General features: G+C 52.3%; 53 protein-coding genes (1 of these 53 running past the window's edge). 36 read left to right on the top strand and 17 right to left on the bottom strand.

The features are described from left to right. From mrcB to fhuB, 5 genes are all read left to right on the top strand, one after another. Positions 1-2,155: the 3' portion of a bifunctional glycosyl transferase/transpeptidase gene (gene mrcB, locus FTE26_RS03675; protein ID WP_000918155.1), read on the top strand. Its footprint begins 380 nt before the window's first position; the window shows 2,155 of its 2,535 coding nt (coding positions 381-2,535); its start codon lies beyond the left edge, outside the window; its stop codon occupies positions 2,153-2,155. A 219-nt stretch (positions 2,156-2,374) separates the two neighbouring features. Further along, positions 2,375-4,618: a ferrichrome porin FhuA gene (fhuA, locus tag FTE26_RS03670; RefSeq protein WP_000124438.1), complete on the top strand. Its 2,244-nt coding sequence runs from the start codon at positions 2,375-2,377 to the stop codon at positions 4,616-4,618. Between the two features lie 50 nt (positions 4,619-4,668). Continuing rightward, positions 4,669-5,466: a Fe3+-hydroxamate ABC transporter ATP-binding protein FhuC gene (gene fhuC, locus FTE26_RS03665; protein WP_001158929.1), complete on the top strand. Its 798-nt coding sequence runs from the start codon at positions 4,669-4,671 to the stop codon at positions 5,464-5,466. Beyond that, a complete protein-coding gene (gene fhuD / locus FTE26_RS03660; RefSeq protein ID WP_000015995.1) occupies positions 5,466-6,356 on the top strand; it encodes a Fe(3+)-hydroxamate ABC transporter substrate-binding protein FhuD in 891 nt (296 codons plus the stop codon). The genes fhuC and fhuD overlap by 1 nt, the downstream gene beginning before the upstream one ends. Further along, a complete protein-coding gene (gene fhuB / locus FTE26_RS03655; protein ID WP_000044066.1) occupies positions 6,353-8,335 on the top strand; it encodes a Fe(3+)-hydroxamate ABC transporter permease FhuB in 1,983 nt (660 codons plus the stop codon). Before fhuD ends, fhuB begins: the two co-directional genes overlap by 4 nt. Before the next feature lie 34 nt (positions 8,336-8,369). Here the strand turns inward: fhuB and hemL are convergent, their stop codons facing one another. Continuing rightward, a complete protein-coding gene (gene hemL / locus FTE26_RS03650; protein ID WP_000045291.1) occupies positions 8,370-9,650 on the bottom strand; it encodes a glutamate-1-semialdehyde 2,1-aminomutase in 1,281 nt (426 codons plus the stop codon). Between the two features lie 165 nt (positions 9,651-9,815). Between hemL and yadX the strand changes: the two genes are divergently transcribed. From yadX to erpA, 4 genes are read left to right on the top strand one after another with little or no spacing between them, the layout of a single operon-like run. Further along, a complete protein-coding gene (yadX, locus tag FTE26_RS03645) occupies positions 9,816-9,863 on the top strand; it encodes a protein YadX (RefSeq protein ID WP_211180485.1) in 48 nt (15 codons plus the stop codon). Positions 9,864-9,874: 11 nt separating this feature from the next. Next, positions 9,875-11,296: a H(+)/Cl(-) exchange transporter ClcA gene (gene clcA / locus FTE26_RS03640; protein ID WP_000845394.1), complete on the top strand. Its 1,422-nt coding sequence runs from the start codon at positions 9,875-9,877 to the stop codon at positions 11,294-11,296. 23 nt (positions 11,297-11,319) lie between these two features. Then, positions 11,320-11,385: a small protein YadW gene (gene yadW, locus FTE26_RS03635; RefSeq protein WP_120795373.1), complete on the top strand. Its 66-nt coding sequence runs from the start codon at positions 11,320-11,322 to the stop codon at positions 11,383-11,385. After that, positions 11,378-11,722: an iron-sulfur cluster insertion protein ErpA gene (gene erpA / locus FTE26_RS03630; protein ID WP_001295564.1), complete on the top strand. Its 345-nt coding sequence runs from the start codon at positions 11,378-11,380 to the stop codon at positions 11,720-11,722. Before yadW ends, erpA begins: the two co-directional genes overlap by 8 nt. A 46-nt stretch (positions 11,723-11,768) precedes the next feature. Here the strand turns inward: erpA and FTE26_RS03625 are convergent, their stop codons facing one another. The 3 genes from FTE26_RS03625 to mtnN are packed head-to-tail and all read right to left on the bottom strand — an operon-like array spanning position 11,769 to position 13,921. Next, positions 11,769-12,392, bottom strand: a complete 624-nt coding sequence (locus tag FTE26_RS03625; protein WP_000964221.1) for a TRIC cation channel family protein — start codon at positions 12,390-12,392, stop codon at positions 11,769-11,771. A gap of 37 nt (positions 12,393-12,429) precedes the next feature. Further along, positions 12,430-13,230, bottom strand: a complete 801-nt coding sequence (gene btuF, locus FTE26_RS03620; protein ID WP_001348517.1) for a vitamin B12 ABC transporter substrate-binding protein BtuF — start codon at positions 13,228-13,230, stop codon at positions 12,430-12,432. After that, entirely contained in the window at positions 13,223-13,921 is a 699-nt protein-coding gene (mtnN, locus tag FTE26_RS03615) for a 5'-methylthioadenosine/S-adenosylhomocysteine nucleosidase (protein WP_000689844.1), read from the bottom strand. The genes btuF and mtnN overlap by 8 nt, the downstream gene beginning before the upstream one ends. Before the next feature lie 83 nt (positions 13,922-14,004). Here mtnN and dgt point away from each other — a divergent pair, with 83 nt between their 5' ends. The 3 genes from dgt (at position 14,005) to cdaR (ending at position 18,388) form a co-directional block, all read left to right on the top strand. After that, the gene (dgt, locus tag FTE26_RS03610; RefSeq protein ID WP_000057067.1) at positions 14,005-15,522 is read left to right on the top strand and encodes a dGTPase; all 1,518 of its coding nucleotides are present in this window, start codon (positions 14,005-14,007) and stop codon (positions 15,520-15,522) included. A 129-nt stretch (positions 15,523-15,651) separates the two neighbouring features. After that, positions 15,652-17,076 (top strand): serine endoprotease DegP, encoded by a 1,425-nt coding sequence (degP, locus tag FTE26_RS03605; RefSeq protein WP_000753946.1) that lies wholly within the window; start codon positions 15,652-15,654, stop codon positions 17,074-17,076. Between the two features lie 154 nt (positions 17,077-17,230). Continuing rightward, a complete protein-coding gene (gene cdaR / locus FTE26_RS03600; protein ID WP_000929439.1) occupies positions 17,231-18,388 on the top strand; it encodes a DNA-binding transcriptional regulator CdaR in 1,158 nt (385 codons plus the stop codon). Positions 18,389-18,476: 88 nt separating this feature from the next. Here cdaR and FTE26_RS03595 read toward each other — a convergent pair whose 3' ends face one another. From FTE26_RS03595 to map, 4 genes are all read right to left on the bottom strand, one after another. Next, positions 18,477-18,863 (bottom strand): DUF3461 family protein, encoded by a 387-nt coding sequence (locus tag FTE26_RS03595; protein WP_000272188.1) that lies wholly within the window; start codon positions 18,861-18,863, stop codon positions 18,477-18,479. A 314-nt stretch (positions 18,864-19,177) separates the two neighbouring features. Further along, positions 19,178-20,002, bottom strand: a complete 825-nt coding sequence (dapD, locus tag FTE26_RS03590; RefSeq protein ID WP_001186650.1) for a 2,3,4,5-tetrahydropyridine-2,6-dicarboxylate N-succinyltransferase — start codon at positions 20,000-20,002, stop codon at positions 19,178-19,180. 30 nt (positions 20,003-20,032) lie between these two features. Further along, complete coding sequence (glnD, locus tag FTE26_RS03585; RefSeq protein WP_001094571.1) at positions 20,033-22,705, bottom strand: bifunctional uridylyltransferase/uridylyl-removing protein GlnD; 2,673 nt, start codon at positions 22,703-22,705, stop codon at positions 20,033-20,035. Positions 22,706-22,766: 61 nt separating this feature from the next. Further along, positions 22,767-23,561 carry a type I methionyl aminopeptidase gene (gene map / locus FTE26_RS03580; RefSeq protein WP_001018194.1) on the bottom strand — a complete coding sequence of 265 codons (795 nt, stop codon included), beginning with the start codon at positions 23,559-23,561 and terminating at the stop codon, positions 22,767-22,769. Between the two features lie 367 nt (positions 23,562-23,928). Here map and rpsB point away from each other — a divergent pair, with 367 nt between their 5' ends. From rpsB to tilS, 20 genes are all read left to right on the top strand, one after another. Further along, positions 23,929-24,654, top strand: coding sequence for a 30S ribosomal protein S2 (gene rpsB, locus FTE26_RS03575; RefSeq protein ID WP_000246884.1), 726 nt, complete (start codon positions 23,929-23,931; stop codon positions 24,652-24,654). Positions 24,655-24,911: 257 nt separating this feature from the next. Then, the gene (gene tsf, locus FTE26_RS03570) at positions 24,912-25,763 is read left to right on the top strand and encodes a translation elongation factor Ts (RefSeq protein WP_000818114.1); all 852 of its coding nucleotides are present in this window, start codon (positions 24,912-24,914) and stop codon (positions 25,761-25,763) included. Positions 25,764-25,909: 146 nt separating this feature from the next. Continuing rightward, the gene (gene pyrH / locus FTE26_RS03565; RefSeq protein WP_000224573.1) at positions 25,910-26,635 is read left to right on the top strand and encodes a UMP kinase; all 726 of its coding nucleotides are present in this window, start codon (positions 25,910-25,912) and stop codon (positions 26,633-26,635) included. A 291-nt stretch (positions 26,636-26,926) separates the two neighbouring features. Next, positions 26,927-27,484: a ribosome recycling factor gene (gene frr, locus FTE26_RS03560; protein WP_000622418.1), complete on the top strand. Its 558-nt coding sequence runs from the start codon at positions 26,927-26,929 to the stop codon at positions 27,482-27,484. Positions 27,485-27,575: 91 nt separating this feature from the next. After that, positions 27,576-28,772 (top strand): 1-deoxy-D-xylulose-5-phosphate reductoisomerase, encoded by a 1,197-nt coding sequence (gene ispC / locus FTE26_RS03555; protein WP_000811923.1) that lies wholly within the window; start codon positions 27,576-27,578, stop codon positions 28,770-28,772. 188 nt (positions 28,773-28,960) lie between these two features. Further along, a complete protein-coding gene (ispU, locus tag FTE26_RS03550; RefSeq protein ID WP_001295562.1) occupies positions 28,961-29,719 on the top strand; it encodes a (2E,6E)-farnesyl-diphosphate-specific ditrans,polycis-undecaprenyl-diphosphate synthase in 759 nt (252 codons plus the stop codon). A gap of 12 nt (positions 29,720-29,731) precedes the next feature. Further along, on the top strand, positions 29,732-30,589 hold the full coding sequence (cdsA, locus tag FTE26_RS03545) for a phosphatidate cytidylyltransferase (protein WP_000922446.1): 858 nt from the start codon (positions 29,732-29,734) through the stop codon (positions 30,587-30,589). 11 nt (positions 30,590-30,600) lie between these two features. Next, complete coding sequence (gene rseP, locus FTE26_RS03540; RefSeq protein ID WP_001325807.1) at positions 30,601-31,953, top strand: sigma E protease regulator RseP; 1,353 nt, start codon at positions 30,601-30,603, stop codon at positions 31,951-31,953. Between the two features lie 29 nt (positions 31,954-31,982). After that, the gene (gene bamA / locus FTE26_RS03535; protein WP_001240896.1) at positions 31,983-34,415 is read left to right on the top strand and encodes an outer membrane protein assembly factor BamA; all 2,433 of its coding nucleotides are present in this window, start codon (positions 31,983-31,985) and stop codon (positions 34,413-34,415) included. Between the two features lie 121 nt (positions 34,416-34,536). After that, positions 34,537-35,022 (top strand): molecular chaperone Skp, encoded by a 486-nt coding sequence (gene skp / locus FTE26_RS03530; protein ID WP_000758956.1) that lies wholly within the window; start codon positions 34,537-34,539, stop codon positions 35,020-35,022. A 3-nt stretch (positions 35,023-35,025) separates the two neighbouring features. After that, positions 35,026-36,051, top strand: a complete 1,026-nt coding sequence (lpxD, locus tag FTE26_RS03525; RefSeq protein ID WP_001139279.1) for a UDP-3-O-(3-hydroxymyristoyl)glucosamine N-acyltransferase — start codon at positions 35,026-35,028, stop codon at positions 36,049-36,051. 104 nt (positions 36,052-36,155) lie between these two features. Further along, a complete protein-coding gene (fabZ, locus tag FTE26_RS03520) occupies positions 36,156-36,611 on the top strand; it encodes a 3-hydroxyacyl-ACP dehydratase FabZ (RefSeq protein ID WP_000210739.1) in 456 nt (151 codons plus the stop codon). Between the two features lie 3 nt (positions 36,612-36,614). Then, complete coding sequence (gene lpxA, locus FTE26_RS03515) at positions 36,615-37,403, top strand: acyl-ACP--UDP-N-acetylglucosamine O-acyltransferase (protein WP_000565966.1); 789 nt, start codon at positions 36,615-36,617, stop codon at positions 37,401-37,403. After that, positions 37,403-38,551 (top strand): lipid-A-disaccharide synthase, encoded by a 1,149-nt coding sequence (gene lpxB / locus FTE26_RS03510; RefSeq protein WP_000139659.1) that lies wholly within the window; start codon positions 37,403-37,405, stop codon positions 38,549-38,551. The genes lpxA and lpxB overlap by 1 nt, the downstream gene beginning before the upstream one ends. Next, entirely contained in the window at positions 38,548-39,144 is a 597-nt protein-coding gene (gene rnhB / locus FTE26_RS03505; RefSeq protein ID WP_000569429.1) for a ribonuclease HII, read from the top strand. The genes lpxB and rnhB overlap by 4 nt, the downstream gene beginning before the upstream one ends. Positions 39,145-39,180: 36 nt before the next feature. Then, entirely contained in the window at positions 39,181-42,663 is a 3,483-nt protein-coding gene (dnaE, locus tag FTE26_RS03500) for a DNA polymerase III subunit alpha (RefSeq protein ID WP_001294774.1), read from the top strand. Positions 42,664-42,675: 12 nt separating this feature from the next. Then, on the top strand, positions 42,676-43,635 hold the full coding sequence (gene accA / locus FTE26_RS03495; RefSeq protein WP_000055741.1) for an acetyl-CoA carboxylase carboxyl transferase subunit alpha: 960 nt from the start codon (positions 42,676-42,678) through the stop codon (positions 43,633-43,635). 98 nt (positions 43,636-43,733) lie between these two features. Next, the gene (gene ldcC, locus FTE26_RS03490) at positions 43,734-45,875 is read left to right on the top strand and encodes a lysine decarboxylase LdcC (RefSeq protein WP_001020973.1); all 2,142 of its coding nucleotides are present in this window, start codon (positions 43,734-43,736) and stop codon (positions 45,873-45,875) included. Between the two features lie 56 nt (positions 45,876-45,931). Next, the gene (locus FTE26_RS03485) at positions 45,932-46,321 is read left to right on the top strand and encodes a VOC family protein (protein ID WP_000901098.1); all 390 of its coding nucleotides are present in this window, start codon (positions 45,932-45,934) and stop codon (positions 46,319-46,321) included. 64 nt (positions 46,322-46,385) lie between these two features. Next, entirely contained in the window at positions 46,386-47,684 is a 1,299-nt protein-coding gene (gene tilS / locus FTE26_RS03480) for a tRNA lysidine(34) synthetase TilS (protein ID WP_000176577.1), read from the top strand. Between the two features lie 48 nt (positions 47,685-47,732). Here tilS and rof read toward each other — a convergent pair whose 3' ends face one another. After that, positions 47,733-47,993 (bottom strand): Rho-binding antiterminator, encoded by a 261-nt coding sequence (gene rof / locus FTE26_RS03475; protein WP_000062312.1) that lies wholly within the window; start codon positions 47,991-47,993, stop codon positions 47,733-47,735. Continuing rightward, positions 47,980-48,180, bottom strand: coding sequence for a YaeP family protein (locus FTE26_RS03470; protein ID WP_000417058.1), 201 nt, complete (start codon positions 48,178-48,180; stop codon positions 47,980-47,982). The genes rof and FTE26_RS03470 overlap by 14 nt, the downstream gene beginning before the upstream one ends. Before the next feature lie 165 nt (positions 48,181-48,345). Here FTE26_RS03470 and FTE26_RS03465 point away from each other — a divergent pair, with 165 nt between their 5' ends. From FTE26_RS03465 to nlpE, 3 genes are read left to right on the top strand one after another with little or no spacing between them, the layout of a single operon-like run. Beyond that, positions 48,346-48,891: a YaeQ family protein gene (locus FTE26_RS03465; protein WP_001185293.1), complete on the top strand. Its 546-nt coding sequence runs from the start codon at positions 48,346-48,348 to the stop codon at positions 48,889-48,891. Further along, positions 48,888-49,310 (top strand): alternative ribosome rescue aminoacyl-tRNA hydrolase ArfB, encoded by a 423-nt coding sequence (gene arfB / locus FTE26_RS03460; protein ID WP_000635545.1) that lies wholly within the window; start codon positions 48,888-48,890, stop codon positions 49,308-49,310. Before FTE26_RS03465 ends, arfB begins: the two co-directional genes overlap by 4 nt. Positions 49,311-49,323: 13 nt before the next feature. Beyond that, complete coding sequence (gene nlpE / locus FTE26_RS03455; RefSeq protein WP_000239152.1) at positions 49,324-50,034, top strand: envelope stress response activation lipoprotein NlpE; 711 nt, start codon at positions 49,324-49,326, stop codon at positions 50,032-50,034. A 154-nt stretch (positions 50,035-50,188) separates the two neighbouring features. Here nlpE and FTE26_RS03450 read toward each other — a convergent pair whose 3' ends face one another. The 7 genes from FTE26_RS03450 to metN form a co-directional block, all read right to left on the bottom strand. Continuing rightward, complete coding sequence (locus FTE26_RS03450) at positions 50,189-51,013, bottom strand: YaeF family permuted papain-like enzyme (RefSeq protein ID WP_001297208.1); 825 nt, start codon at positions 51,011-51,013, stop codon at positions 50,189-50,191. A gap of 53 nt (positions 51,014-51,066) precedes the next feature. Beyond that, positions 51,067-52,785 carry a proline--tRNA ligase gene (gene proS, locus FTE26_RS03445; protein ID WP_001260702.1) on the bottom strand — a complete coding sequence of 573 codons (1,719 nt, stop codon included), beginning with the start codon at positions 52,783-52,785 and terminating at the stop codon, positions 51,067-51,069. Between the two features lie 110 nt (positions 52,786-52,895). Beyond that, a complete protein-coding gene (tsaA, locus tag FTE26_RS03440) occupies positions 52,896-53,603 on the bottom strand; it encodes a tRNA (N6-threonylcarbamoyladenosine(37)-N6)-methyltransferase TrmO (RefSeq protein WP_000094011.1) in 708 nt (235 codons plus the stop codon). Beyond that, on the bottom strand, positions 53,600-54,004 hold the full coding sequence (gene rcsF, locus FTE26_RS03435; protein WP_001202329.1) for an Rcs stress response system protein RcsF: 405 nt from the start codon (positions 54,002-54,004) through the stop codon (positions 53,600-53,602). Before rcsF ends, tsaA begins: the two co-directional genes overlap by 4 nt. Positions 54,005-54,121: 117 nt before the next feature. Further along, positions 54,122-54,937: a methionine ABC transporter substrate-binding lipoprotein MetQ gene (gene metQ / locus FTE26_RS03430; RefSeq protein WP_000874224.1), complete on the bottom strand. Its 816-nt coding sequence runs from the start codon at positions 54,935-54,937 to the stop codon at positions 54,122-54,124. 39 nt (positions 54,938-54,976) lie between these two features. Beyond that, positions 54,977-55,630 carry a methionine ABC transporter permease MetI gene (locus tag FTE26_RS03425; RefSeq protein ID WP_001294600.1) on the bottom strand — a complete coding sequence of 218 codons (654 nt, stop codon included), beginning with the start codon at positions 55,628-55,630 and terminating at the stop codon, positions 54,977-54,979. Further along, a complete protein-coding gene (gene metN, locus FTE26_RS03420) occupies positions 55,623-56,654 on the bottom strand; it encodes a methionine ABC transporter ATP-binding protein MetN (RefSeq protein ID WP_000593994.1) in 1,032 nt (343 codons plus the stop codon). Before metN ends, FTE26_RS03425 begins: the two co-directional genes overlap by 8 nt. 187 nt (positions 56,655-56,841) lie before the next feature. Between metN and gmhB the strand changes: the two genes are divergently transcribed. Next, positions 56,842-57,417 (top strand): D-glycero-beta-D-manno-heptose 1,7-bisphosphate 7-phosphatase, encoded by a 576-nt coding sequence (gene gmhB / locus FTE26_RS03415; RefSeq protein WP_001140187.1) that lies wholly within the window; start codon positions 56,842-56,844, stop codon positions 57,415-57,417. Positions 57,418-57,671: the final 254 nt, after the last annotated feature.

Genomic DNA, 57,671 nt, shown 5'->3' with positions numbered 1-57,671 from the left:
GCTGGAGGCGACCCAGTATCGTCAGGTGTCGAAAATGACCCGTCCTGGCGAATTTACCGTGCAGGCCAACAGCATTGAGATGATTCGCCGTCCGTTTGATTTCCCGGACAGTAAAGAAGGACAGGTGCGCGCGCGTCTGACCTTTGATGGCGATCATCTGGCGACGATCGTCAATATGGAGAACAACCGTCAGTTCGGTTTCTTCCGTCTTGATCCGCGTCTGATCACCATGATCTCTTCGCCAAACGGTGAGCAGCGTCTGTTTGTGCCGCGCAGTGGTTTCCCTGATTTGCTGGTGGATACTTTGCTGGCGACAGAAGACCGTCATTTTTACGAGCATGACGGCATCAGCCTCTACTCCATCGGACGTGCGGTGCTGGCAAACCTGACCGCAGGTCGCACGGTGCAGGGTGCGAGTACGCTGACGCAACAGCTGGTGAAAAACCTGTTCCTCTCCAGCGAGCGCTCTTACTGGCGTAAAGCGAACGAAGCCTACATGGCGCTGATCATGGACGCGCGTTACAGCAAAGACCGTATTCTTGAGCTGTATATGAACGAGGTGTATCTCGGTCAGAGCGGCGACAACGAAATCCGCGGCTTCCCGCTGGCAAGCTTGTATTACTTTGGTCGCCCGGTAGAAGAGCTAAGCCTCGACCAGCAGGCGCTGTTAGTCGGTATGGTGAAAGGGGCGTCCATCTACAACCCGTGGCGTAACCCGAAACTGGCGCTGGAGCGACGTAATCTGGTGCTGCGTCTGCTGCAACAGCAACAGATTATTGATCAAGAACTCTATGACATGTTGAGTGCCCGTCCGCTGGGGGTTCAGCCGCGCGGTGGGGTGATCTCTCCTCAGCCAGCCTTTATGCAACTGGTGCGTCAGGAGCTGCAGGCAAAACTGGGCGATAAGGTAAAAGATCTCTCCGGCGTGAAGATCTTCACTACCTTTGACTCGGTGGCCCAGGACGCGGCAGAAAAAGCCGCCGTGGAAGGCATTCCGGCACTGAAGAAACAGCGTAAGTTGAGCGATCTTGAAACTGCGATTGTGGTCGTCGACCGCTTTAGTGGTGAAGTTCGTGCGATGGTCGGAGGTTCTGAGCCGCAGTTTGCGGGCTACAACCGTGCGATGCAGGCGCGTCGTTCGATTGGTTCCCTTGCAAAACCAGCGACTTATCTGACGGCTTTAAGCCAGCCGAAAATCTATCGCCTGAACACGTGGATTGCCGATGCGCCAATCGCGCTGCGTCAGCCGAATGGCCAGGTCTGGTCACCGCAGAACGATGACCGTCGTTATAGCGAAAGCGGCAGAGTGATGCTGGTGGATGCGTTGACCCGTTCGATGAACGTGCCGACGGTAAATCTGGGGATGGCGCTGGGGCTGCCTGCAGTTACGGATACCTGGATCAAACTGGGCGTACCGAAAGATCAGCTGCATCCGGTTCCGGCGATGCTGCTGGGGGCGTTGAACTTAACGCCAATCGAAGTGGCGCAGGCGTTCCAGACCATCGCCAGCGGTGGTAACCGTGCACCGCTTTCTGCACTGCGTTCGGTAATCGCGGAAGATGGCAAGGTGCTGTATCAGAGCTTCCCGCAGGCAGAACGCGCTGTTCCGGCGCAGGCGGCGTATCTGACACTATGGACCATGCAGCAGGTGGTACAACGTGGTACGGGTCGTCAGCTTGGGGCGAAATACCCGAACCTGCATCTGGCAGGGAAAACAGGGACTACCAACAATAACGTAGATACCTGGTTTGCAGGCATTGACGGCAGCACGGTGACCATCACCTGGGTAGGCCGTGATAACAACCAGCCGACCAAACTGTATGGAGCCAGCGGGGCAATGTCGATTTATCAGCGTTATCTGGCTAACCAGACGCCAACGCCGCTGAATCTTGTTCCGCCAGAAGATATTGCAGATATGGGCGTGGACTACGACGGCAACTTTGTTTGCAGCGGTGGCATGCGTGTCTTGCCGGTCTGGACCAGCGATCCGCAATCGCTGTGCCAGCAGAGCGAGATGCAGCAGCAGCCGTCAGGCAATCCGTTTGATCAGTCTTCTCAGCCGCAGCAACAGCCGCAACAGCAACCTGCTCAGCAAGAGCAGAAAGACAGCGACGGTGTAGCCGGTTGGATCAAGGATATGTTTGGTAGTAATTAACATCTAAGCGTGAAATACCGGATGGCGAGTTGCCATCCGGTAAAATAACATCCCATCTAAGATATTAACCCTTTCTTTTCATCTGGTTGTTTATTAACCCTTCAGGAACGCTCAGATTGCGTACCGCTTGCGAACCCGCCAGCGTTTCGAATATTATCTTATCTTTATAATAATCATTCTCGTTTACGTTATCATTCACTTTACATCAGAGATATACCAATGGCGCGTTCCAAAACTGCTCAGCCAAAACACTCACTGCGTAAAATCGCAGTTGTAGTAGCCACAGCGGTTAGCGGCATGTCTGTTTATGCACAGGCAGCGGTTGAACCGAAAGAAGACACTATCACCGTTACCGCTGCACCTGCGCCGCAAGAAAGCGCATGGGGGCCTGCTGCAACTATTGCGGCGCGACAGTCTGCTACCGGCACTAAAACCGATACGCCGATTCAAAAAGTGCCACAGTCTATTTCTGTTGTGACCGCCGAAGAGATGGCGCTGCATCAGCCGAAGTCGGTAAAAGAAGCGCTTAGCTACACGCCGGGTGTCTCTGTTGGTACGCGTGGCGCATCCAACACCTATGACCACCTGATCATTCGCGGCTTTGCGGCAGAAGGCCAAAGCCAGAATAACTATCTGAATGGCCTGAAGTTGCAGGGCAACTTCTATAACGATGCGGTCATTGACCCGTATATGCTGGAACGCGCTGAAATTATGCGTGGCCCGGTTTCCGTGCTTTACGGTAAAAGCAGTCCTGGCGGCCTGTTGAATATGGTCAGCAAGCGTCCGACCACCGAACCGCTGAAAGAAGTTCAGTTTAAAGCCGGTACTGACAGCCTGTTCCAGACTGGTTTTGACTTTAGCGATTCGTTGGATGATGACGGTGTTTACTCTTATCGCCTGACCGGTCTTGCGCGTTCTGCCAATGCCCAGCAGAAAGGGTCAGAAGAGCAGCGTTATGCTATTGCACCGGCGTTCACCTGGCGTCCGGATGATAAAACCAATTTTACCTTCCTTTCTTACTTCCAGAACGAGCCGGAAACCGGTTATTACGGCTGGTTGCCGAAAGAGGGAACCGTTGAGCCGCTGCCGAACGGTAAGCGTCTGCCGACAGACTTTAATGAAGGGGCGAAGAACAACACCTATTCTCGTAATGAGAAGATGGTCGGCTACAGCTTCGATCACGAATTTAACGACACCTTTACTGTGCGTCAGAACCTGCGCTTTGCTGAAAACAAAACCTCGCAAAACAGCGTTTATGGTTACGGCGTCTGCTCCGATCCGGCGAATGCTTACAGCAAACAGTGTGCGGCATTAGCGCCAGCGGATAAAGGCCATTATCTGGCACGTAAATACGTCGTTGATGATGAGAAGCTGCAAAACTTCTCCGTTGATACCCAGTTGCAGAGCAAGTTTGCCACTGGCGATATCGACCACACCCTGCTGACCGGTGTCGACTTTATGCGTATGCGTAATGACATCAACGCCTGGTTTGGTTACGACGACTCTGTGCCACTGCTCAATCTGTACAATCCGGTGAATACCGATTTCGACTTCAATGCCAAAGATCCGGCAAACTCCGGCCCTTACCGCATTCTGAATAAACAGAAACAAACGGGCGTTTATGTTCAGGATCAGGCGCAGTGGGATAAAGTGCTGGTCACCCTAGGCGGTCGTTATGACTGGGCAGATCAAGAATCTCTTAACCGCGTTGCTGGGACGACCGATAAACGTGATGACAAACAGTTTACCTGGCGTGGTGGTGTTAACTACCTGTTTGATAATGGTGTAACACCTTACTTCAGCTATAGCGAATCGTTTGAACCTTCTTCGCAAGTTGGGAAGGATGGTAATATTTTCGCACCGTCTAAAGGTAAGCAGTATGAAGTCGGCGTGAAATATGTACCGGAAGATCGTCCGATTGTAGTTACTGGTGCCGTGTATAATCTCACTAAAACCAACAACCTGATGGCGGACCCTGAGGGTTCCTTCTTCTCGGTTGAAGGTGGCGAGATCCGCGCACGTGGCGTAGAAATCGAAGCGAAAGCGGCGCTGTCGGCGAGTGTTAACGTAGTCGGTTCTTATACTTACACCGATGCGGAATACACCACCGATACTACCTATAAAGGCAATACGCCTGCACAGGTGCCAAAACACATGGCTTCGCTGTGGGCTGACTATACCTTCTTTGACGGTCCGCTTTCAGGTCTGACGCTGGGCACCGGTGGTCGTTATACTGGCTCCAGCTATGGTGATCCGGCTAACTCCTTTAAAGTGGGAAGTTATACGGTCGTGGATGCGTTAGTGCGTTATGATCTGGCGCGAGTCGGCATGGCGGGCTCCAACGTGGCGCTGCATGTTAACAACCTGTTCGATCGTGAATACGTCGCCAGCTGCTTTAACACTTATGGCTGCTTCTGGGGCGCAGAACGTCAGGTCGTTGCAACCGCAACCTTCCGTTTCTAATTTCTCTTTTGGGGCACGGATTTCCGTGCCCATTTCACAAGTTGGCTGTTATGCAGGAATACACGAATCATTCCGATACCACTTTTGCACTGCGTAATATCTCCTTTCGTGTGCCCGGGCGCACGCTTTTGCATCCGCTGTCGTTAACCTTTCCTGCCGGGAAAGTGACCGGTCTGATTGGTCACAACGGTTCTGGTAAATCCACTCTGCTCAAAATGCTTGGCCGTCATCAGCCTCCGTCAGAAGGGGAGATTCTTCTTGATGCCCAGCCGCTGGAAAGCTGGAGCAGCAAAGCGTTTGCCCGCAAAGTGGCTTATTTGCCGCAGCAGCTTCCTCCGGCAGAAGGGATGACCGTGCGTGAACTGGTGGCGATTGGTCGTTACCCGTGGCATGGCGCGCTGGGGCGCTTTGGTGCGGCAGATCGCGAAAAGGTCGAGGAAGCTATCTCGCTGGTTGGCTTAAAACCGCTGGCGCATCGGCTGGTCGATAGTCTCTCTGGCGGCGAACGTCAGCGGGCGTGGATCGCCATGCTGGTGGCGCAGGATAGCCGTTGTCTGTTGCTCGACGAACCGACTTCGGCGCTGGATATCGCCCACCAGGTTGATGTGCTGGCGCTGGTGCACCGTTTAAGTCAGGAACGTGGCCTGACGGTCATTGCCGTGCTGCACGATATCAATATGGCGGCACGCTACTGTGATTATCTGGTCGCCCTGCGCGGTGGTGAAATGATTGCTCAGGGAACGCCTGCGGAAATTATGCGCGGCGAAACCCTCGAAATGATTTATGGCATCCCGATGGGTATTTTGCCGCATCCGGCGGGTGCTGCACCTGTGAGTTTTGTTTATTGATGAGCGGCTTACCTCTTATTTCGCGCCGTCGACTGTTAACGGCGATGGCGCTTTCTCCGTTGTTATGGCAGATGAATACCGCCCACGCGGCGGCTATTGACCCCAATCGTATTGTGGCGCTGGAGTGGTTGCCGGTGGAATTACTGCTGGCGCTCGGCATCGTGCCTTACGGCGTGGCGGATACCATCAACTATCGCCTGTGGGTCAGCGAACCACCATTGCCGGACTCAGTGATTGACGTCGGTTTGCGTACAGAACCTAACCTTGAACTGCTGACCGAAATGAAACCGTCGTTTATGGTCTGGTCGGCAGGATATGGCCCTTCATCAGAAATGCTGGCACGTATTGCGCCGGGTCGCGGATTTAACTTCAGTGACGGCAAACAGCCGTTGGCGATGGCGCGTAAATCGCTGACGGAAATGGCAGATTTACTTAACCTGCAAAGCGCAGCGGAAACGCATTTAGCGCAATACGAAGACTTTATCCTCAGCATGAAACCCCGCTTTGTGAAGCGTGGTGCACGCCCGTTACTGCTGACGACGCTTATCGATCCGCGCCATATGCTGGTCTTCGGTCCAAACAGCTTGTTCCAGGAAATTCTCGATGAGTACGGCATCCCAAATGCCTGGCAAGGGGAAACCAACTTCTGGGGCAGTACCGCCGTCAGTATCGATCGTCTGGCGGCGTATAAAGACGTTGATGTGCTCTGTTTTGATCACGACAACAGCAAAGACATGGATGCGCTAATGGCAACCCCGCTGTGGCAGGCCATGCCGTTTGTCCGTACAGGGCGCTTTCAGCGCGTACCCGCAGTCTGGTTTTATGGTGCAACGCTTTCGGCAATGCACTTTGTGCGTGTTCTGGATAACGCCATCGGAGGTAAAGCGTGAGTAAACGAATTGCGCTTTTCCCGGCGTTATTGCTGGCGCTGTTAGTGATTGTCGCTACGGCGCTAACCTGGATGAACTTCTCACAGGCGCTGCCGCGCAGTCAGTGGGCGCAGGCCGCCTGGTCGCCGGATATTGACGTCATCGAGCAGATGATTTTTCACTACAGCTTGTTACCGCGTCTGGCGATTTCGCTGCTGGTGGGCGCGGGCCTGGGGCTGGTGGGCGTGCTGTTTCAGCAAGTGCTGCGTAACCCGCTGGCGGAGCCGACGACGCTTGGCGTTGCAACAGGCGCGCAACTGGGAATTACCGTCACCACACTTTGGGCGATCCCCGGTGCTATGGCGAGCCAGTTTGCCGCGCTGGTGGGCGCTTGTGTCGTTGGCTTAATCGTCTTTGGCGTCGCGTGGGGGAAACGGCTTTCGCCGGTTACGCTTATTCTCGCGGGGCTGGTGGTGAGCCTTTATTGCGGGGCAATTAATCAGCTACTGGTTATCTTCCATCACGACCAGCTGCAAAGCATGTTCCTGTGGAGCACCGGAACGCTGACGCAAACCGACTGGGGCGGCGTTGAGCGTTTATGGCCGCAGTTGCTGGGCGGCGTGATGTTGACGTTATTGCTACTTCGCCCGTTAACCCTGATGGGGCTTGATGATGGCGTGGCGCGCAATCTCGGGCTGGCCTTGTCGCTCGCGCGTCTGGCAGCGCTGTCGCTGGCGATTGTCATCAGTGCGCTGCTGGTGAACGCTGTGGGGATTATCGGCTTTATCGGGTTGTTCGCGCCGCTGCTGGCAAAAATGCTGGGGGCGCGGCGTCTGCTGCCACGACTGATGCTGGCGTCGCTGATTGGGGCGCTGATCCTCTGGCTTTCCGATCAAATCATCCTCTGGCTGACTCGCGTGTGGATGGAAGTGTCCACCGGTTCGGTCACTGCGTTGATCGGTGCGCCGCTGCTACTGTGGCTGTTGCCGCGTTTACGCAGCATTAGCGCGCCGGATATGAAGGTCAACGATCGTGTCGCGGCTGAACGCCAACATGTGCTGGCGTTTGCCCTCGCGGGCGGCGTGCTGCTGTTGATGGCTGTGGTGGTGGCGCTGTCGTTTGGTCGTGATGCGCACGGCTGGACGTGGGCGAGCGGGGCGTTGCTTGAGGATTTGATGCCCTGGCGCTGGCCGCGAATTATGGCGGCGCTGTTTGCGGGCGTCATGCTGGCGGTGGCGGGCTGTATTATTCAGCGGCTGACCGGAAACCCGATGGCAAGCCCGGAAGTGCTGGGGATTAGCTCTGGCGCAGCGTTTGGCGTGGTGTTGATGCTGTTTCTGGTGCCGGGTAATGCCTTTGGCTGGCTGTTACCTGCAGGCAGTCTCGGCGCGGCGGTGACGCTGTTGATCATTATGATCGCCGCCGGCCGCGGTGGATTTTCCCCACACCGCATGTTACTGGCGGGGATGGCGTTAAGCACCGCGTTCACCATGCTTTTGATGATGTTGCAGGCAAGTGGTGACCCGCGAATGGCGCAAGTGCTGACCTGGATTTCCGGTTCGACCTACAACGCGACCGATGCGCAGGTCTGGCGCACGGGAATTGTGATGGTGATTTTGCTGGCGATTACCCCGCTGTGCCGCCGCTGGCTGACCATTTTACCGCTGGGTGGTGATACCGCCCGAGCCGTAGGAATGGCGCTGACGCCGACGCGAATTGCGCTGCTGCTGTTAGCGGCTTGCCTGACGGCGACCGCGACGATGACTATTGGACCGTTGAGTTTTGTTGGTTTAATGGCACCGCATATTGCGCGGATGATGGGCTTTCGACGGACGATGCCACACATCGTAATTTCGGCGCTGGTGGGTGGTTTACTGCTGGTGTTCGCTGACTGGTGTGGGCGGATGGTGCTGTTTCCATTCCAGATCCCGGCAGGGCTGCTGTCGACCTTTATCGGCGCGCCATATTTTATCTATTTGTTGAGAAAGCAGAGCCGTTAATAGAATGCCTCGCCCGGTGGGCGAGGCAAAATCATCACAACTTCGCAAACACCCGTCGTGCAGCATCGATGGTGTTATTGATATCTTCCATGCTGTGCGCCACGGACATAAAGCCCGCTTCAAACGCTGACGGTGCCAGGTAAACACCTTCGTCCAGCATCATATGGAAGAAACGCTTAAAGCGTTCCACGTCACAGGCCATCACATCCTGATAGCACGTCACGGACTCGGCGTCGGTAAAGAAAATACCGAACATGCCGCCAACGTGGTTAACGACCAGCGGAATTCCGGCTTCTTCTGCCGCTTCCAGCAGACCTTCTGCCAGACGTGTTGTCAGCTCATCCAGCGTTTCGTGAACGCCCGGCTGCGCGACTTCATTCAGACAGGCGAAACCCGCTGCCATCGCAATTGGGTTACCGGAAAGCGTACCCGCCTGATAGACCGGACCCGTCGGGGCCAGCGCATCCATTACATCACGACGACCACCGAATGCGCCTACCGGCATTCCACCGCCGATGATTTTGCCCAGGCAGGTGAGATCCGGTTCCACACCGTAATAATCCTGTGCGCCAGCTAGCGCTACGCGGAAGCCAGTCATTACTTCATCGATGATCAGCAATGCGCCAAATTCGTCGCACAGCGCGCGCAGACCTGGCAGGAACTCTGGCAGCGGTGGAACGCAGTTCATATTGCCTGCCACCGGCTCGACGATAATACAGGCAATCTCTTGCGGGTATTGCTCAAACGCGGCGCGTACAGAAGCCAGATCGTTATAAGTACAGGTTAAGGTATGTTTGGCGAAATCTGCCGGAACACCCGGCGAGTTTGGCTGGCCTAACGTGAGTGCGCCAGAACCGGCTTTCACCAGCAGACAGTCAGCGTGACCGTGGTAACAACCTTCAAATTTAATGATTTTGTCGCGACCGGTAAAACCACGGGCCAGGCGGATGGCGCTCATCGTCGCTTCAGTGCCGGAGTTCACCATGCGCACCATATCCATGGTCGGGACCAGTTCGGTCACCAGTTGCGCCATTTTCACTTCCATTTCGGTCGGTGCACCAAAGCTTAAACCACGCTCGGCGGCTTCAATCACGGCATTGCGGATAGCCGGATGGTTATGGCCCAGCACCATCGGCCCCCAGGAACCGACATAATCGATATAGGCTTTGCCATCAACATCGTACAGATAAGCGCCGTCCGCTTTTTCGATAAACAGTGGAGTGCCGCCCACGCCAGTAAAGGCGCGAACAGGGGAGTTCACACCGCCAGGGATCAGCTCGCGCGCTGCGCTGTAAAGATTTTCAGACTTACTCATGGAGGGTTCCTGATTCGTAGAAAAAGTGAATGGCTGCTATTCTATGTTATTCATAACAAGTTAAATACTCGTCAAACATCAGGCTGCTTGTACTGGTGCAATCCTGATTTCTTAGAGTATAAAAGTTTTGTGCATTTGAAACATTACGCTTTGCAAAGGATTTTCATGGAACGTGCGAGTAAAATGCCGTCATCTTATTTGTATGACCAATAAGTGATCATTGGATGAAAACTGATACTCCCTCTTTAGAAACACCGCAGGCCGCGCGCCTGCGACGCAGACAACTGATTCGCCAACTTCTTGAGCGCGATAAAACCCCGTTAGCCATTTTGTTTATGGCGGCAGTCGTCGGCACGCTTGTCGGGCTGGCAGCGGTTGCTTTTGACAAAGGTGTCGCCTGGTTGCAGAACCAACGTATGGGGGCGCTGGTACATACTGCTGATAATTATCCGCTTCTGTTAACCGTCGCTTTTCTCTGTTCGGCGGTGCTGGCGATGTTCGGCTACTTTTTGGTGCGCAAATACGCGCCCGAAGCAGGGGGATCGGGGATCCCGGAAATTGAAGGGGCGCTGGAAGATCAACGTCCTGTTCGCTGGTGGCGTGTATTGCCGGTGAAATTCTTTGGCGGGCTGGGGACACTCGGCGGAGGCATGGTGCTAGGGCGCGAAGGACCAACCGTGCAGATCGGCGGCAATATCGGTCGCATGGTGCTTGATATTTTCCGCCTGAAAGGTGATGAAGCTCGCCATACGCTGCTGGCAACCGGTGCTGCTGCGGGGCTGGCTGCGGCCTTTAACGCGCCGCTGGCGGGTATTTTGTTTATTATCGAAGAGATGCGTCCGCAGTTTCGCTATACGTTAATTTCGATTAAAGCGGTATTTATTGGCGTCATTATGTCGACCATTATGTACCGGATTTTTAATCATGAAGTTGCGTTGATTGACGTCGGTAAACTTTCTGATGCGCCGCTTAATACGCTGTGGCTTTATCTGATCCTCGGTATTATTTTTGGCATTTTCGGCCCTATTTTTAATAAATGGGTGCTGGGGATGCAGGATTTGCTGCACCGTGTGCACGGCGGCAATATTACCAAATGGGTACTGATGGGTGGTGCGATTGGCGGTCTGTGTGGATTGCTGGGGTTTGTGGCACCAGCAACGTCGGGCGGCGGTTTTAACCTGATTCCTATCGCTACCGCGGGGAATTTCAGCATGGGAATGCTGGTGTTTATCTTCGTCGCTCGGGTCATTACCACCTTACTCTGCTTCTCTTCCGGCGCGCCGGGCGGTATTTTTGCCCCGATGCTGGCGCTGGGTACTGTGCTGGGAACCGCTTTCGGAATGGTTGCCGTTGAGCTGTTTCCGCAATATCACCTGGAGGCGGGGACGTTTGCTATTGCCGGAATGGGGGCATTACTGGCGGCATCTATTCGCGCGCCGTTAACGGGGATCATTCTGGTTCTGGAGATGACCGATAACTACCAGCTCATTTTGCCAATGATTATTACCGGTCTTGGCGCAACACTATTAGCGCAATTTACCGGCGGGAAACCGCTATACTCGGCGATTCTTGCGCGCACGCTGGCAAAACAGGAAGCTGAGCAACTGGCGCGAAGCAAGGCTGCATCAGCCAGCGAGAATACTTGAACGAAATACCAGGGTATTAGATAATGGCGATTATTATTGGGTTAGAATTTGCCCAATTGCCGATGTCGTTTGGAGCAAAATATGAGTGATGACGTAGCACTGCCGCTGGAGTTTACCGACGCAGCAGCCAACAAAGTTAAAAGCCTGATCGCTGACGAAGATAACCCGAATCTGAAATTACGCGTGTATATCACCGGTGGCGGTTGCAGCGGCTTCCAGTATGGTTTCACCTTTGATGATCAGGTGAACGAAGGCGATATGACCATCGAAAAACAGGGCGTTGGCCTGGTGGTTGATCCGATGAGCCTGCAATATCTGGTCGGCGGTTCCGTTGATTATACCGAAGGTCTGGAAGGTTCTCGTTTCATCGTGACCAACCCGAACGCGAAAAGCACCTGCGGTTGCGGTTCTTCCTTTAGTATCTAATCTGTTGTTCATGTGCCGGATAAACTATCCGGCACATCTTCTCTCTTCAACGCCCATTCTCATCCAGCGCAAACGTCGGTAGCTTAAGATGCCAACGAATAGCCGCCAGCCGAATCAATAGCGTCACGACCATGCCCATCATACTGGCTGTTTCCAGTGGTACGGAAAATGTGTAATAAGCCGTAGCGTGGACAATACCGCCGATAATACAGGCAGTTGCGTAGATTTCTGTACGTAAAATCATGGGGATTTCGCGGGCCAGTACATCACGAATGATCCCGCCGCCAACGCCAGTAATGACGCCCATACAAACCGCGATTAACGGACCGGCTTCCGCATTAAAGGCTTTATTCACGCCAATGCCGACAAACACCGCCAGACCAACGGCGTCCAGCACCGGCAACATCCATTTTGGTAAGCGTCTTGGCTGGCGCACCAGCACGATGGTCAGCATGCTGGTGACCATTGCAACGACCAGATCGGTGGGATCTTTCACCCAAAATACCGGGCCGTGATCCAGCGCCATGTCGCGAATTGTCCCGCCGCCTACTGCGGTTACCACGCCCAGTACCAGAACACCAAAAGGGTCCATACGCAATTTTCCGGCTAACAAAACGCCGGAGATGGCAAATACCGCTGTGCCGACTATATCCAGCCAATAGACGAGCATTGTTCAATCCCCACTGAGCACCTGAAAAGGTCAGGCGCTAATCTACCTGTGAAAGCGCATTACAGAGCTGTTGTGCAGCGAGGATAATACGTGGGCTTGCACGTTCAAACCAGTCACTCGTGAGAGGAATAACGGGAATTTTGAGCTGTTCACCCCAGTATTGTTTGATTTTAGGAATTTGGTCCGGTCCGCCTGTAATGACAATCGCCTGTGGCGAGCGTGCTAACACCTGTTCGCGGCTAACTTGCGGCCAGGGAACCCGGCTGTCTTTAAAGATGTTTTCTCCGCCACAAACTTCGAGTACCTGGTTCTGAATCGACTCTTTTCCACTGGTAAATGGCGGATTAATGCCGAATTGCAGAAAAACACGTTTTTTAGGTTTATCAGCATATTGCGCTTTCAATTGCGCGTACTGATCCTGCAGGGATTGCGCGGCTTGTTCGGCCTTGTCTGGTTGCGGACTCCAGGGGGCCAGTTGACGTAACGCATTGGCAATTTGTTCAATGCTTGTCGCATCGACCCACATCACTTTTATTCCCAGCGAAGCCAGCTGGTCAACCTGCCGCTCGGCATTACCTCCACGCCAGGCAATCACCAGATCGGGTTTCAGCGCGACAATGCGTTCCAGATTCATCCCCTGCCAGGTGGAAACCTGCTCAATCTTTTGCGCTTGTGGAGGATAGTCGGAATAGCTGCTGACCCCAACCGGCGTGATCCCGGCGGCAAAGGCAAGTTCAGTGTTGGCGGGAGAAAGCGTGATGACGCGCGGCGCGGCGTTGAGCCACAGTGGCGCAAGAAAAGACAGGGCGACCAGCGCCCTGAACAGTGACTTAGCCATGTGCAAGTTTCTGCACCAGTGACTCAACCATCAGGCTGGACTGTTTAGCGGCAACAGCCAGGAACTCATCGAAGCTAAGATGAGACTGTTGATCGGCCACGTCGGAGATGGCGCGTACGACAACAAACGGGACGTTGAAATTGTGGCAGACATGGGCGATTGCCGTCGCTTCCATCTCTACAGCAATGGCCTGTGGGAAGTTGTGGCGGATTTTCGCCAGACCAACAGAACCGTTGATGAAAGCGTCGCCGCTAACAATCAGGCCACGTACAGCGTTAAGATTCAGTTCGGCAATGCAGGCCTCAGCGGCAGCGATCAGTTTATCGTCAGCTTTAAAGCCTGCCGGACAGCCTGGTAACTGACCGTATTCATAACCAAATGCCGTGACATCCGCGTCGTGATAACGTGCTTCGTCCGAGACAACGATATCGCCCACTTTCAGCGTTGGTGCCAGGCCACCGGCAGAACCGGTGTTAATAATCACATCTGGCTTGCAGTGTTCCAACAGCAAAGTGGCACCCAGCGCCGCAGCGACTTTACCGATGCCCGATTTCAGAAGCGCAACCTCGGTTCCATTCAGTTGGCCGGTATAGATTTCGCAACCGCCCAGACTGATAGTTTGACGGTTTTCGATTTTGTCACGCAGCAGCGTAACTTCTTCTTCCATTGCACCAATGATGCCGATTTTCATAGATTTACTCGCGATAAGCCCGATTTGAAGGCATAGTTTACCATGCGCTTACGGGGAAGCGTATTTCTCACGCGGGAGAGGACATGGCACAGATTGATTTCCGAAAAAAAATAAACTGGCATCGTCGTTACCGTTCACCGCAGGGCGTTAAAACCGAACATGAGATCCTGCGGATCTTCGAGAGCGATCGCGGGCGTATCATCAACTCTCCGGCAATTCGTCGTCTGCAACAAAAGACGCAGGTTTTTCCACTGGAGCGCAATGCCGCCGTGCGCACGCGTCTTACCCACTCGATGGAAGTCCAGCAGGTGGGGCGCTACATCGCCAAAGAAATTTTAAGCCGTCTGAAAGAGCTTAAATTGCTGGAAGCATACGGCCTGGATGAACTGACCGGACCTTTTGAAAGCATTGTTGAGATGTCATGCCTGATGCACGATATCGGCAATCCGCCGTTTGGTCATTTTGGCGAAGCAGCGATAAATGACTGGTTTCGCCAACGTTTGCACCCGGAAGATGCCGAAAGCCAGCCTCTGACTGACGATCGCTGCAGCGTGGCGGCACTACGTTTACGGGACGGGGAAGAACCGCTTAACGAGCTGCGGCGCAAGATTCGTCAGGACTTATGTCATTTTGAGGGGAATGCACAAGGCATTCGTCTGGTGCATACATTGATGCGGATGAATCTCACCTGGGCACAGGTTGGCGGTATTTTAAAATATACCCGTCCGGCGTGGTGGCGTGGCGAAACGCCTGAGACACATCACTATTTAATGAAAAAGCCGGGTTATTATCTTTCTGAAGAAGCCTATATTGCCCGGTTGCGTAAAGAACTTAATTTGGCGCTTTACAGTCGTTTTCCATTAACGTGGATTATGGAAGCTGCCGACGATATCTCCTATTGTGTGGCAGACCTTGAAGATGCAGTAGAGAAAAGAATATTTACCGTTGAGCAGCTTTATCATCATTTGCACGAAGCGTGGGGCCAGCATGAGAAAGGTTCGCTCTTTTCGCTGGTGGTTGAAAATGCCTGGGAAAAATCACGCTCAAATAGTTTAAGCCGCAGTACGGAAGATCAGTTTTTTATGTATTTACGGGTAAACACCCTAAATAAACTGGTACCCTACGCGGCACAACGATTTATTGATAATCTGCCTGCGATTTTCGCCGGAACGTTTAATCATGCATTATTGGAAGATGCCAGCGAATGCAGCGATCTTCTTAAGCTATATAAAAATGTCGCTGTAAAACATGTGTTTAGCCATCCAGATGTCGAGCAGCTTGAATTGCAGGGCTATCGGGTCATTAGCGGATTATTAGAGATTTATCGTCCTTTATTAAGCCTGTCGTTATCAGACTTTACTGAACTGGTAGAAAAAGAACGGGTGAAACGTTTCCCTATTGAATCGCGCTTATTCCACAAACTCTCGACGCGCCATCGGCTGGCCTATGTCGAGGCTGTCAGTAAATTACCGTCAGATTCTCCTGAGTTTCCGCTATGGGAATATTATTACCGTTGCCGCCTGTTGCAGGATTATATCAGCGGTATGACCGACCTCTATGCGTGGGATGAATACCGACGTCTGATGGCCGTAGAACAATAACCAGGCTTTTGTAAAGACGAACAATAAATTTTTACCTTTTGCAGAAACTTTAGTTCGGAACTTCGCGCTATAAAACGAATCTGAAGAACACAGCAATTTTGCGTTATCTGTTAATCGAGACTGAAATACATGAAAAAAACCACATTAGCACTGAGTGCACTGGCTCTGAGTTTAGGTTTGGCGTTATCTCCGCTCTCTGCAACGGCGGCTGAGACTTCTTCAGCAACGACAGCCCAGCAGATGCCAAGCCTTGCACCGATGCTCGAAAAGGTGATGCCTTCAGTGGTCAGCATTAACGTAGAAGGTAGCACAACCGTTAATACACCGCGTATGCCGCGTAATTTCCAGCAGTTCTTCGGTGATGATTCTCCGTTCTGCCAGGAAGGTTCTCCGTTCCAGAGCTCTCCGTTCTGCCAGGGGGGCCAGGGCGGTAATGGCGGCGGCCAGCAACAAAAATTCATGGCGCTGGGTTCCGGCGTCATCATTGATGCCGATAAAGGCTATGTCGTCACCAACAACCATGTTGTTGATAACGCGACGGTGATTAAAGTCCAGCTGAGCGATGGTCGTAAGTTCGACGCGAAGATGGTTGGCAAAGATCCGCGCTCTGATATCGCGCTGATCCAAATCCAGAACCCGAAAAACCTGACCGCAATTAAGATGGCGGATTCTGATGCACTGCGCGTGGGTGATTACACCGTAGCGATTGGTAACCCGTTTGGTCTGGGAGAGACGGTAACTTCCGGGATTGTCTCTGCGCTGGGGCGTAGCGGCCTGAATGCCGAAAACTACGAAAACTTCATCCAGACCGATGCAGCGATCAACCGTGGTAACTCCGGTGGTGCGCTGGTTAACCTGAACGGCGAACTGATCGGTATCAACACCGCGATCCTCGCACCGGACGGCGGCAACATCGGTATCGGTTTTGCTATCCCGAGCAACATGGTGAAAAACCTGACCTCGCAGATGGTGGAATACGGCCAGGTGAAACGCGGTGAGCTGGGTATTATGGGGACTGAGCTGAATTCCGAACTGGCGAAAGCGATGAAAGTTGACGCCCAGCGCGGTGCTTTCGTAAGCCAGGTTCTGCCTAATTCCTCCGCTGCAAAAGCGGGCATTAAAGCGGGTGATGTGATCACCTCACTGAACGGTAAGCCAATCAGCAGCTTTGCCGCACTGCGTGCTCAGGTGGGTACTATGCCGGTGGGCAGCAAACTGACCCTGGGCTTGCTGCGCGACGGTAAGCAGGTCAACGTGAATCTGGAACTGCAGCAGAGCAGCCAGAATCAGGTTGATTCCAGCTCCATCTTCAACGGCATTGAAGGCGCTGAGATGAGCAACAAAGGCAAAGATCAGGGCGTGGTAGTGAACAACGTGAAAACGGGCACTCCGGCTGCGCAGATCGGCCTGAAGAAAGGTGATGTGATTATTGGCGCGAACCAGCAGGCAGTGAAAAACATCGCTGAACTGCGTAAAGTGCTCGACAGCAAACCGTCTGTGCTGGCACTGAACATTCAGCGCGGCGACAGCACCATCTACCTGTTAATGCAGTAATCTCCCTCAACCCCTTCCTGAATACGGGAAGGGGTTCTCCTTACAATCTGTGAACTTCGCCACAACTCCATACATCTTCATCATCCTTTGGGCATTTGCACAATGCCGTACGTTACGTACTTCCTTATGCTAAGCCGTGCATAACGGAGGACTTATGGCTGGCTGGCATCTTGATACCAAAATGGCGCAGGATATCGTGGCACGTACCATGCGCATCATCGATACCAATATCAACGTAATGGATGCCCGCGGGCGAATTATCGGCAGCGGCGATCGTGAGCGTATTGGTGAATTGCACGAAGGTGCATTGCTGGTACTTTCACAGGGACGAGTCGTCGATATCGATGACGCGGTAGCACGTCATCTGCACGGTGTGCGGCAGGGGATTAATCTACCGTTACGGCTGGAAGGTGAAATTGTCGGCGTAATTGGCCTGACAGGTGAACCAGAGAACCTGCGTAAATATGGCGAACTGGTCTGCATGACGGCTGAAATGATGCTGGAACAGTCGCGGTTGATGCACCTGTTGGCGCAGGATAGCCGTTTGCGGGAAGAACTGGTGATGAACCTGATTCAGGCTGAGGAGAATACTCCCGCACTTACTGAATGGGCGCAACGGCTGGGGATCGATCTCAATCAACCGCGAGTGGTGGCTATTGTTGAGGTCGACAGCGGTCAGCTTGGCGTGGACAGCGCAATGGCGGAGTTACAACAACTGCAAAATGCGCTGACTACGCCCGAGCGTAATAATCTGGTGGCGATTGTCTCGCTAACCGAAATGGTGGTGTTGAAACCGGCGTTGAACTCTTTTGGGCGCTGGGATGCAGAAGATCATCGTAAGCGAGTTGAACAACTGATTACCCGCATGAAAGAGTACGGCCAGTTGCGTTTTCGCGTTTCGCTGGGCAACTATTTCACCGGTCCTGGCAGTATTGCCCGATCCTATCGTACGGCGAAAACGACGATGGTGGTGGGTAAACAGCGGATGCCAGAAAGTCGCTGCTATTTTTATCAGGATCTGATGTTACCTGTGTTACTCGACAGTTTGCGTGGCGACTGGCAGGCCAATGAACTGGCGCGACCGCTGGCGCGGCTGAAAGCGATGGACAATAATGGCTTGCTGCGACGAACGCTGGCGGCGTGGTTTCGCCACAATGTGCAACCGCTGGCTACGTCAAAGGCGCTGTTTATTCATCGTAATACTCTGGAGTATCGGCTTAATCGTATATCGGAACTGACCGGGCTTGATTTGGGTAATTTTGATGACAGGTTGCTGCTGTATGTGGCGTTGCAGCTGGATGAAGAGCGGTAGGTTATGCGTTAAGGTCGAGGCGGCGCTGGCTCATTCCCCTCAGCCCGAAGGGTAGAGGGGAATGTCCGAGTTAACCGTCAGTTCGGCATTATTTACGCGTTAGTTTTTCCAGATCGGCTTCAATCTCGCTGATCTTATTGGTTACGACTGACTCCAGGTGACGTAAGTCGTCGAGGATCTTACGCTTAAGATCAACTTCGCTGCGGTCACGCTGGCAGATTTGATCAAGCTCATCAATGATATACCGTAGATTCGGGCTGATTTCCTGGACTTCTTTATAACCCTGACCCACACCATCAGCGACGACCGTTTTACGCTGACGCGGATATTTAAACTTAACGCTCTTGGCGAAAAACTCGCCTTTGTCTTTCTGGAAATAGATTTTCAGAATATCGTTGTTGGCTTCCTGCCGGAGGCTGTAACGATCAATTTCTTCAGGATTGGTAATACCCAGACTTTTCAGATTGTCGTACATAGCGTTACCTCAAAATGAGTCAGTAAATTGTGCTTATTTTAGCATTTGGCCTGGCCCGCCCGGCTCGACTGTGATCGCAGAAAGCCTTTTTCTTCCAGACTTCTATCATGGCGTAAAAATCAAAAAATTACCTGCTTTATTGTGGCGATATTCCATGGGATGGATTAACACATTTATCTTCGTTTTGCGAATTACATGACAGTCCGAAACAAGATGAAAAAGTATTTAAAAAAGGGGGGAAGAAGAATGAGTAGGACGAATTATTCTGAGCCAGAAAGCATACGGGCAGCATCATGCTGCCCGTATATGTACTCTTAATCGATGGTACGCAGCAGTTCGTTAATGCCGACTTTGCCGCGAGTTTTCGCGTCAACTTTCTTAACGATAACCGCACAGTAGAGGCTGTATTTGCCATCTTTCGACGGCAGATTACCTGAAACAACCACAGACCCCGCCGGAACGCGACCGTAGTGGATTTCGCCGGTTTCACGGTCGTAAATACGGGTGCTCTGACCAATGTATACGCCCATAGAGATGACGGAACCTTCTTCGACAATCACCCCTTCAACCACTTCGGAGCGTGCGCCAATGAAGCAGTTATCTTCAATAATGGTCGGGTTAGCCTGCAGCGGCTCCAGCACGCCGCCGATGCCCACGCCACCGGAAAGGTGGACGTTTTTACCAATCTGCGCACAAGAACCGACGGTCGCCCAGGTATCAACCATCGTGCCTTCATCAACATATGCGCCGATGTTGACGTAAGACGGCATCAGCACGGTGTTACGGGCAATAAATGCACCCTGACGTACCGCCGCTGGTGGCACAACGCGGAAGCCTTCTTTCTGAAAACGCGCTTCGTCGTAGTCGGCGAATTTCATCGGCACTTTATCGAAGTAGCGGCTTTCTGCCCCTTCGATCACCTGATTATCATTAATACGGAAAGAGAGCAGCACCGCTTTTTTCAACCACTGATGCGTCACCCACTGACCGTCAATTTTTTCCGCTACACGCAGTGCGCCGGAATCCAGCAGGGCGATCACCTGATTTACCGCTTCGCGGGTTACGGTGTCTGCATTGGCTGGCGTGATCTCGGCACGGCGTTCAAAAGCGGTTTCAATAATGTTCTGTAACTGCTGCATTGTTAAACTCTTTTCATATCAGTAAACACATCACCCTTTATCGTTTGGATTGAGGGCCTCTGTCAACCGCTGATGCACTTCCTGCTGCAACTCGTTATTAAGTGCACGCCGGTCAGCGGTGGCAATTATGAATAAATCTTCTACTCGCTCGCCAATGGTTGTAATTCGGGCACCATGAAGCGAAATTCCCAGATCGGCAAAAATTTTCCCGACTCTCGCCAGCAGTCCTGGCTGGTCGAGCGCGATAAGCTCAAGGAACGATTTGCGGTCGGTATGGGTCGGCAAAAACGTTACTTCGGTTTCAACAGTAAAATGGCGTAATTTGGCGGGTTGGCGACGGGGCTGCGGTGGCTGCCAGCTACTTTGCGTCAGTACTTGCTCCAGACCAAACCGAATAACCTCATGACGATCTGCGGACAGCGGGCTGCCATCGGGTTCCAGCACGATAAAGGTATCCATCGCCATACCGTCGCGAGTGGTGAAAATTTGTGCGTCGTGAACACTTAAATTGCGGCGGTCTAATTCGGCACAGACGGCGGCAAACAGATAGGGGCGGTCCGGGCTCCAGATAAAAATCTCGGTGCCTCCACGCGTAGCCTGCGGGCTAAGCAATACCAGCGGTTTGCTTAAATCATGCTGTAATAAATGGCGGGCATGCCAGGCCAGTTGATTTGGGCTATGGCGGACAAAATAGTTAGCACGACAGCGTGACCAAATTTGGTGCAGCGCCTCTTCGTCGATGTTATCCATGCGCAGTAGTGCCAGTGCCTGGAGTTGGTGATGGCGAACCCGTTCGCGCATATCCGGCGTGTTTTGCATTCCGCGTCGTAGCTGCTTTTCGGTGGCAAAATAGAGTTCGCGCAACAGACTTTGCTTCCAGCTATTCCACAGCGTTTCGTTGGTGGCGCAAATGTCAGCCACTGTCAGGCATACCAGATAGCGCAGACGATTTTCCGTTTGAACTTCTTCGGCAAACTGCTTGATGACTTCAGGGTCCTGAATATCGCGGCGTTGTGCTGTCACCGACATCAGCAAGTGCTGGCGAACCAGCCAGGCAACCAGCTGTGTTTCGCGTGAGTTCAGCCCGTGGAGTTCTGCAAAATGCACTACATCCTGAGCACCGAGAATGGAGTGGTCGCCGCCGCGTCCTTTGGCGATATCGTGAAACAGCGCGGCGATGAAAATCAGCTCAGTTGACGGCAGGCGCGGCCAGACGTCCACACACAACGGATGGCGCTGGCGCGTTTCTTCACTGGCAAAACTCTCCAGTTTCAGCATCACGCGGATAGTATGTTCATCCACCGTGTAGGCGTGGAACAGATCAAACTGCATCTGCCCGACGATATGCGACCATTGCGGCATATACGCGCCGAGCACGCTATGGCGATGCATTGGCAATAGCCCGCGCCGCACCGCTCCGGGGTGACGCAGAATGCTCAAAAACAGTTTTCGTGCTTCCGGAATATTACACAGCGGTTGTTGCAGATGGCGACGGGCATGGCGTAACTGGCGCAGCGTGGTGGAGTAAATGCCGGTGATCGCACTGTTGCGCACCATGGTGTAGAACATACGCAAGATGGCTTCCGGCTGGCGCATAAATAGTGTTTCATCACGCAGGTCGATTAGCGTACCGCGTAGCTGAAACTCATCGTCGATTGGACGTGGTTTTTCGTCGGCGGGAAGGGCGAGGATGGCTTCATCGAACAGTTGCAGCAGCATCTGGTTGAGTTCACTGACGCGGCGTGTAACGCGGAAGTAATCCTTCATCATCCGCTCGACCGGTTCGTTGCCTTCACCACTGTAATTCAGACGCTGAGCGACGCTAAGTTGGCGATCGAATAACAGACGATTATCGTAACGGCTGACGACCAGATGCAGGGCAAAGCGAATACGCCACAGTATATGCAGACATTCGTTTAATTCCGCCCGCTCCGCTGAGGTTAAGAAGCCAAACCCGACCATTTCATCCAGCGATGTTGCGCCAAAATGACGGCGGGCCACCCATTGCAGAGTGTGAATATCGCGCAAGCCGCCAGGGCTACTTTTGATGTCTGGTTCAAGGTTGTAGCTGGTGCCATGGTAACGCTGATGGCGCTGGTTCTGTTCTTCAACTTTCGCCGCGTAGAACTTGTCGGAAGGCCAGAATCCTTCGCTAAAAATATGTTTTTGCAGTTCGAGGAAGAGCGCAACATCGCCAATTAATAAGCGGGATTCGATTAAATTGGTGGCGACGGTTAAATCCGATAACCCTTCCAGCATGCACTCTTCAAGCGTGCGCACACTATGACCGACTTCCAGCTTTACATCCCAGAGCAGCGTTAACAGCTCGCCCACTTTTTGCGCCTGATCGTCCGGGAGCTTTTTACGGCTTAAAATCAGTAAATCGATGTCAGAAAGTGGATGCAGCTCGCCACGACCGTAGCCACCGACGGCGACCAATGCCAGGTCGGCAATCTGGCTGAATCCCGCTTCAATCCATAATCGTTGCAGGAGCTGGTCGATAAACTCGGTGCGCGCCTCAATCAACTGTTCTGCAGAGATCCCATTGTCAAAGGCATCACCCAGCCAACGCTGGAAAGTATCGATATGGGCTTTTATCCCACCGACGGTTAATTCATCACGGGGCCAGACGCATGGATTTTGCGGTTGACCGGGCAGGGTGGGGAGAGCGGTGTTTGCGTACTGTTCTGGAAGGGTATTCATTGTGCGCCACCCATAAGATTAAATTATCGCATTAAAAAAGCCGGCATTCGCCGGCTTCATCTTATTCGTCGTGCGAGATTATCGCCGGGATGGTGTCATCCTTGCGTAGCGTCAAAATTTCGCAGCCGTTATCAGTCACCACAATAGTATGCTCATATTGTGCAGACAAGCTGCGATCTTTGGTTTTTACCGTCCAGCCATCTTTCATGGTGCGGATCTCTTTTTTACCCGCGTTGACCATTGGCTCAATGGTGAACGTCATCCCAGGTTTCAGTACGACGTTGGTTTCACGGGAGTCATAGTGCAGCACCTGCGGTTCTTCATGGAAGCCGCGACCAATACCGTGTCCACAATATTCACGAACGACGGAGAAGCCTTCTGCTTCGACAAACTTCTGAATCGCCGCACCGATTTCGCGCAGGTTAATGCCTGGTTTGACCATGCGCAGCGCCAGGTACAGGCTTTCTTGCGTGATGCGGCACAGACGTTCGCCCATGATGGTCGGCTTACCGACGATAAACATTTTCGAGGTATCGCCGTGGAAACCATCTTTGATTACGGTGACATCAATGTTAACGATATCGCCATCTTTCAGCAGCTTAGCATCGTCCGGGATACCGTGGCACACCACTTCATTAATAGAGATGCAAACGGATTTCGGATAGCCGTGATAGCCGAGGCAGGCAGAAACCGCGTGTTGTTCATTAACAATGTAATCATTACAGATGCGATCCAGCTCGCCGGTGCTGACGCCCGGTTTAACATACGGTTCGATCATCTCCAGCACTTCGGCAGCCAGTCGGCCAGCGACGCGCATTTTTTCGATATCTTCTGGGGTCTTGATTGAGATAGCCATTAATTCTGTCCATCAGCGTCGGTGATACCGACAATATATATGTAAGTGCCGTCAATGGTATCACACCCGGGCAAATTGAGAATCATTCTGAATTTCGCCAAACGTGCCACTGAAGGTTTTCTATAATAGAAAATTCGACATCTGATGCTGTACACAGCGCCAACAATTATTGGTGTCCATGACGTATTTGTGGTATAAAGCGCGCCGGACTTCCGATCCATTTCGTATACACAGACTGGACGGAAGCGACAATCTCACTTTGTGTAACAACACACACGTATCGGCACATATTCCGGGGTGCCCTTTGGGGTCGGTAATATGGGATACGTGGAGGCATAACCCCAACTTTTATATAGAGGTTTTAATCATGGCAACTGTTTCCATGCGCGACATGCTCAAGGCTGGTGTTCACTTCGGTCACCAGACCCGTTACTGGAACCCGAAAATGAAGCCGTTCATCTTCGGTGCGCGTAACAAAGTTCACATCATCAACCTTGAGAAAACTGTACCGATGTTCAACGAAGCTCTGGCTGAACTGAACAAGATTGCTTCTCGCAAAGGTAAAATCCTTTTCGTTGGTACTAAACGCGCTGCAAGCGAAGCGGTGAAAGACGCTGCTCTGAGCTGCGACCAGTTCTTCGTGAACCATCGCTGGCTGGGCGGTATGCTGACTAACTGGAAAACCGTTCGTCAGTCCATCAAACGTCTGAAAGACCTGGAAACTCAGTCTCAGGACGGTACTTTCGAAAAGCTGACCAAGAAAGAAGCGCTGATGCGCACTCGTGAGCTGGAGAAACTGGAAAACAGCCTGGGCGGTATCAAAGACATGGGCGGTCTGCCGGACGCTCTGTTTGTAATCGATGCTGACCACGAACACATTGCTATCAAAGAAGCAAACAACCTGGGTATTCCGGTATTTGCTATCGTTGATACCAACTCTGATCCGGACGGTGTTGACTTCGTTATCCCGGGTAACGACGACGCAATCCGTGCTGTGACCCTGTACCTGGGCGCTGTTGCTGCAACCGTACGTGAAGGCCGTTCTCAGGATCTGGCTTCCCAGGCGGAAGAAAGCTTCGTAGAAGCTGAGTAATAAGGCTTGATAACTCCCCCAAAATAGTTCGAGTTGCAGAAAGGCGGCAAGCTCGAGAATTCCCGGGAGCTTACATCAGTAAGTGACCGGGATGAGCGAGCGAAGATAACGCATCTGCGGCGCGAAATATGAAGGGGGAGAGCCCTTATAGACCAGGTAGTACACGTTTGGTTAGGGGGCCTGCATATGGCCCCCTTTTTCACTTTTATATCTGTGCGGTTTAATGCCGGGCAGATCACATCTCCGAGGATTTTAGAATGGCTGAAATTACCGCATCCCTGGTAAAAGAGCTGCGTGAGCGTACTGGCGCAGGCATGATGGATTGCAAAAAAGCACTGACTGAAGCTAACGGCGACATCGAGCTGGCAATCGAAAACATGCGTAAGTCCGGTGCTATTAAAGCAGCGAAAAAAGCAGGCAACGTTGCTGCTGACGGCGTGATCAAAACCAAAATCGACGGCAACTACGGCATCATTCTGGAAGTTAACTGCCAGACTGACTTCGTTGCAAAAGACGCTGGTTTCCAGGCGTTCGCAGACAAAGTTCTGGACGCAGCTGTTGCTGGCAAAATCACTGACGTTGAAGTTCTGAAAGCACAGTTCGAAGAAGAACGTGTTGCGCTGGTAGCGAAAATTGGTGAAAACATCAACATTCGCCGCGTTGCTGCGCTGGAAGGCGACGTTCTGGGTTCTTATCAGCACGGTGCGCGTATCGGCGTTCTGGTTGCTGCTAAAGGCGCTGACGAAGAGCTGGTTAAACACATCGCTATGCACGTTGCTGCAAGCAAGCCAGAATTCATCAAACCAGAAGACGTATCCGCTGAAGTGGTAGAAAAAGAATACCAGGTACAGCTGGATATCGCGATGCAGTCTGGTAAGCCGAAAGAAATCGCAGAGAAAATGGTTGAAGGCCGCATGAAGAAATTCACCGGCGAAGTTTCTCTGACCGGTCAGCCGTTCGTTATGGAACCAAGCAAAACTGTTGGTCAGCTGCTGAAAGAGCATAACGCTGAAGTGACTGGCTTCATCCGCTTCGAAGTGGGTGAAGGCATCGAGAAAGTTGAGACTGACTTTGCAGCAGAAGTTGCTGCGATGTCCAAGCAGTCTTAATTATCAAAAAGGAGCCGCCTGAGGGCGGCTTCTTTTTGTGCCCATCTTGTAAATTCAGCTAACCCTTGTGGGGCTGCGCTGAAAAGCGACGTACAATGTCGCTAGTATTAATTCATTTCAATCGTTGACAGTCTCAGGAAAGAAACATGGCTACCAATGCAAAACCCGTCTATAAACGCATTCTGCTTAAGTTGAGTGGCGAAGCTCTGCAGGGCACTGAAGGCTTCGGTATTGATGCAAGCATACTGGATCGTATGGCTCAGGAAATCAAAGAACTGGTTGAACTGGGTATTCAGGTTGGTGTGGTGATTGGTGGGGGTAACCTGTTCCGTGGCGCTGGTCTGGCGAAAGCGGGTATGAACCGCGTTGTGGGCGACCACATGGGGATGCTGGCGACCGTAATGAACGGCCTGGCAATGCGTGATGCACTGCACCGCGCCTATGTGAACGCTCGTCTGATGTCCGCTATTCCATTGAATGGCGTGTGCGACAGCTACAGCTGGGCAGAAGCTATCAGCCTGTTGCGCAACAACCGTGTGGTGATCCTCTCCGCCGGTACAGGTAACCCGTTCTTTACCACCGACTCAGCAGCTTGCCTGCGTGGTATCGAAATTGAAGCCGATGTGGTGCTGAAAGCAACCAAAGTTGACGGCGTGTTTACCGCTGATCCGGCGAAAGATCCAACCGCAACCATGTACGAGCAACTGACTTACAGCGAAGTGCTGGAAAAAGAGCTGAAAGTCATGGACCTGGCGGCCTTCACGCTGGCTCGTGACCATAAATTACCGATTCGTGTTTTCAATATGAACAAACCGGGTGCGCTGCGCCGTGTGGTAATGGGTGAAAAAGAAGGGACTTTAATCACGGAATAATTCCCGTGATGGATAAATAAGGGTAAGATTCCGCGTAAGTATCGCGGGGGCGTAAGTCTGGTTATAAGGCGTTATTGTTGCAGGCAGTTTGGTCACGGCCAGCGCGCAGCAACCGGAGCGTACAAAAGTACGTGAGGATGGCGAGCACTGCTCGGGGCCAAAATGGCAAATAAAATAGCCTAATAATCCAGACGATTACCCGTAATATGTTTAATCAGGGCTATACTTAGCACACTTCCACTGTGTGTGACTGTCTGGTCTGACTGAGACAAGTTTTCAAGGATTCGTAACGTGATTAGCGATATCAGAAAAGATGCTGAAGTACGCATGGACAAATGCGTAGAAGCGTTCAAAACCCAAATCAGCAAAATACGCACGGGTCGTGCTTCTCCCAGCCTGCTGGATGGCATTGTCGTGGAATATTACGGCACGCCGACGCCGCTGCGTCAGCTGGCAAGCGTAACGGTAGAAGATTCCCGTACTCTGAAAATCAACGTGTTTGATCGTTCAATGTCTCCGGCCGTTGAAAAAGCGATTATGGCGTCCGATCTTGGCCTGAACCCGAACTCTGCGGGTAGCGACATCCGTGTTCCGCTGCCGCCGCTGACGGAAGAACGTCGTAAAGATCTGACCAAAATCGTTCGTGGTGAAGCAGAACAAGCGCGTGTTGCAGTACGTAACGTGCGTCGTGACGCGAACGACAAAGTGAAAGCACTGTTGAAAGATAAAGAGATCAGCGAAGACGACGATCGCCGTTCTCAGGACGATGTACAGAAACTGACTGATGCTGCAATCAAGAAAATTGAAGCGGCGCTGGCAGACAAAGAAGCAGAACTGATGCAGTTCTGATTTCTTGAACGACAAAAACGCCGCTCAGTAGATCCTTGCGGATCGGCTGGCGGCGTTTTGCTTTTTATTCTGTCTCAACTCTGGATGTTTCATGAAGCAACTCACCATTCTGGGCTCGACCGGCTCGATTGGTTGCAGCACGCTGGACGTGGTGCGCCATAATCCCGAACACTTCCGCGTAGTTGCGCTGGTGGCAGGCAAAAATGTCACTCGCATGGTAGAACAGTGCCTGGAATTCTCTCCCCGCTATGCCGTAATGGACGATGAAGCGAGTGCGAAACTTCTTAAAACGATGCTACAGCAACAGGGTAGCCGCACCGAAGTCTTAAGTGGGCAACAAGCCGCTTGCGATATGGCAGCGCTTGAGGATGTTGATCAGGTGATGGCAGCCATTGTTGGCGCTGCTGGGCTGTTACCTACGCTTGCTGCGATCCGCGCGGGTAAAACCATTTTGCTGGCCAATAAAGAATCACTGGTTACCTGCGGACGTCTGTTTATGGACGCCGTAAAGCAGAGCAAAGCGCAATTGTTACCGGTCGATAGCGAACATAACGCCATTTTTCAGAGTTTACCGCAACCTATCCAGCATAATCTGGGATACGCTGACCTTGAGCAAAATGGCGTGGTGTCCATTTTACTTACCGGGTCTGGTGGCCCTTTCCGTGAGACGCCATTGCGCGATTTGGCAACAATGACGCCGGATCAAGCCTGCCGTCATCCGAACTGGTCGATGGGGCGTAAAATTTCTGTCGATTCGGCTACCATGATGAACAAAGGTCTGGAATACATTGAAGCGCGTTGGCTGTTTAACGCCAGCGCCAGCCAGATGGAAGTGCTGATTCACCCGCAGTCAGTGATTCACTCAATGGTGCGCTATCAGGACGGCAGTGTTCTGGCGCAGCTGGGGGAACCGGATATGCGTACGCCAATTGCCCACACCATGGCATGGCCGAATCGCGTGAACTCTGGCGTGAAGCCGCTCGATTTTTGCAAACTAAGTGCGTTGACATTTGCCGCACCGGATTATGATCGTTATCCATGCCTGAAACTGGCGATGGAGGCGTTCGAACAAGGTCAGGCAGCGACGACAGCATTGAATGCCGCAAACGAAATCACCGTTGCTGCTTTTCTTGCGCAACAAATCCGCTTTACGGATATCGCTGCGTTGAATTTATCCGTACTGGAAAAAATGGATATGCGCGAACCACAATGTGTGGACGATGTGTTATCTGTTGATGCGAACGCGCGTGAAGTCGCCAGAAAAGAGGTGATGCGTCTCGCAAGCTGAGGATAATCCGGCTACAGAGAGTCGCGCTATTTGTTAGCGTAGGGCTTCAGTGATATAGTCTGCGCCATCTGATCGTAAGTAGTTGGCTTTATAAGGTCAGGTATGCCGTGGTTTTACACGGCTTTTTTTTGTATAGGCTTCAGTATTCCTGAGTACCGTAAACCCTGTCAGGGAATAAAAAACGCGTGATGTTGTCTGCTACTCAACCACTTAGCGAAAAATTGCCAGCGCATGGCTGCCGTCATGTTGCGATCATTATGGACGGCAATGGTCGCTGGGCAAAAAAGCAAGGGAAGATTCGTGCCTTTGGGCATAAAGCCGGGGCAAAATCCGTCCGCCGGGCTGTCTCTTTTGCGGCCAACAACGGTATTGAGGCGTTAACGCTGTATGCCTTTAGTAGTGAAAACTGGAACCGACCAGCGCAGGAAGTCAGTGCGTTAATGGAACTGTTTGTGTGGGCGCTCGATAGCGAAGTAAAAAGTCTGCACCGACATAACGTGCGTCTGCGTATTATTGGCGATACCAGTCGCTTTAACTCGCGTTTGCAAGAACGTATTCGTAAATCTGAAGCGCTAACAGCCGGGAATACCGGTCTGACGCTGAATATTGCGGCGAACTACGGTGGACGTTGGGATATAGTCCAGGGAGTCAGGCAACTGGCTGAAAAGGTGCAGCAAGGAAACCTGCAACCAGATCAGATAGATGAAGAGATGCTAAACCAGCATGTCTGTATGCATGAACTGGCCCCTGTAGATTTAGTAATTAGGACTGGGGGGGAGCATCGCATTAGTAACTTTTTGCTTTGGCAAATTGCCTATGCCGAACTTTACTTTACAGATGTTCTCTGGCCCGATTTCGATGAACAAGACTTTGAAGGGGCGTTAAATGCCTTTGCTAATCGAGAGCGTCGTTTCGGCGGCACCGAGCCCGGTGATGAAACAGCCTGATGGGGGTCGCTTTTGCTGAAGTATCGCCTGATATCTGCTTTTGTGTTAATACCCGTCGTCATCGCGGCGTTGTTTCTGTTGCCGCCGGTGGGGTTCGCCATCGTAACGCTGGTGGTCTGCATGCTGGCAGCGTGGGAATGGGGACAGCTTAGCGGTTTTACCACTCGTTCGCAGCGAGTATGGTTGGCGGTGTTATGCGGGTTATTGTTGGCGCTGATGCTTTTTCTGTTGCCGGAATATCACCGAAATATTCATCAACCGCTGGTTGAAATCTCACTTTGGGCTTCGCTGGGTTGGTGGATTGTCGCGCTATTGCTGGTGCTGTTTTACCCAGGTTCCGCAGCAATCTGGCGTAACTCTAAAACATTGCGCCTTATTTTTGGCGTGCTAACCATTGTTCCCTTCTTCTGGGGCATGCTGGCGTTACGGGCCTGGCACTATGACGAGAATCATTACAGTGGCGCAATATGGCTGCTCTATGTCATGATCCTGGTATGGGGCGCTGACTCCGGCGCATATATGTTTGGCAAATTGTTTGGTAAACATAAGCTGGCACCGAAGGTTTCTCCGGGTAAAACCTGGCAAGGCTTTATAGGTGGACTAGCGACCGCAGCGGTAATTTCATGGGGTTATGGCATGTGGGCGAATCTCGACGTCGCTCCCGTCACCTTACTCATTTGCTCTATTGTCGCAGCGTTAGCCTCAGTGCTCGGCGATCTGACCGAGAGTATGTTTAAGCGTGAAGCAGGAATTAAGGACAGCGGTCATTTAATTCCAGGACACGGTGGTATTTTAGATCGTATTGATAGCCTGACGGCTGCGGTACCGGTCTTTGCTTGCTTGTTGTTACTGGTATTCAGGACGCTTTAACGGAAGGTAATATGCTGAGTTTTCTCTGGGATTTGGCTTCGTTCATCGTTGCACTGGGTGTACTTATCACCGTGCATGAATTTGGTCATTTCTGGGTTGCCCGGCGTTGTGGTGTTCGCGTTGAGCGTTTCTCAATAGGGTTTGGTAAGGCGCTCTGGCGGCGAACTGATAAGCTCGGCACCGAATATGTTATCGCCCTGATCCCGCTGGGCGGTTATGTCAAAATGCTGGATGAGCGCGCAGAACCGGTCGTTCCGGAACTCCGCCACCATGCCTTCAATAATAAATCTGTTGGCCAACGAGCGGCGATTATTGCCGCAGGTCCGGTTGCAAACTTCATTTTTGCTATCTTAGCCTACTGGCTGGTTTTTATTATTGGTGTGCCTGGCGTACGTCCGGTGGTTGGTGAAATAGCAGCCAATTCGATAGCTGCGGAAGCACAAATTGCACCAGGTACGGAACTAAAAGCCGTAGATGGTATCGAAACGCCTGATTGGGATGCCGTGCGTTTGCAGTTGGTCGATAAAATTGGCGATGAAAGCACCACCATTACAGTAGCGCCATTTGGCAGCGACCAACGGCGGGATGTAAAGCTCGATTTACGTCACTGGGCGTTTGAGCCTGATAAAGAAGATCCGGTATCTTCGCTGGGGATTCGTCCTCGTGGGCCGCAAATTGAACCTGTACTGGAAAATGTGCAGCCAAACTCGGCGGCAAGCAAGGCAGGTTTGCAAGCAGGCGACAGGATCGTTAAAGTCGATGGTCAGCCCTTAACGCAGTGGGTGACCTTTGTGATGCTTGTCCGGGATAACCCGGGTAAATCCTTAGCGTTAGAAATCGAAAGGCAGGGGAGTCCCTTGTCTTTGACATTAATCCCGGAGAGTAAACCGGGTAATGGTAAAGCGATTGGTTTTGTCGGTATTGAGCCGAAAGTCATTCCTTTGCCAGATGAGTATAAAGTTGTACGCCAGTATGGGCCGTTCAACGCCATCGTCGAAGCCACGGACAAAACGTGGCAGCTGATGAAGCTGACGGTCAGTATGCTGGGAAAATTGATCACCGGTGATGTGAAACTGAACAACCTCAGTGGGCCGATCTCTATCGCCAAGGGGGCTGGGATGACAGCGGAACTCGGGGTAGTTTATTACCTGCCGTTTCTTGCGCTTATTAGCGTGAACTTAGGGATAATTAACCTGTTTCCGTTGCCCGTACTAGACGGGGGGCATCTGCTGTTCCTTGCGATCGAAAAGATCAAGGGCGGACCGGTATCCGAGCGGGTTCAAGACTTTTGTTATCGCATTGGCTCGATTCTGCTGGTGCTGTTAATGGGGCTTGCACTTTTCAATGATTTCTCTCGGTTATGAGAGTTAGTTAGGAAGAACGCATAATAACGATGGCGATGAAAAAGTTGCTCATAGCGTCGCTGCTGTTTAGCAGCGCCACCGTATACGGTGCTGAAGGGTTCGTAGTGAAAGATATTCATTTCGAAGGCCTTCAGCGTGTCGCCGTTGGTGCGGCCCTCCTCAGTATGCCGGTGCGCACAGGCGACACGGTTAATGATGAAGATATCAGTAATACCATTCGCGCTCTGTTTGCTACCGGCAACTTTGAGGATGTTCGCGTCCTTCGTGATGGTGATACCCTTCTGGTTCAGGTAAAAGAACGTCCGACCATTGCCAGCATTACTTTCTCCGGTAACAAATCGGTGAAAGATGACATGCTGAAGCAAAACCTCGAGGCTTCTGGTGTGCGTGTGGGCGAATCCCTCGATCGCACCACCATTGCCGATATCGAGAAAGGTCTGGAAGACTTCTACTACAGCGTCGGTAAATATAGCGCCAGCGTAAAAGCTGTCGTGACCCCGCTGCCGCGCAACCGTGTTGACCTAAAACTGGTGTTCCAGGAAGGTGTGTCAGCTGAAATCCAGCAAATTAACATTGTTGGTAACCATGCTTTCACCACCGACGAACTGATCTCTCATTTCCAACTGCGTGACGAAGTGCCGTGGTGGAACGTGGTAGGCGATCGTAAATACCAGAAACAGAAACTGGCGGGCGACCTTGAAACCCTGCGCAGCTACTATCTGGATCGCGGTTATGCCCGTTTCAACATCGACTCTACCCAGGTCAGTCTGACGCCAGATAAAAAAGGTATTTACGTCACGGTGAACATTACCGAAGGCGATCAGTACAAGCTTTCTGGCGTTGAAGTGAGCGGCAACCTTGCCGGGCACTCCGCTGAAATTGAGCAGCTGACTAAGATCGAGCCGGGCGAGCTGTATAACGGCACCAAAGTGACCAAGATGGAAGATGACATCAAAAAGCTTCTCGGTCGCTATGGTTATGCCTATCCGCGCGTACAGTCGATGCCTGAAATTAACGATGCCGACAAAACCGTTAAATTACGCGTGAACGTTGATGCGGGTAACCGTTTCTACGTGCGTAAGATCCGTTTTGAAGGTAACGATACCTCGAAAGATGCCGTCCTGCGTCGCGAAATGCGTCAGATGGAAGGTGCATGGCTGGGAAGCGATCTGGTCGATCAGGGTAAGGAGCGTCTGAATCGTCTGGGCTTCTTTGAAACTGTCGATACCGATACCCAACGTGTTCCGGGTAGCCCGGACCAGGTAGATGTCGTCTACAAGGTAAAAGAGCGCAACACCGGTAGCTTCAACTTCGGGATTGGTTACGGTACTGAAAGTGGCGTGAGCTTCCAGGCTGGTGTGCAGCAGGATAACTGGTTAGGTACAGGTTATGCTGTTGGTATCAACGGGACCAAAAACGATTACCAGACCTATGCTGAACTGTCGGTAACCAACCCGTACTTCACTGTAGATGGTGTAAGCCTCGGTGGTCGTCTCTTCTATAATGACTTCCAGGCAGATGACGCCGACCTGTCCGACTATACCAACAAGAGTTATGGTACAGACGTGACGTTGGGCTTCCCGATCAACGAATATAACTCGCTGCGTGCAGGTCTGGGTTATGTACATAACTCCCTGTCCAACATGCAGCCTCAGGTTGCGATGTGGCGTTATCTGTACTCTATGGGTGAACATCCGAGCACCTCTGATCAGGATAATAGCTTCAAAACGGACGACTTCACGTTCAACTATGGTTGGACCTATAACAAGCTTGACCGTGGTTACTTCCCGACAGATGGTTCACGTGTCAACCTGACCGGTAAAGTGACCATTCCTGGATCGGATAACGAATACTACAAAGTGACGTTAGACACGGCGACTTATGTGCCGATCGATGACGATCACAAATGGGTTGTTCTGGGGCGTACCCGCTGGGGTTATGGTGATGGTTTAGGCGGCAAAGAGATGCCGTTCTACGAGAACTTCTATGCCGGTGGTTCCAGCACCGTGCGTGGCTTCCAGTCCAATACAATTGGTCCGAAAGCAGTTTACTTCCCGCATCAGGCCAGTAATTATGATCCGGACTATGATTACGAATGTGCGACTCAGGACGGCGCGAAAGACCTGTGTAAATCGGATGATGCTGTAGGCGGTAACGCCATGGCGGTTGCCAGCCTCGAGTTCATCACCCCGACGCCGTTTATTAGCGATAAGTATGCTAACTCGGTTCGTACTTCCTTCTTCTGGGATATGGGTACCGTTTGGGATACAAACTGGGATTCCAGCCAATATTCTGGATATCCGGACTATAGTGATCCAAGCAATATCCGTATGTCTGCGGGTATCGCATTACAATGGATGTCCCCATTGGGGCCGTTGGTGTTCTCCTACGCCCAGCCGTTCAAAAAGTACGATGGAGACAAGGCAGAACAGTTCCAGTTTAACATCGGTAAAACCTGGTAAGTGTTCTCCACAAAGGAATGTAGTGGTAGTGTAGCGATGACTTTAGGCGATCAATATAAGATCGCCGGGCCACGCAAAGAACTGCACCCTCCGGTGCAAATGGGATGGTAAGGAGTTTATTGTGAAAAAGTGGTTATTAGCTGCAGGTCTCGGTTTAGCACTGGCAACTTCTGCTCAGGCGGCTGACAAAATTGCAATCGTCAACATGGGCAGCCTGTTCCAGCAGGTAGCGCAGAAAACCGGTGTTTCTAACACGCTGGAAAATGAGTTCAAAGGCCGTGCCAGCGAACTGCAGCGTATGGAAACCGATCTGCAGGCTAAAATGAAAAAGCTGCAGTCCATGAAAGCGGGCAGCGATCGCACTAAGCTGGAAAAAGACGTGATGGCTCAGCGCCAGACTTTTGCTCAGAAAGCGCAGGCTTTTGAGCAGGATCGCGCACGTCGTTCCAACGAAGAACGCGGCAAACTGGTTACTCGTATCCAGACTGCTGTGAAATCCGTTGCCAACAGCCAGGATATCGATCTGGTTGTTGATGCAAACGCCGTTGCTTACAACAGCAGCGATGTAAAAGACATCACTGCCGACGTACTGAAACAGGTTAAATAAGTAATGCCTTCAATTCGACTGGCTGATTTAGCGCAGCAGTTGGATGCAGAACTACACGGTGATGGCGATATCGTCATCACCGGCGTTGCGTCCATGCAATCTGCACAAACAGGTCACATTACGTTCATGGTTAACCCAAAATACCGTGAGCATTTAGGCTTGTGCCAGGCGTCCGCGGTTGTCATGACCCAGGACGATCTTCCTTTCGCGAAAAGTGCCGCGCTGGTAGTGAAGAATCCCTACCTGACTTACGCGCGCATGGCGCAAATTTTAGATACCACGCCGCAGCCCGCGCAGAACATTGCACCCAGTGCGGTGATCGACGCGACGGCGAAGCTGGGTAACAACGTATCGATTGGCGCTAACGCGGTGATTGAGTCCGGCGTTGAACTGGGCGATAACGTGATTATCGGTGCCGGTTGCTTCGTAGGTAAAAACAGCAAAATCGGTGCAGGTTCGCGTCTCTGGGCGAACGTAACCATTTACCATGAGATCCAGATCGGTCAGAATTGCCTGATCCAGTCCGGAACAGTGGTAGGCGCAGACGGCTTTGGTTATGCCAACGATCGTGGTAACTGGGTGAAGATCCCACAGATTGGTCGCGTAATTATTGGCGATCGCGTGGAGATCGGTGCCTGCACAACCATCGATCGCGGCGCGCTGGATGACACTATTATTGGCAATGGCGTGATCATTGATAACCAGTGCCAGATTGCACATAACGTCGTGATTGGCGACAATACGGCGGTTGCCGGTGGCGTCATTATGGCGGGCAGCCTGAAAATTGGTCGTTACTGCATGATCGGCGGAGCCAGCGTAATCAACGGGCATATGGAAATATGCGACAAAGTGACGGTTACGGGCATGGGTATGGTGATGCGTCCCATCACTGAACCAGGCGTCTATTCCTCAGGCATTCCGCTGCAACCCAACAAAGTCTGGCGCAAAACCGCTGCACTGGTGATGAACATTGATGACATGAGCAAGCGTCTGAAATCGCTTGAGCGCAAGGTTAATCAACAAGACTAACGTTCCATCTTTTGTTCGCCAAACTTTACGGCCTGTCTCATTCTTACGATTGCGGCAGGCCGTGTTATTATTGTCGTTTCTTATATTTTGACAGGAAGAGTATCTTGACTACTAACACTCATACTCTGCAGATTGAAGAGATTTTAGAACTTCTGCCGCACCGTTTCCCTTTCTTACTGGTGGATCGCGTGCTGGATTTTGAAGAAGGTCGTTTCCTGCGCGCAGTAAAAAATGTCTCTGTCAATGAGCCATTCTTCCAGGGCCATTTCCCTGGAAAACCGATTTTCCCGGGTGTGCTGATTCTGGAAGCAATGGCACAGGCAACAGGTATTCTGGCGTTTAAAAGCGTAGGAAAACTGGAACCGGGTGAGCTGTACTATTTCGCTGGTATTGACGAAGCGCGCTTCAAGCGCCCGGTCGTGCCTGGCGATCAAATGATCATGGAAGTCACTTTCGAAAAAACGCGCCGCGGCCTGACCCGTTTTAAAGGGGTTGCTCTGGTCGACGGTAAAGTAGTTTGCGAAGCAACGATGATGTGTGCTCGTAGCCGGGAGGCCTGATACGTGATTGATAAATCCGCCTTTGTGCATCCAACCGCCATTGTGGAAGAGGGCGCGTCAATTGGCGCGAACGCACACATTGGTCCTTTTTGTATCGTTGGACCCCATGTCGAAATTGGTGAGGGTACCGTACTGAAATCTCACGTTGTCGTGAATGGTCATACTAAAATTGGCCGCGATAATGAGATTTATCAGTTCGCCTCCATCGGCGAAGTTAACCAGGATCTGAAATATGCTGGCGAACCGACCCGTGTGGAAATCGGCGATCGTAACCGCATTCGCGAAAGCGTCACCATTCATCGTGGCACAGTCCAGGGCGGTGGATTGACGAAGGTGGGCAGCGACAACTTACTGATGATCAACGCGCACATTGCGCACGATTGTACGGTAGGTAACCGCTGTATTCTCGCCAACAACGCAACGCTGGCGGGTCACGTATCGGTTGACGACTTCGCGATCATCGGCGGCATGACCGCAGTCCATCAGTTCTGCATCATTGGTGCGCACGTGATGGTTGGCGGCTGCTCCGGTGTGGCGCAGGACGTCCCTCCTTATGTCATTGCGCAGGGTAACCACGCAACGCCGTTCGGTGTCAATATCGAAGGGCTGAAGCGCCGCGGATTCAGCCGTGAGGCGATTACCGCTATCCGCAATGCGTATAAGCTGATTTATCGTAGCGGTAAAACGCTCGATGAAGTGAAACCGGAAATTGCTGAACTGGCGGAAACATATCCGGAAGTGAAAGCCTTTACCGATTTCTTTGCACGCTCAACGCGCGGTCTGATTCGTTAATGACTGAACAGCGTCCATTAACGATTGCCCTGGTCGCCGGAGAAACCTCCGGCGATATCCTGGGGGCCGGTTTAATCCGCGCTCTGAAAGAACGTGTGCCCAACGCCCGCTTTGTTGGTGTTGCCGGGCCACGAATGCAGGCTGAAGGCTGCGAAGCCTGGTACGAAATGGAAGAACTGGCGGTGATGGGCATTGTTGAAGTGCTCGGTCGTCTGCGTCGCTTACTGCATATTCGTGCCGATCTGACAAAGCGTTTTGGCGAACTGAAGCCAGATATTTTTGTTGGTATTGATGCGCCTGACTTCAATATTACTCTTGAAGGTAACCTCAAAAAGCAGGGTATCAAAACCATTCATTACGTCAGTCCATCCGTCTGGGCGTGGCGACAGAAACGCGTTTTCAAAATAGGCAGAGCCACCGATCTGGTGCTCGCATTTCTGCCTTTCGAAAAAGCGTTTTATGACAAATACAATGTACCGTGCCGCTTTATCGGTCATACCATGGCTGATGCCATGCCGTTAGATCCAGATAAAAATGCCGCCCGTGATGTGCTGGGGATCCCTCACGATGCCCACTGCCTGGCGTTGCTACCAGGGAGCCGTGGTGCAGAAGTTGAAATGCTTAGTGCCGATTTCCTGAAAACGGCCCAGCTTTTGCGCCAGACATATCCGGATCTCGAAATCGTGGTGCCACTGGTGAATGCCAAACGCCGCGAGCAGTTTGAACGCATCAAAGCTGAAGTCGCGCCAGACCTTTCAGTTCATTTGCTGGATGGGATGGGCCGTGAGGCGATGGTCGCCAGCGATGCGGCGCTACTGGCGTCGGGTACGGCAGCCCTGGAGTGTATGCTGGCGAAATGCCCGATGGTGGTGGGATATCGCATGAAGCCTTTTACCTTCTGGTTGGCGAAGCGGCTGGTGAAAACTGATTATGTCTCGCTGCCAAATCTGCTGGCGGGTAGAGAGTTAGTCAAAGAATTATTGCAGGAAGAGTGTGAGCCGCAAAAACTGGCTGCGGCGCTGTTACCGCTGTTGGCGAACGGGAAAACCAGCCACGCGATGCACGATACCTTCCGTGAACTGCATCAGCAGATCCGCTGCAATGCCGATGAGCAGGCGGCACAAGCCGTTCTGGAGTTAGCACAATGATCGAATTTGTTTATCCGCACACGCAGCTGGTTGCGGGTGTGGATGAAGTCGGACGCGGGCCGTTAGTTGGCGCGGTCGTCACCGCTGCGGTGATCCTTGACCCGGCGCGCCCGATTGCCGGGCTGAATGATTCCAAAAAGCTGAGCGAAAAACGCCGTCTGGCGCTCTATGAAGAGATCAAAGAGAAAGCGTTGAGCTGGAGTCTGGGCCGCGCGGAACCCCACGAAATCGACGAGCTGAACATTCTTCATGCGACCATGCTGGCGATGCAGCGTGCCGTCGCTGAGCTGCATATTGCGCCGGAATATGTGTTGATTGATGGTAACCGCTGCCCGAAATTACCGATGCCTGCGATGGCTGTGGTGAAAGGCGATAGCCGCGTACCGGAAATCAGTGCCGCGTCTATCCTGGCGAAAGTGACGCGTGACGCCGAAATGGCGGCGCTGGATATTGTTTTCCCGCAATATGGTTTTGCCCAACACAAAGGGTACCCAACCGCTTTTCATCTGGAAAAACTGGCTGAACACGGCGCGACCGAACACCATCGGCGCAGCTTTGGGCCTGTCAAACGCGCACTGGGACTTGCGTCCTGATTCTTGTGTCGAGATTAAGTAAACCGGAATCTGAAGATGTCTGAACCACGTTTCGTACACCTGCGGGTGCACAGCGACTACTCGATGATCGATGGCCTGGCCAAAACCGCACCGTTGGTAAAAAAGGCGGCGGCGTTGGGTATGCCAGCACTGGCGATCACCGATTTCACCAACCTTTGTGGTCTGGTGAAGTTCTACGGAGCGGGACATGGCGCAGGGATTAAGCCTATCGTCGGGGCAGATTTTAACGTCCAGTGCGACCTGCTGGGTGATGAGTTAACCCACCTGACGGTACTGGCGGCGAACAATACCGGCTATCAGAATCTGACGTTGCTGATCTCAAAAGCGTATCAGCGCGGGTACGGTGCCGCCGGGCCGATCATCGATCGCGACTGGCTTATCGAATTAAACGAAGGGTTGATCCTTCTTTCCGGCGGACGCATGGGCGACGTCGGACGCAGTCTTTTGCGTGGTAACAGCGCGCTGGTAGATGAGTGTGTCGCGTTTTATGAAGAACACTTCCCGGATCGCTATTTTCTCGAGCTGATCCGCACCGGCAGGCCGGATGAAGAAAGCTATCTGCACGCGGCGGTGGAACTGGCGGAAGCGCGCGGTTTGCCCGTCGTGGCGACCAACGACGTGCGCTTTATCGACAGCAGCGACTTTGACGCACACGAAATCCGCGTCGCGATCCACGACGGCTTTACCCTCGACGATCCTAAACGCCCGCGTAACTATTCGCCGCAGCAATATATGCGTAGCGAAGAGGAGATGTGTGAGCTGTTTGCCGACATCCCCGAAGCCCTTGCCAACACCGTTGAGATCGCCAAACGCTGTAACGTAACCGTGCGTCTTGGTGAATACTTCCTGCCGCAGTTCCCGACCGGGGACATGAGCACCGAAGATTATCTGGTCAAGCGTGCAAAAGAGGGCCTGGAAGAGCGTCTGGCCTTTTTATTCCCTGACGAGGAAGAACGTGTTAAGCGCCGCCCGGAATATGACGAACGTCTGGAGACTGAACTTCAGGTTATCAACCAGATGGGCTTCCCGGGCTACTTCCTCATCGTTATGGAATTTATCCAGTGGTCGAAAGATAACGGCGTACCGGTAGGGCCAGGCCGTGGCTCCGGTGCGGGTTCACTGGTGGCCTACGCGCTGAAAATCACCGACCTCGATCCGCTGGAATTTGACCTGCTGTTCGAACGTTTCCTTAACCCGGAACGTGTCTCCATGCCTGACTTCGACGTTGACTTCTGTATGGAGAAACGCGATCAGGTTATCGAGCACGTAGCGGACATGTACGGTCGTGATGCGGTATCGCAGATCATCACCTTCGGTACAATGGCGGCGAAAGCGGTGATCCGCGACGTAGGCCGCGTGCTGGGGCATCCGTACGGCTTTGTCGATCGTATCTCGAAACTGATCCCGCCCGATCCGGGGATGACGCTGGCGAAAGCGTTTGAAGCCGAGCCGCAGCTGCCGGAAATCTACGAAGCGGATGAAGAAGTTAAGGCGCTGATCGACATGGCGCGCAAACTGGAAGGGGTCACCCGTAACGCCGGTAAGCACGCCGGTGGGGTGGTTATCGCGCCGACCAAAATTACCGATTTTGCGCCGCTTTACTGCGATGAAGAGGGCAAACATCCGGTCACCCAGTTTGATAAAAGCGACGTTGAATACGCCGGACTGGTGAAGTTCGACTTCCTTGGTTTGCGTACGCTCACCATCATCAACTGGGCGCTGGAGATGATCAACAAGCGGCGGGCGAAGAATGGCGAGCCGCCGCTGGATATCGCCGCGATCCCGCTGGATGACAAGAAAAGCTTCGACATGCTGCAACGCTCGGAAACCACGGCGGTATTCCAGCTTGAATCGCGCGGCATGAAGGACCTGATCAAGCGTCTGCAACCTGACTGCTTCGAAGATATGATCGCACTGGTGGCGCTGTTCCGCCCAGGTCCGTTGCAATCAGGGATGGTGGATAACTTTATCGACCGTAAACATGGTCGCGAAGAGATCTCCTATCCGGACGTACAGTGGCAGCATGAAAGCCTGAAACCGGTACTGGAGCCAACCTACGGCATCATCCTGTATCAGGAACAGGTCATGCAGATTGCGCAGGTGCTTTCTGGTTATACCCTCGGTGGCGCGGATATGCTGCGTCGTGCGATGGGTAAGAAAAAGCCGGAAGAGATGGCTAAGCAGCGTTCTGTATTTGCTGAAGGTGCAGAAAAGAACGGAATCAACGCCGAACTGGCGATGAAAATCTTCGACCTGGTGGAGAAATTCGCTGGTTACGGATTTAACAAATCGCACTCTGCGGCCTATGCTTTGGTGTCATATCAAACGTTATGGCTGAAAGCGCACTATCCGGCGGAGTTTATGGCGGCGGTAATGACCGCCGATATGGACAACACCGAGAAGGTGGTGGGCCTGGTGGATGAGTGCTGGCGGATGGGGCTGAAAATCCTGCCACCAGATATAAACTCCGGTCTTTACCATTTCCACGTCAACGACGACGGCGAAATCGTGTATGGTATTGGCGCCATCAAAGGGGTAGGTGAAGGTCCGATTGAGGCCATCATCGAAGCCCGTAATAAAGGCGGCTACTTCCGCGAACTGTTTGATCTTTGCGCCCGTACCGACACCAAAAAGTTAAACCGGCGGGTGCTGGAAAAACTGATCATGTCCGGGGCGTTTGACCGTCTTGGACCACACCGCGCGGCACTGATGAACTCGCTGGGCGATGCGTTAAAAGCGGCAGATCAACACGCGAAAGCGGAAGCTATCGGTCAGGCCGATATGTTCGGCGTGCTGGCCGAAGAGCCGGAACAAATTGAACAATCCTACGCCAGCTGCCAACCGTGGCCGGAGCAGGTGGTATTAGATGGGGAACGTGAAACGTTAGGCCTGTACCTGACCGGACACCCTATCAACCAGTATTTAAAAGAGATTGAGCGTTATGTCGGAGGCGTAAGGCTGAAAGACATGCACCCGACAGAACGTGGTAAAGTCATCACGGCTGCGGGGCTCGTTGTTGCCGCGCGGGTTATGGTCACCAAGCGCGGCAATCGTATCGGTATCTGCACGCTGGATGACCGTTCCGGGCGGCTGGAAGTGATGTTGTTTACTGACGCCCTGGATAAATACCAGCAATTGCTGGAAAAAGACCGCATACTTATCGTCAGCGGACAGGTCAGCTTTGATGACTTCAGCGGTGGGCTTAAAATGACCGCTCGCGAAGTGATGGATATTGACGAAGCCCGGGAAAAATATGCTCGCGGGCTTGCTATCTCGCTGACGGACAGGCAAATTGATGACCAGCTTTTAAACCGACTCCGTCAGTCTCTGGAACCCCACCGCTCTGGGACAATTCCAGTACATCTCTACTATCAGAGGGCGGATGCACGCGCGCGGTTGCGTTTTGGCGCGACGTGGCGTGTCTCTCCGAGCGATCGTTTATTAAACGATCTCCGTGGCCTCATTGGTTCGGAGCAGGTGGAACTGGAGTTTGACTAATACAGGAATACTATGAGTCTGAATTTCCTTGATTTTGAACAGCCGATTGCAGAGCTGGAAGCGAAAATCGATTCTCTGACTGCGGTTAGCCGTCAGGATGAGAAACTGGATATTAACATCGATGAAGAAGTGCATCGTCTGCGTGAAAAAAGCGTAGAACTGACACGTAAAATCTTCGCCGATCTCGGTGCATGGCAGATTGCGCAACTGGCACGCCATCCACAGCGTCCTTATACCCTGGATTACGTTCGCCTGGCATTTGATGAATTTGACGAACTGGCTGGCGACCGCGCGTATGCAGACGATAAAGCTATCGTCGGTGGTATCGCCCGTCTTGACGGTCGTCCGGTGATGATCATTGGTCATCAAAAAGGTCGTGAAACCAAAGAAAAAATTCGCCGTAACTTTGGTATGCCAGCGCCAGAAGGTTACCGCAAAGCACTGCGTCTGATGCAAATGGCTGAACGCTTTAAGATGCCTATCATCACCTTTATCGACACCCCGGGGGCTTATCCTGGCGTGGGCGCAGAAGAGCGTGGTCAGTCTGAAGCCATTGCACGCAACCTGCGTGAAATGTCTCGCCTCGGCGTACCGGTAGTTTGTACGGTTATCGGTGAAGGTGGTTCTGGCGGTGCGCTGGCGATTGGCGTGGGCGATAAAGTGAATATGCTGCAATACAGCACCTATTCCGTTATCTCGCCGGAAGGTTGTGCGTCCATTCTGTGGAAGAGCGCCGACAAAGCGCCGCTGGCGGCTGAAGCGATGGGTATCATCGCTCCGCGTCTGAAAGAGCTGAAACTGATCGACTCCATCATCCCGGAACCGCTGGGCGGCGCTCACCGTAACCCGGAAGCGATGGCGGCATCGTTGAAAGCGCAACTGCTGGCGGATCTGGCCGATCTCGATGTGTTAAGCACTGAAGATTTAAAAAATCGTCGTTATCAGCGCCTGATGAGCTACGGTTACGCGTAATTCGCAAAAGTTCTGAAAAAGGGTCACTTCGGTGGCCCTTTTTTATCGCCACGGTTTGAGCAGGCTATGATTAAGGAAGGATTTTCCAGGAGGAACACATGAACATCATTGCCATTATGGGACCGCATGGCGTCTTTTATAAAGATGAGCCCATCAAAGAACTGGAGTCGGCGCTGGTGGCGCAAGGCTTTCAGATTATCTGGCCACAAAACAGCGTTGATTTGCTGAAATTTATCGAACATAACCCTCGAATTTGCGGCGTGATTTTTGACTGGGATGAGTACAGTCTCGATTTATGCAGCGATATCAATCAACTTAATGAATATCTCCCGCTTTATGCCTTCATCAACACCCACTCGACGATGGATGTCAGCGTGCAGGATATGCGGATGGCGCTCTGGTTTTTTGAATATGCGCTGGGGCAGGCGGAAGATATCGCCATTCGTATGCGTCAGTACACCGACGAATATCTTGATAACATTACACCGCCGTTCACGAAAGCCTTGTTTACCTACGTTAAAGAGCGGAAGTACACCTTTTGTACGCCGGGGCATATGGGCGGCACCGCATATCAAAAAAGCCCGGTTGGCTGCCTGTTTTATGATTTTTTCGGCGGGAATACCCTCAAGGCTGATGTCTCTATTTCGGTCACCGAGCTTGGTTCGTTGCTCGACCACACCGGGCCACACCTGGAAGCGGAAGAGTACATCGCGCGGACTTTTGGCGCGGAACAGAGTTATATCGTTACCAACGGAACATCGACGTCGAACAAAATTGTGGGTATGTACGCCGCGCCATCCGGCAGTACGCTGTTGATCGACCGCAATTGTCATAAATCGCTGGCGCATCTGTTGATGATGAACGATGTAGTGCCAGTCTGGCTGAAACCGACGCGTAATGCGTTGGGGATTCTTGGTGGGATCCCGCGCCGTGAATTTACTCGCGACAGCATCGAAGAGAAAGTCGCTGCCACCACGCAGGCACAATGGCCGGTTCATGCGGTGATTACCAACTCCACCTATGATGGCTTGCTCTACAACACCGACTGGATCAAACAGACGCTGGATGTCCCGTCGATCCACTTCGATTCCGCCTGGGTGCCGTACACCCATTTTCATCCGATCTACCAGGGGAAAAGTGGTATGAGCGGCGAGCGTGTTGCGGGAAAAGTGATCTTCGAAACGCAATCGACCCACAAAATGCTGGCGGCGTTATCGCAGGCTTCGCTGATCCACATTAAAGGCGAGTATGACGAAGAGGCGTTTAACGAAGCCTTTATGATGCATACCACCACCTCGCCCAGTTATCCCATTGTTGCTTCGGTTGAGACGGCGGCGGCGATGCTGCGTGGTAATCCGGGCAAACGGCTGATTAACCGTTCGGTGGAGCGGGCGCTGCATTTTCGCAAAGAGGTCCAGCGGTTGCGGGAAGAGTCTGACGGTTGGTTTTTCGATATCTGGCAACCGCCGCAGGTGGATGAAGCCGAATGCTGGCCCGTTGCGCCAGGCGAACAGTGGCACGGCTTTAACGATGCGGATGCCGATCATATGTTTCTCGATCCGGTTAAAGTCACTATTTTGACACCGGGGATGGACGAACAGGGCAATATGAGCGAGGAGGGGATCCCGGCAGCGCTGGTGGCAAAATTCCTCGACGAACGTGGGATCGTAGTAGAGAAAACCGGCCCTTATAACCTGCTGTTTCTCTTTAGTATTGGTATCGATAAAACCAAAGCAATGGGATTATTGCGTGGGTTGACGGAATTTAAACGCTCTTACGATCTCAACCTGCGGATCAAAAATATGCTACCCGATCTCTATGCTGAAGATCCCGATTTCTACCGCAATATGCGTATTCAGGATCTGGCGCAAGGGATCCATAAGCTGATTCGTAAACACGATCTTCCCGGTTTGATGTTGCGGGCATTCGATACTTTGCCGGAAATGATCATGACGCCACATCAGGCATGGCAGAGACAGATTAAAGGTGAAGTAGAAACCATTGCGCTGGAACAACTGGTCGGTAGAGTATCGGCAAATATGATCCTGCCTTATCCACCGGGCGTACCGCTGTTGATGCCAGGAGAAATGCTGACCAAAGAGAGCCGCACGGTACTCGATTTTCTACTGATGCTTTGTTCCGTAGGGCAACATTACCCCGGTTTTGAAACGGATATTCACGGCGCGAAACAGGACGAAGACGGCGTTTACCGCGTACGAGTCCTAAAAATGGCGGGATAACTTGCCAGAGCGGCTTCCGGGCGAGTAACGTGCTGTTAACAAATAAAGGAGACGTTATGCTGGGTTTAAAACAGGTTCACCATATTGCGATTATTGCGACGGATTATGCGGTGAGCAAAGCTTTCTACTGCGATATTCTTGGTTTCACGCTGCAAAGCGAAGTCTATCGCGAAGCGCGCGACTCGTGGAAAGGGGATTTGGCGCTTAATGGGCAATATGTGATTGAGCTTTTCTCTTTTCCGTTCCCGCCGGAGCGCCCCAGCCGACCGGAAGCTTGCGGCCTGCGTCATCTGGCTTTTAGCGTTGATGACATCGATGCGGCAGTGGCGCACCTTGAAAGCCATAACGTGAAGTGTGAAGCCATCCGTGTCGATCCATACACGCAAAAACGCTTCACCTTCTTTAACGATCCGGACGGGCTGCCGTTGGAACTGTATGAGCAGTAAGGCTTGTCATCGCCGCATTTGCCCGGTAACGTGCCGGGCATTGCTACTGTAAAATCGCACCATCATGACACTCACGCTCAATAGACAACTTCTCACCTCACGCCAGATTCTGGTGGCCTTTAGCGGCGGGCTTGACTCCACCGTTCTGCTGCATCAGTTGGTGCAGTGGCGGACGGAAAATCCGGGCGTCACTCTGCGCGCTATTCATGTGCATCACGGTTTAAGTGCCAATGCCGATGCCTGGGTTACGCATTGCGAAAACGTCTGCCAACAGTGGCAGGTGCCGCTGGTGGTCGAACGCGTACAACTTGCGCAAGAGGGGCTGGGGATTGAGGCCCAAGCGCGGCAGGCGCGTTATCAGGCATTTGCCCGTACCCTATTGCCCGGCGAAGTGCTGGTCACCGCGCAACATCTCGACGATCAATGTGAAACCTTTCTGCTGGCGCTAAAACGCGGTAGCGGCCCTGCCGGGCTTTCGGCTATGGGGGAAGTCTCGGAGTTTGCCGGAACACGGCTTATCCGCCCGTTGCTTGCCCGCACGCGGGGGGAACTGGCGCAGTGGGCATTGGCGCATGGTTTACGCTGGATTGAAGACGAAAGTAATCAGGACGACTCATACGATCGTAACTTTCTGCGCCTGCGCGTAGTGCCGTTATTGCAGCAGCGTTGGCCGCATTTTGCCGAAGCAACGGCCCGCAGCGCCGCACTTTGTGCTGAACAAGAGAGTCTGTTGGATGAACTGCTGGCGGATGATTTAGCACACTGCCAAACGTCGCAGGGGACGCTGCAGATTGCGCCAATGCTAGCGATGAGTGATGCCCGTCGCGCGGCGATTATCCGCCGCTGGCTGGCAGGGCAGAATGCACCGATGCCTTCCCGCGACGCGCTGGTGCGGATCTGGCAGGAAGTGGCGCTGGCGCGGGAAGATGCCTCCCCCTGTTTACGTTTTGGCGCGTTTGAAATACGGCGCTATCAGTCGCAACTGTGGTGGATTAACTCCGTCACTGGGCAAAGCGAAACCATTGTGCCGTGGCAGACGTGGCTACAACCGCTGGAATTACCGGCGGGGCTGGGAAGTGTACAGCTTACTGCGGGAGGTGATATTCGCCCTCCGCGTGCAGACGAAGCGGTCAGCGTGCGTTTCAAAGCGCCAGGATTGCTGCATATTGTCGGGCGTAACGGCGGACGTAAGCTAAAGAAAATCTGGCAAGAGCTGGGCGTGCCGCCGTGGCTACGTGACACCACGCCACTGCTGTTTTATGGCGAAACGCTGATTGCGGCGGCAGGGGTATTTGTGACGCAAGAAGGTGTGGCTGAAGGTGAGAATGGCGTAAGTTTTGTCTGGCAGAAAACGCTTAGTTAAGTGAAAGCCGGATAAGACGCATCAAACGTCGCATCCGGCGAAAGTCAATCAGGACTCGCTCACCACCACCGTACCGATTTCCGGGTGGCTAAAGCTGGTAATTTTATCCAGACGTAGCTCACGGGTTTCGCCAGCGGCCTCGACGACCAGATACTCCACATTTTTGCGGGAGACTAAATCGCTGGCTTTTGCCTGCAATTTTTCGCCATCTTTCAGCTCAAGTGTCAGCATTAAATGATGCTGGCAGGCGAGCTCAAGATTATCGTAATCATCACAATTGATTGGTTGATACGTATCATTCATTGACATAATCGCTCACCAGTAAGTTTGCCGCAGCGTATGCTGCTTTTTCCCTGACAGCCTCAGAAAGGGCGTCGTCGGCAGCCATTTCATTCAGCACTTTCAAAACGCAGCCCAGCGCGTCCGGAACGTATCCTAAGTCTCCGCTGGCGATTTCCGCGTACCGCTTGCGTATTAACTCACAATATTTTTCCACATGCCCTCCTGTCAGCACTCTGACTTAACCGTGGATGCAAGTCTAAGCCTACGAAGATAAACTCTGTTTCGCAAGGTGACTATACCACACTCATTTCTGCAATATCAGCGCCGCAACTGCACGTATTCCGTTACAATGGCCTCCTGATTCGAAAGGAGTTTTCTTATGGCGCTTAAAGCGACAATTTATAAAGCGACGGTTAATGTGGCCGATCTCGACCGCAACCAGTTTCTCGATGCCTCTCTGACGCTGGCGCGCCACCCTTCAGAAACCCAGGAGCGTATGATGCTGCGCTTGCTGGCGTGGCTGAAATATGCTGATGAACGTCTGCAATTTACCCGTGGTTTGTGTGCCGATGATGAGCCGGAAGCGTGGCTGCGTAACGATCACCTGGGCATTGATTTGTGGATTGAGCTGGGGCTGCCGGATGAGCGGCGGATTAAGAAAGCCTGCACCCAGGCCGCAGAAGTGGTGCTGTTTACCTATAATAGTCGGGCGGCGCAAATCTGGTGGCAGCAAAATCAGAGCAAATGTGTGCAGTTTGCCAATCTTTCCGTCTGGTATCTGGACGATGAACAACTGGCGAAAGTAAGCGCCTTTGCCGATCGTACCATGACGCTGCAGGCAACGATTCAGGATGGCGTGATCTGGTTATCGGACGATAAGAATAATCTGGAAGTTAACTTAACCGCCTGGCAACAACCTTCATGATTGTGATTTCCCGACATGTTGCTATTCCCGATGGTGAGCTTGAGATCACCGCCATTCGTGCGCAGGGCGCGGGCGGGCAGCATGTTAATAAGACCTCAACGGCCATTCATCTGCGTTTTGACATTCGGGCGTCCAGCCTGCCAGAGTATTACAAAGAGCGTCTACTCGCCGCCAGCCATCATTTGATCAGCAGTGATGGCGTGATTGTCATTAAGGCACAGGAATACCGCAGTCAGGAACTGAACCGCGAAGCCGCGCTAGCCCGGCTGGTGGCAGTGATTAAAGATTTAACAACAGAACAAAAAGCCCGACGACCCACGCGGCCCACCCGTGCATCGAAAGAGCGCAGGCTGGCATCGAAAGCACAAAAATCAAGCGTGAAGGCGATGCGCGGCAAAGTACGCAGCGGTCGGGAATAAAAAGAAGGAATAGATGGTGAAAAAAGCGATAGTGACAGCGATGGCTGTAATCAGCCTCTTTACTCTGATGGGATGTAATAATCGGGCCGAAGTTGATGCGCTTTCTCCGGCGCAGGCTGCCGAACTGAAACCGATGCCGCAAAGTTGGCGCGGCGTGCTGCCGTGTGCTGATTGCGAAGGAATCGAAACCTCTCTGTTCCTCGAAAAAGACGGAACATGGGTGATGAATGAGCGTTATCTCGGTGCTCGTGAAGAACCTTCCTCCTTCGCTTCCTACGGTACATGGGCGCGAACCGCTGACAAGCTGGTATTAACCGACAGCAAAGGTGAAAAGTCATATTATCGGGCGAAAGGCGATGCGCTGGAGATGCTCGATCGTGAAGGCAATCCGATTGAATCGCAGTTCAACTATACGCTGGAACCGGCACAATCCAGTTTACCTATGACGCCGATGACCCTGCGGGGCATGTATTTTTATATGGCTGATGCGGCGACCTTCACTGATTGCGCGACCGGAAAACGTTTCATGGTAGCGAATAACGCAGAGCTGGAGCGTGGCTACCTGGCTGCGCGCGGCCACAGTGAAAAACCGATGTTACTGTCAGTAGAAGGTCACTTTACGCTTGAAGCTAATCCGGATACCGGTGCGCCGACTAAAGTATTGGCACCCGATACGGCAGGGAAATTTTACCCAAACCAGGATTGCAGTAGTTTGGGGCAGTAAACCTGCTTAAGGCAGAAACAAACGCAAAATTGCCTGATGTGCTGCGCTTATCAGGCCTACAGCATATAATGCAAGATTTTGAATTAGCACGATTTTGTAGGCCGGATAAGGCGTTTACGCCGCATCCGGCATTTTGTGCACGAGGCTGGCTTTATCACTGAGTCAGCCCAACAAAGCGACCCGCCTTGATATAAATCCCAGGCTTCAGGTGCCCAACATACTGTAACTGCGTTTCTGGCTTAAACGCAGAGACATCACCAATACGCATATGCATCAGATCGGCAGGGCTAATCCAGCCCGATTGCGCCAGTGTAAGTGGATGCCCGGCTTTGGCAAAGGCATCCGTGACAAATTCCGAACAAAACCACGACTTTTTGTCTCCTTCGCCCACACTGCTTAACTGCGCTTTCGCCAGGCCGCTGACGCACTGTTGGCGAAAATCCTCGGAGAACGGATTCAGTGAGCACATCTGGCGAGTCACCATAAAGGGAATAAATTCGACAATGCCGCGATAGTTATAACCGCTATCTTTGATTTTATTGGCAAACGCGGTGATATCTGTGGCTTGTTGCGGGGTAAGATCCGGGACTCGTAAGACGAAAAGCTTATCACTATGCTTCATCGCTTTTTTAAGGGAAACAATCTGGACGCCAGCGCCTGTCGCTTCTGCAACGTTATTATCACCCAGAAAGATTGCAACGTGACTCACAGAGGAAGTGCTGAAGACGCGGATTCCAAATGAGGTTACCCCAAGGCTTGAGGAGAACAGCAAATCGCCGGGTTTGAGATCAGGTGCCGTTATTTCTTTTATTGATTGTTCGGTGAAAGAGCTTTGATGCTGGAATTTGACAGCCCATGTTTTTGCCTCGGCATCTACTGCTGTGGCTGATGGGTCTGGCTGGCTGATATCAACGGTACAAGCCGAAAGTAAAAGAAAGCTGGGGAGAAACAGGCGGCAGTACGCCTTTGGTTTATCCATTTTATACAATCCATGTAAAAAAAGGGCCCTGAAATTCAGGACCCTTTCTGGCATCAGCCTTTAATCTGTTTCACCAGATATTCGACGATGTCACCAGTCTTAATTAACTGTTTCTCGCCGTTGCGACGATATTTATATTCGATATCGTCGTTGTCGAGGTTACGGTCGCCCAGCACAATAGTGTGCGGAATACCGATCAGTTCCATATCAGCAAACATCACGCCCGGACGCTCTTTGCGGTCATCCAGCAGCACTTCGATACCTTGTGCACGCAGTTCGCTGTACAGTTTCTCAGCAAGCTCTTGTACGCGGAAGGATTTGTGCATGTTCATCGGCAGAATCGCCACCTGGAACGGCGCGATAGCGTCAGGCCATACGATGCCTCGTTCGTCGTAGTTCTGCTCAATCGCCGCAGCTACCACACGCGTTACCCCGATACCGTAGCAACCCATCGTCAGGATTTGGTTACGGCCATCTTCACCCTGTACGGAGGCTTTCAGTGCTTCGGAGTACTTGGTACCCAGCTGGAAGATGTGACCAACTTCGATACCACGTTTGATCAGCAGCGTACCCTGGCCATCCGGGCTTGGATCGCCAGCCACCACGTTACGGATATCTGCAACTTCCGGGGTAGCGACATCGCGATCCCAGTTGATGCCGAAGTAGTGTTTACCATCGATGTTAGCACCAGCAGCGAAATCACTCATCGCCGCAACGGTACGGTCAATCACCACCGGAATCGGCATGTTTACCGGACCCAGTGAACCCGGACCGGCTTTAACCACGGCACGAATTTCTTCTTCGGTCGCGAAAGTCAGCGGGCTTGCAACCTGCGGCAGTTTTTCTGCTTTAACTTCGTTCAGCTCGTGATCACCGCGCACCAGCAGCGCAACCAGCGGGAAGCTACTGCCTTCAACCGCTTTAACCAGCAGAGTCTTAACCGTTTTCTCAATCGGCAGATTGAACTGTTCAACCAGTTCCGCGATGGTTTTCGCGTTCGGCGTATCAACCAGCGTCATTTCCTGGGCAGCAGCAGCGCGCGGTTCTTTCGGCGCGATAGCTTCTGCCAGTTCAATGTTCGCTGCATAGTCAGAGGTGTCGGAGAAGACCACATCGTCTTCACCGCTCTGCGCCAGCACCTGGAATTCGTGAGAGGCGCTGCCGCCGATAGAACCGGTGTCGGCCTGTACGGCGCGGAAATCCAGCCCCATGCGGCTGAAGATTTTGCTGTAGGCCGCATACATTGCATCGTAGGTTTCCTGCAGGGATTCCTGAGAAGTATGGAAAGAGTAAGCATCTTTCATCAGGAATTCGCGGGAACGCATGACGCCGAAACGCGGACGCACTTCGTCGCGGAACTTGGTCTGGATCTGATAGAAGTTCAGCGGCAGCTGTTTGTAAGAGCTAAGCTCGTTACGAATCAGGTCAGTGATAACTTCTTCATGAGTTGGGCCGAGTACGAACGGACGCTCGCCACGGTCAACAAAACGCAGCAGTTCCGGACCGTACTGTTCCCAACGACCACTCTCTTGCCACAAATCGGCTGGCTGAACCACCGGCATCGACACCTCGATCGCACCGGCGTTGTTCATCTCTTCACGCACGATGTTTTCGACTTTTTTCAGAACGCGCACGCCGGTCGGCAGCCAGGTATATAACCCGGAGGCCAGCTTGCGGATCATCCCGGCGCGCAGCATCAGCTGATGGCTGATCACCTCGGCGTCGGCAGGTGTCTCCTTGAGAGTGGAGAGCAGGTATTGGCTAGTACGCATGTTGTTACGGTTCCAGTTGGAAGGTAGAACAGGCTCAAGGCGAGCCTGGGACAAAAAAAGTGATTTAGTTTACCAGTGCAAAAGAAATGTCAAAAGAGAAGGGCGTGAATTTAACGCGGTTCCAGCGCAAAGACTTCAAAACCTGCGTCGGTGACGCGCCAGCGAACGTTAAAATCATGTAGCCAGACGGCATAGGTTTTTCCCGTTTCCTCACCTTTACGATAGGCCGGGCGCGGGTCCTGCGCCAGTACTTCGCGGATAAACAGCGTTAACTGCGGATAACGCTTCTCCAGCGTCAAAAGCTGCTTTTCGACCTCTGCGGTAAAACTCACCGCCATCTCTGCCGCTGGCGCACTTTGCGCATAGCTGGCACTGGCATCGGGAAGCGATTCGGCAAAGGGGAGATACGGTTTGATATCCACTACCGGCGTACCATCGACCAGATCCAGACTGCCGAGCTTCAGAATCACGCTGTCTTTATGGCAAACAACCTCTTTCAGCTCTACCAGCGACATACCAATTGGGTTAGGGCGGAAAGTAGAGCGTGTTGCGAAAACCCCCATTCTGGCGTTACCGCCGAGGCGCGGTGGACGCACAGTCGGACGCCAGCCGCCTTCCATCGTTTGATGAAAGACGAAAAGGATCCATAAATGGCTGAATGCTTCCAGGCCGCGAACGGCGTCAGCCTGGTTGTAGGGAGCAATGAGATGTAGTTCGCCGTTGGCGCTTTTTACCAGACCTGGCTGGCGCGGAACGGCGAATTTTTCTTTATAGGGCGAGCGAATAACGCCTATTTGCTCGAACTGGAAACTGCTCATTTCGCCGTAATGTTAAGCGCAGAACCGATACATACAGCCTGACGATAGCAGCCTGGCGTACCGCTGGTGACTTCGCAGCTATGCAGTAATACCGCATTGGCCTTCATTTTCGAGGCGTTGATTTGCATCCGCTTACGTGCGGTTGGAATGCTCGGCGGAGAGTCCTGATTGGAGGCCTGGCAAGAATCGCCACTGACTTCACCGAGATCGCGGAACGGTTTGCCGACTAATTCTTCTGCATTGGTATAAATTCGGACCGGCGTGGCGCGCGGCGCTTTCGGTTTTGCAGGCTCCGCTTTCGGCTGGGGTGCAGTGCTTTGAACGGGTTCGACAGGGGATCTGCTTAACATGGAACAGCCGCTTAGCATGAGTGCTACTAAACAGATCGGTAAAGCACGCATAGTATTTCCTCAATGTATGATCAAAACGTCAATATTGAATCAGGAGCTTGTAAAAATGACAAGACGGGCAAGCGCCCGTCCTGAATGATATTACAAATTGTGGAAACAGCCTAAAAATTACCAGCCTTTAACAGCGCCGCCGTTAAACACTTTGTTTGCTGCTTCGTAAACTTCATCAGACTGATAAGCCTGGACGAATTTCTTCACGTTCTCGGCGTCTTTGTTATCTTCACGCGTTACGATCAGGTTTACGTACGGGGAGTCTTTATCTTCGACAAAGATACCGTCTTTCGCTGGAGTCAGGCCAATCTGGCTGGCATAGGTGGTATTGATAACTGCCAGAGCGATTTGCGCGTCGTCCAGAGATCGAGGCAGCTGCGGTGCTTCCAGCTCAACAATTTTCAGATTTTTTGGGTTCTCAACAACATCAAGAACGGTCGGCAGCAGGCCAACGCCATCTTTCAGTTTGATCAAGCCCACTTTTTGCAGCAGCAGCAGTGAACGACCAAGATTAGTTGGATCGTTTGGCACGGCAACCTGCGAACCATCCTGCAGTTCATCCAGTGATTTGATTTTCTTGGAGTAACCAGCAATCGGATAAACAAAAGTGTTGCCTACTGCGACCAGTTTGTAGCCACGATCTTTCAGTTGCTGATCAAGGTACGGTTTATGCTGGAAGGCGTTGGCGTCGATATCGCCTTTGCTCAATGCTTCGTTTGGCAGAACATAGTCGTTGAAGGTTACCAGCTCAACGTCCAGGCCATATTTGTCTTTCGCAACTTTCTGCGCGACTTCTGCTACCTGCTGTTCGGCACCAACAATCACGCCGACTTTAATGTGATTTGGATCTTTTTCATCCTGACCGCAGCCTACCAGTGCCAGTGATCCAATCAGGGCTCCCACTGCCGCAAAGGTTTTGAATTTGAACGCCATACCTTATTCCTTCTTCAATTATTTATGTTGTGTTGAACGTTACTTGCGAGTGACAGCCCGGACGATGCGGTCGCCTGCGAACTGAATTAAATAAACCAGAATGACCAGCAATACCAGTACCGTATTCATCACCGTCGCGTTATAGCCGATGTAGCCATACTGATAGCCAATCTGACCTAAACCACCGGCACCGACTGCACCACCCATCGCGGAATAACCGACCAGGGTAATCAGGGTGATAGTTGCCGCATTCACCAGACCCGGCAATGCTTCCGGTAACAGCACTTTACGGACGATCTGCATCGGCGTGGCACCCATTGCACGGGAAGCTTCAATTAACCCGGTTGGGATCTCCAGCAGAGCGTTCTCGACCATACGGGCAATAAACGGTGCTGCACCAACGGTTAACGGAACAATCGCTGCCTGCAAACCAATCGATGTACCGACAATAACGCGGGTAAACGGAATCATCCATACCAGCAAGATAATGAACGGGATGGAACGGAAAATGTTCACAATCGCAGAAACGGTACGATACAGCTTCGCGTTAGCAATAATTTGCCCCGGGCGCGTAACATAAAGCAGGACGCCGACCGGCAGACCAATCACAAAGCCAAAAAATCCGGATACGAAGGTCATTGCCAGCGTTTCCCATACGCCACGAACCAGCAACCACATCATCGGCTCAGACATAACCCAGTACCTCTACTTTTACATGGTGTTCCTGCAGCCAGGCAATGGCGGCTTGCGTATCTTGTTGTGTGCCGTGCATTTCAGTCAGCATGATGCCGAACTTAACGCCACCGGCGTAATCCATCTGCGCGCTAATAATGTTGTTGTTGACGTTGAAACGACGCGCGGTTTCAGAAAGCAGCGGGGCATCGACCGATTGACCGGTAAACTCCAGGCGCAACATCGGCACGCAGTCAGTAAATGGCTCCGCTTGCAGACGTTCCTGGTAATCTTCCGGGATATCCAGATGCAGGGTCGACTGAATAAACTTCTGCGCCAGCGGCGTTTTCGGATGCGAGAACACTTCACTTACCGTGTCCTGCTCGATCAGTTCGCCATTGCTGATGACCGCCACGCAATCACAAATACGCTTCACAACGTCCATTTCGTGGGTGATCAACAGAATCGTCAAACCCAGACGGCGGTTAATGTCTTTCAGCAGTTCGAGAATAGAACGTGTCGTTGCCGGGTCCAGCGCGCTGGTGGCTTCATCACACAGCAATACTTTGGGATTGCTGGCTAATGCACGGGCAATCGCCACACGTTGTTTCTGCCCACCGGAAAGATTCGACGGGTAGCTATCATGCTTATCGCCAAGACCAACCAATGACAGCAATTCCGTCACGCGACGTTTGATCTCGTCTTTCGGTGTGTTGTCCAGCTCCAGCGGCAGAGCCACGTTGCCAAAAACAGTACGCGAAGAGAGCAGGTTAAAATGCTGGAAAATCATACCAATCTGGCGGCGAGCTTTGGTCAACTCGGATTCTGACAGCGTGGTCAGTTCCTGGCCATCGACCAGCACGCTACCCTCGGTTGGGCGCTCCAGCAGGTTTACACAACGTATAAGCGTACTCTTACCCGCGCCTGAGGCACCGATAACGCCATAAATTTGTCCAGCTGGCACATGCAGGCTGACGTTGTTCAACGCCTGGATGGTGCGGGTGCCCTGGTGGAACACTTTGGTGATATTCGAAAGTTTTATCATTGATTATTTATTATCGTCATTAAGTTAGTCGTGGCATCTCGAATGCCTGAAACGGGCAACGCCGTCAATGAAATGGATGTTAAGGCATCCAGACGTCTAAATCAATCAGGTTTATGCGAAGAGCACTTTCTTGCAGGTCGAAACATGCGATACTAGCGTCCCATGCCTTATTAAGGAGCTATAAAAGGTGGCGAAGAGCGTACCCGCAATTTTTCTTGACCGTGATGGCACCATTAATGTCGATCACGGCTATGTCCATGAGATCGACAACTTTGAATTTATCGACGGTGTTATTGACGCCATGCGCGAGCTAAAAAAAATGGGCTTTGCGCTGGTGGTAGTAACCAACCAGTCTGGCATTGCTCGCGGTAAATTTACCGAAGCACAGTTTGAAACGCTGACCGAGTGGATGGACTGGTCGCTGGCGGACCGAGATGTCGATCTGGATGGTATCTATTATTGCCCGCATCATCCGCAGGGTAGTGTTGAAGAGTTTCGCCAGGTCTGCGATTGCCGCAAACCACATCCGGGGATGCTTTTGTCAGCACGCGATTATTTGCATATTGATATGGCCGCTTCTTATATGGTGGGCGATAAATTAGAAGATATGCAGGCAGCGGTTGCGGCGAACGTGGGAACAAAAGTGCTGGTGCGTACGGGTAAACCTATTACACCTGAAGCAGAAAACGCGGCAGATTGGGTGTTAAATAGCCTGGCAGACCTGCCGCAAGCGATAAAAAAGCAGCAAAAACCGGCGCAATGATTAAAAGATGAGCGGTTGAAATAAAAATGCATTTTTCCGCTTGTCTTCCTGAGCCGACTCCCTATAATGCGCCTCCATCGACACGGCGGATGTGAATCACTTCACACAAACAGCCGGTTCGGTTGAAGAGAAAAAATCCTGAAATTCAGGGTTGACTCTGAAAGAGGAATGCGTAATATACGCCACCTCGCGACAGTGAGCTGAAAGCTGCGTCGCAACTGCTCTTTAACAATTTATCAGACAATCTGTGTGGG

Origin of the sequence: Escherichia sp. S10b, from assembly GCF_028421345.1 — a bacterium.
GTDB lineage: Bacteria > Pseudomonadota > Gammaproteobacteria > Enterobacterales > Enterobacteriaceae > ECMA0423.
Note: the sequence above shows the minus strand (reverse complement) of the source record. Positions and strands in the feature narration are given on the sequence as shown.

Bases quoted from the DNA above. Each gene is read 5' to 3' on its own strand.
- fhuD (WP_000015995.1), top strand. From the start codon at position 5,466: ATGAGCGGCTTACCTCTTATTTCGCGCCGTCGACTGTTAACGGCGATG.
- hemL (WP_000045291.1), bottom strand. From the start codon at position 9,650: ATGAGTAAGTCTGAAAATCTTTACAGCGCAGCGCGCGAGCTGATCCCT.
- ldcC (WP_001020973.1), top strand. From the start codon at position 43,734: ATGAACATCATTGCCATTATGGGACCGCATGGCGTCTTTTATAAAGAT.
- tsaA (WP_000094011.1), bottom strand. From the start codon at position 53,603: ATGAGCAGTTTCCAGTTCGAGCAAATAGGCGTTATTCGCTCGCCCTAT.
- metN (WP_000593994.1), bottom strand. From the start codon at position 56,654: ATGATAAAACTTTCGAATATCACCAAAGTGTTCCACCAGGGCACCCGC.
- dapD (WP_001186650.1), bottom strand. From the start codon at position 20,002: ATGCAGCAGTTACAGAACATTATTGAAACCGCTTTTGAACGCCGTGCC.
- clcA (WP_000845394.1), top strand. From the start codon at position 9,875: ATGAAAACTGATACTCCCTCTTTAGAAACACCGCAGGCCGCGCGCCTG.
- rcsF (WP_001202329.1), bottom strand. From the start codon at position 54,004: ATGCGTGCTTTACCGATCTGTTTAGTAGCACTCATGCTAAGCGGCTGT.
- lpxB (WP_000139659.1), top strand. From the start codon at position 37,403: ATGACTGAACAGCGTCCATTAACGATTGCCCTGGTCGCCGGAGAAACC.
- rseP (WP_001325807.1), top strand. From the start codon at position 30,601: ATGCTGAGTTTTCTCTGGGATTTGGCTTCGTTCATCGTTGCACTGGGT.
- FTE26_RS03425 (WP_001294600.1), bottom strand. From the start codon at position 55,630: ATGTCTGAGCCGATGATGTGGTTGCTGGTTCGTGGCGTATGGGAAACG.
- btuF (WP_001348517.1), bottom strand. From the start codon at position 13,230: ATGGCTAAGTCACTGTTCAGGGCGCTGGTCGCCCTGTCTTTTCTTGCG.
- pyrH (WP_000224573.1), top strand. From the start codon at position 25,910: ATGGCTACCAATGCAAAACCCGTCTATAAACGCATTCTGCTTAAGTTG.
- map (WP_001018194.1), bottom strand. From the start codon at position 23,561: ATGGCTATCTCAATCAAGACCCCAGAAGATATCGAAAAAATGCGCGTC.
- tsf (WP_000818114.1), top strand. From the start codon at position 24,912: ATGGCTGAAATTACCGCATCCCTGGTAAAAGAGCTGCGTGAGCGTACT.
- FTE26_RS03595 (WP_000272188.1), bottom strand. From the start codon at position 18,863: ATGTACGACAATCTGAAAAGTCTGGGTATTACCAATCCTGAAGAAATT.
- tilS (WP_000176577.1), top strand. From the start codon at position 46,386: ATGACACTCACGCTCAATAGACAACTTCTCACCTCACGCCAGATTCTG.
- proS (WP_001260702.1), bottom strand. From the start codon at position 52,785: ATGCGTACTAGCCAATACCTGCTCTCCACTCTCAAGGAGACACCTGCC.
- FTE26_RS03485 (WP_000901098.1), top strand. From the start codon at position 45,932: ATGCTGGGTTTAAAACAGGTTCACCATATTGCGATTATTGCGACGGAT.
- arfB (WP_000635545.1), top strand. From the start codon at position 48,888: ATGATTGTGATTTCCCGACATGTTGCTATTCCCGATGGTGAGCTTGAG.
- FTE26_RS03450 (WP_001297208.1), bottom strand. From the start codon at position 51,013: ATGGATAAACCAAAGGCGTACTGCCGCCTGTTTCTCCCCAGCTTTCTT.
- erpA (WP_001295564.1), top strand. From the start codon at position 11,378: ATGAGTGATGACGTAGCACTGCCGCTGGAGTTTACCGACGCAGCAGCC.
- rof (WP_000062312.1), bottom strand. From the start codon at position 47,993: ATGTCAATGAATGATACGTATCAACCAATCAATTGTGATGATTACGAT.
- mtnN (WP_000689844.1), bottom strand. From the start codon at position 13,921: ATGAAAATCGGCATCATTGGTGCAATGGAAGAAGAAGTTACGCTGCTG.
- accA (WP_000055741.1), top strand. From the start codon at position 42,676: ATGAGTCTGAATTTCCTTGATTTTGAACAGCCGATTGCAGAGCTGGAA.
- fhuC (WP_001158929.1), top strand. From the start codon at position 4,669: ATGCAGGAATACACGAATCATTCCGATACCACTTTTGCACTGCGTAAT.
- glnD (WP_001094571.1), bottom strand. From the start codon at position 22,705: ATGAATACCCTTCCAGAACAGTACGCAAACACCGCTCTCCCCACCCTG.
- cdaR (WP_000929439.1), top strand. From the start codon at position 17,231: ATGGCTGGCTGGCATCTTGATACCAAAATGGCGCAGGATATCGTGGCA.
- rpsB (WP_000246884.1), top strand. From the start codon at position 23,929: ATGGCAACTGTTTCCATGCGCGACATGCTCAAGGCTGGTGTTCACTTC.
- dgt (WP_000057067.1), top strand. From the start codon at position 14,005: ATGGCACAGATTGATTTCCGAAAAAAAATAAACTGGCATCGTCGTTAC.
- ispC (WP_000811923.1), top strand. From the start codon at position 27,576: ATGAAGCAACTCACCATTCTGGGCTCGACCGGCTCGATTGGTTGCAGC.
- dnaE (WP_001294774.1), top strand. From the start codon at position 39,181: ATGTCTGAACCACGTTTCGTACACCTGCGGGTGCACAGCGACTACTCG.
- rnhB (WP_000569429.1), top strand. From the start codon at position 38,548: ATGATCGAATTTGTTTATCCGCACACGCAGCTGGTTGCGGGTGTGGAT.
- metQ (WP_000874224.1), bottom strand. From the start codon at position 54,937: ATGGCGTTCAAATTCAAAACCTTTGCGGCAGTGGGAGCCCTGATTGGA.
- degP (WP_000753946.1), top strand. From the start codon at position 15,652: ATGAAAAAAACCACATTAGCACTGAGTGCACTGGCTCTGAGTTTAGGT.
- FTE26_RS03625 (WP_000964221.1), bottom strand. From the start codon at position 12,392: ATGCTCGTCTATTGGCTGGATATAGTCGGCACAGCGGTATTTGCCATC.
- ispU (WP_001295562.1), top strand. From the start codon at position 28,961: ATGTTGTCTGCTACTCAACCACTTAGCGAAAAATTGCCAGCGCATGGC.
- nlpE (WP_000239152.1), top strand. From the start codon at position 49,324: ATGGTGAAAAAAGCGATAGTGACAGCGATGGCTGTAATCAGCCTCTTT.
- fhuA (WP_000124438.1), top strand. From the start codon at position 2,375: ATGGCGCGTTCCAAAACTGCTCAGCCAAAACACTCACTGCGTAAAATC.
- bamA (WP_001240896.1), top strand. From the start codon at position 31,983: ATGGCGATGAAAAAGTTGCTCATAGCGTCGCTGCTGTTTAGCAGCGCC.
- FTE26_RS03465 (WP_001185293.1), top strand. From the start codon at position 48,346: ATGGCGCTTAAAGCGACAATTTATAAAGCGACGGTTAATGTGGCCGAT.
- lpxD (WP_001139279.1), top strand. From the start codon at position 35,026: ATGCCTTCAATTCGACTGGCTGATTTAGCGCAGCAGTTGGATGCAGAA.